Origin of the sequence: Pseudomonas sp. MF5691 (assembly GCF_016405645.1) — a bacterium.
GTDB classification, from domain to species: Bacteria; Pseudomonadota; Gammaproteobacteria; order Pseudomonadales; family Pseudomonadaceae; genus Aquipseudomonas; species Aquipseudomonas shahriarae.
Map to the genome: position 1 here is coordinate 510,636 of NZ_JAEKDC010000001.1, position 57,671 is coordinate 568,306.

Consider the following 57,671-nt stretch of genomic DNA (forward strand, 5'->3'; position numbering starts at 1 on the left):
TGGTGGCGGATAACCCTGGGGTGTGGATGTTCCACTGCCATGTGATCGACCATATGGAAACCGGCCTGATGGCCGCCATCGAGGTGGCGTGATGCGCCAGATACGCCCGACGGCGATTATCGACCGCAGCCGCGACCAGGACTTTATGCGCGAAGCCCTGGCCCTCGCCGCCCAGGGCGCGGCCCTCGGCGAAGTGCCGGTGGGTGCGGTGCTGGTGCAGGACGGCGAAATCATCGGGCGCGGCTTCAATTGCCCGATCAGCGGCAGCGACCCCAGCGCCCACGCCGAGATGGTCGCCATCCGCGCGGCGGCCCAGGCCGTCAGCAACTACCGCCTGCCGGGCAGCACCCTGTATGTGACCCTGGAACCGTGCAGCATGTGCGCCGGGCTGATCGTCCACTCGCGCATCGCGCGGGTGGTGTACGGCGCGCTGGAGCCCAAGGCGGGGATTGTGCAAAGCCAGGGGCAGTTCTTTACCCAGGGCTTTCTCAATCATCGGGTGATGTATGAAGGCGGGGTGCTGGCCGAGGAGTGCGGAGCGGTGTTGAGTGAGTTCTTCAAGGCGCGCCGGGCTAAACCCTGACCTCAATGTGGTAGCAGGCAAGCCAGCTCCCACATTTTTGATCTGCATTTTCTCAGGGCGATTGGGGGTTACTTCTTGGCGATAATCACCGCGCGCATCGGCGCCGGCAGCCCTTCAATCGTCTTGCTGTGATCCTCAGGGTCGAGGAAGTCACTCAGGGACTGATACTTCATCCACTCTGTCCCGCGTTGTTCCTCGACCGTGGTCACGCTCACATCCACGCAGCGCACCTCAGTGAAGCCGGCACGCCGCAGCCATAGCATCAGCGCCGGCACCGAGGGCAGGAACCACACATTGCGCATCTGCGCGTAACGGTCTTCCGGCACCAGTACCTGTTGTTGATCGCCCTCGATCACCAGCGTTTCCAGCACCAGTTCGCCGCCCTTGACCAGGCAATCCTTGAGCGCCAACAAATGCTCGATCGGCGAGCGGCGGTGGTAAAACACGCCCATGGAGAACACCGTGTCAAAACCTTCCATGTTCGGCGGCAGGTCTTCGAACGGGAAGGGCAGGTGCCAGGCGTTGGGCGCCGACAGGTAGCGCTGCACCGCCTGGAACTGGCAGAAGAACAACCAGTTGGGGTCCACGCCAATCACACTGTCGGCGCCGGCGCCGAGCATGCGCCACATGTAGTAGCCGTTGCCACAGCCCACATCGAGGATGCGCTTGCCCGCAAGGTTCAGGTGCGGCGCGACCCGCGACCATTTCCAGTCCGAGCGCCATTCGGTGTCCACGTGCACCCCGAACAGGTTGAACGGGCCTTTGCGCCACGGGCTCAGGCCCATCAGCGCGGCATGCATCTGCTCACGGGTTGTGTCATCGCAATCGGTGTCGAGGGTCAGGCCGTTCAGCAGGTCGACTTCGCTTGGCAGGATCTTGGGCAGCGCATCCAGCGCACTTTGCCAGCGCGCCAGGTCGCCATGGCCCTTTTCCATTTTTGCATCGAGTTGTGCTTGCAGGCCCTGGGCCCACACGGCCAGGGGAGTGCCGACCAGATGGCGGGCGAGGGGGGACAGATCAATCATGGCAAGGCAATCAACGAGGCAAAGTTAAGACACTGGAACCACGGCACGACTTTCGAGAACCCGGCCGCCAGCAGGCGTTCGCGGTGTTCTTCGAGGCTGTCGGGCTTCATGACGTTTTCGATGGCGCTGCGCTTCTGGGCGATTTCCAGTTCGCTGTAGCCGTTGGCGCGTTTGAACGCTACGTGCAGATCGGTGAGCAATGCATGTTCTTCGGGATCATTGAAGCGCAGTTTTTCCGAGAGAATCAGCGCGCCACCGGGCAGCAGCGATTGGCGAATCCGCCCGAGCAAGGCCAGGCGCTCCTCGGGGGCGATAAATTGCAGGGTGAAATTCAGCGCCACCACCGAGGCCGGCTGGAACTCTAGGGCGAGGATATCGCCTTCGATCACCTCCACCGGCAGCAGCTCCTGGAACATCGAGTCCTGGCCGTTGAGGTATTCGCGGCAGCGCTCGACCATCGCCGCCGAGTTATCCACAGCGATCACCCGGCAACCGTCGGTGCGCACGTGGCGACGCAGGGCCTGGGTCACCGCGCCCAGGGACGAACCCAGGTCGTACAGCACGCTGCCCGGCTGGGCAAACTGCGCCGCCAGCACGCCGAGGTTCTCGACAATCGTCGGGTAACCGGGCACCGAGCGCTTGATCATGTCCGGGAACACCCGCACCACGTCCTCGTTAAAGGCGAAGTCCGGCACCTGGGGCAAGGGCTGGGCGAATAGGCGATCGGGTTCTTTGCTCACGGCTGTTCCGGCGACGAAGTGGAAAAGGCCGGCATTTTAGCCAACTTGGCCGAGCGATGCGCGCCTTCTCTGATCTGTGGCGAGCGGGCTTGTTGTGGCGAGCGGGCTTGCCCGCGCTGGACTGCGCAGCAGTCCCATCTAGGGGGCCGCTGCGCGCCCCAACGCGGGCAAGCCCGCTCGCCACAGGGGAAGTCAGGTCAGGGGCGTGCGGCGCGGCTGGGAAAAGGCCGAGGCGGTGATGCCCCACTGTCCCAACCAGTAGGTGATGATCAACAGGTACGGTGCGGCATCGAAGGTCACCACAAAGCGGTTGATGCCGATCAGCGTGTCGGAAAACACAAACAACGCCGCGCCGACGGCCGCCAGCTGCGCCGAGCGCTTGGGCACGTCGCTGCCCAGGCGCGCCAGTGCACGCCAGAGCATGGCGCTGATCACCAGCGCATACACCACCACCGGAATCAGCAAGTCGCCCAGGCCGTGGGATATCAGGATGCTCAACAGGATCGCCCCAACCCCCAGGGCCAAGGCCAACGGCAACAGGGCCGGGCGCCGGCAGTCGCTGAAGTAGGCTTTGAGATACGCCAGGTGCGCGAACAAAAACGCGCCCAGGCCGAAGATAAACAGGTCGCCGGGCCAGGCCAGCAACACATCGCCCACCACGGAGAAGATCAACCCCAGACTGATCCAGCGTCGATAGTCACTGGGCGGCGCATCATGCAGCCAACCCAACAGCGCCAGTACCGGCAGCGGCTTGACCAACAGGCACAGCAAGGTGGCATGCGTGCTCAGGCCGTAGATAAAGGTACCCGCACCCATCAACGCAAGAATCATCCATGGCATATCAGTTCACCGTAATGGCGCAGTCAAAGGTGTCCACCGGATTCACTTCCGGGGCCCAGGGTTGTTGGGAGGTCAGGCGCAGGCGGCCAGTGCCTGCGGTAAAGGCCTGGAAGCGCCAGGTGGATTGCCCGGCGGCACCCACTACACCGGCGTCCTCGGGGTTGCTGTAGACCTCGGGGCCGAGGCTGCGCAGCACGCCGCCGGCCGAATCCTGGATCGCCCAGCGATAACCGGTGGTGGGGTTGCTCGGCAAGGTCAGGGTCAGGTTTTGCCCGGCCTTGAGCTTGAGCGGGCAGGCGCTCTGTTTTTCGACGGTGACGTTTTGCTTCGGTGCACTGGCGCAAGCCGCGAGCAGGGCGAGGCTTAGCGGAAGAAGCAGGCGGGCAGCGGTCATGAAGGCTCCGTTTATTGGCGACGAAGGGCGAGCATAACCGAAGATGAGACAAGGTGTTACAGCAGGGTTTTGTGTTGAGGCGGCTGACGCCATCGCGGGCAAGCCCGCTCCCACACTTGAATGTGTTCACATATCAAAATGTGGGAGCGGGCTTGCCCGCGATGAGGCCAGTGCCAACGCTACAGATCTATCAGAACAACACCTTCGCCACATCCGCAAAGCGCTTGGCAAAGTGCACCGTCATGCCTTCCTTGAGGTACTCCGGCAATTCTTCAAAGCTGCCCCGGTTGGGCTCCGGCAGGATCAGTTCATGGATCTTCTGGCGCCGCGCCGCAATCACCTTCTCGCGCACGCCACCAATCGGCAGTACGTGCCCGGTCAGGGTCAGTTCGCCGGTCATGGCCACGCCTTTTTTCGGCGGCTGGTTGCGCGCCAGCGAGAGCAGCGCACTGGCCATGGTCACCCCGGCACTCGGGCCGTCCTTGGGCGTGGCGCCTTCCGGCACGTGCAGGTGCACGAAGGCTTCGTCGAAGAACTTCGGGTCACCGCCAAACGACTTCAGGTTGGAGCTGATGTAGCTATAGGCGATTTCGGCGGATTCCTTCATCACTTCACCCAACTGCCCGGTGAGCTTGAACCCACGATTGAGCGTGTGGATACGCGTCGCCTCGATCGGCAAGGTCGCGCCGCCCATGCTGGTCCAGGCCAGGCCGGTGATGACACCCGTGCCCGACAGTACCTGCTCGTTGCGGAACACCGGCATGCCCAGGGAGCTTTCCAGGTCCTTGTTGCCGATCTTGATCACCGAGTCCGGCTCATCCAGCAGCTTGACCACCGCCTTGCGCACCAGCTTGCCCAGTTGCTTCTCCAACTGGCGCACCCCGGCTTCACGGGCATAGCCGTCGATCAGCGCGCGCAGGGCGCCATCGGTGATGCTCAGGCTGTTCTTGGCCACGCCGGCTTTTTCCAACTGCTTTGGCCACAGGTGACGCTTGGCAATGGCGACTTTTTCTTCGGTGATATAGCCCGACAGGCGAATCACTTCCATACGGTCCAGCAACGGGCCGGGGATCGAGTCCAGGGTGTTGGCGGTGCACACGAACAGCACTTTGGACAGGTCCAGGCGCAGGTCCAGGTAGTGATCGAGGAATTCGACGTTCTGTTCCGGGTCGAGGGTCTCCAGCAGGGCCGACGCCGGGTCGCCCTGGTAGCTCTGGCCCATCTTGTCGATCTCGTCGAGCATGATCACCGGGTTCATCACCTCCACATCCTTGAGCGCCTGCACCAGCTTGCCCGGCAGGGCGCCGATGTAGGTGCGGCGATGGCCCTTGATTTCGGCCTCGTCGCGCATGCCGCCGACGCTGAAACGGTAGAACGGCCGCCCCAGAGACTCGGCGATGGATTTGCCGACGCTGGTTTTGCCCACACCCGGCGGGCCTACCAACAGCACGATGGAACCGGCGACTTCGCCTTTATAGGCGCCGACCGCGAGGAACTCGAGGATGCGACTCTTGATGTCGTCCAGCCCCGCATGGTGTTTATCCAGGACTTTGCGTGCGTGTTTGAGGTCGAGTTTGTCCTCGCCATACACGCCCCACGGCACCGAGGTCGCCCAATCCAGGTAGTTACGCGTGACCGCGTATTCCGGCGAGCCGGTTTCGAGGATCGACAGCTTGTTCAGCTCTTCATCAATGCGTTTCTGCGCCTGGGCCGGCAGCACCTTGCCTTCCAGGCGCTGCTCGAACTGTTCGACGTCGGCGCTGCGATCGTCCTTGGTCAGCCCCAGCTCCTGCTGGATCACCTTGAGTTGTTCCTTGAGGAAAAACTCGCGCTGGTGCTCGCCGATCTTGCGGTTCACCTCGGCGGAGATTTCCTTTTGCAGGCGCGCGACTTCCACCTCTTTGCGCAGCATCGGCAACACTTTTTCCATGCGCTTGAGCATTGGCACGCAGTCCAGCACTTCCTGCAACTCGTTACCGGTGGCCGAGGTCAGCGCGGCGGCGAAGTCGGTCAGGGGCGACGGGTCGTTGGGGCTGAAGCGGTTGAGGTAGTTCTTCAGCTCTTCGCTGTACAGCGGGTTGAGCGGCAGCAGTTCCTTGATCGCATTGATCAGGGCCATGCCGTAGGCCTTGACCTCATCGGTCGGCTCGCTGGGCTGGTGCGGGTATTCGACTTCCACCAGATACGGTGGGCGGTGGTGCTTGAGCCAGGTCTTGATGCGCACGCGGGTCAGGCCCTGGGCAACGAACTGCAGCTTGCCGTTTTCGCGGCTGGCGTGATGCACCTTGACCAGGGTGCCGTACAACGGCAGGGCAGAGGTATCGAAATGCCGCGGGTCTTCGGGCGGCGTGTCCATGAAAAACAGCGCCAGGGAGTGGTGGTCGGATTTGCTCACCAGCTCCAGGGTCTCGGCCCAGGGCTCTTCATTGACGATCACCGGCAACACTTGCGCCGGGAAGAACGGCCGGTTGTGGATCGGGATGATATAGACCTTGTCCGGCAGATTTTGCCCAGGCAGGGCCAGGCCGGTGTTGGACGACGGAGTTTCAGCGTTTTCGGGGTCGGCGTAGTCGTTGAGGTCGATATCGGGGAATTCTTGCTGGTCGCTCATGGGGCACCTGCACAGTGAAGTATGGAGGTTAGATGGGGCAGGTGAGCGGTGGTTTCAATGGCCCGGCGTGGTTAGCAACAAATTGCATGACATTTACGACGTCACCGCAGTCCCCCTTCAGCAAATCAGTGGCGATTTTTGGGGTGCCTGCGCGGTTTAGACGGCGATCTGTCGTCAAAATAATGTCAGCCAACCTCCCGTATTTATTAGGTTTACTTCTGCCCGGCGAAGGCTAATCTGGGTTTTCCAAATGCCCGGTATGAACGGGCATTTATTTGACACCGGGCCGCCAGTCGCGAGGGATGCGTATGACAAAAGGGCGCTTGAGCTGGGGCGTGGGCACGCTGCCAGGAGGCAAGCGGATGAAATGGCGCCACGCCTTCCAGGCGCGGCTGGCGGGGGTGTTGGCGTTGCTGCTGCTGGTCGTGGTGGGCGCGGTGTATTTTGCCGTGAAAGTGGCCACCACCCGGGCCGTGGAAAATCAGGCCCTGGTGCAACTGGAGACCGGCAGCCGAGTGTTCGAGCGCCTGCTGGACCTGCGCGGGCGGCGCCTGCAATACGGCCTCGACTGGCTGACGGTGGACGAACAGTTCCGTCGCGCCGTCGCTGAGGGCCAGCCGGCGGCGATCCTCGCGGCCCTGCACCGGCAGGGCAGCGGCATCCGTTCCAGTGAGGTGTTTGTGCTGGGGCTGGATGGGCAGGTCATCGTCAGCACCCTGGCTGACGTGTCGGCGCAGCAAGTCTTTCCCTACGCCGAGGCGCTGCGTCAGGCTCGGCGCAATTCCCTGCAAATGCTCGTCGTCTCCCTGGCCGGCCAGCCTTTTTTGCTGGTCCAGGAAGATGTGCTGGACCCGCTGCCCATTGCGCGGGTGGTCATGGGCTTTTCCATGGATGAGGAGTTCGCCGCCGAGTTGCGCTCCCTGAGCAACCTGGAGGTGTCGTTCATGAGCGTGGACAAGGGCCAGCCGGGGGCCTTGTTCAGCACCCAGCCCGTGACCGATCGCCCGGCCATTATCGAGGCGCTACAGGCGTCGCCTCCCAGGGCGCTGGCACAAATGAGTGAGTTTCACGGCCAGCGTTTTCTCAGCCAGGTGCTGCCCCTGGCCAACACCGGCGATGGCGGGCAAGTCATGGCCTTGCTGCAAAGCCCGCTGGACCACGCCCTGCAATCCTTTGCGCCGCTGGACCGGCAATTTCTCGGCATCGCCCTCGCGGCCCTGTTGGTCTCGCTGGTGGGTGCGCTGTTGATGGCGCGCCGCGTGTCGCGCCCGCTCGATGCCCTGGTGCAGGCCGCCGAGCGCATTGGTGGCGGGGATTACCGCACGCCAGTGGCGGTGCGCGGCAAGGATGAATTCGGCCTGCTGGCCCGTGCCTTCAATGCCATGCAAAGCGGCATCGCCGTGCGCGAGCGGCAACTGGCGCACAATGCCCTGCACGATGCGCTGACCGGCCTGCCCAACCGCGCCCTGGCCATGGAGCGCCTGGGCAGTGCGATCAGTGCGCGGCGCCCGGTTGTGTTGCTGTACCTGGGGATTGAAAACTACCGGGTGATCAACGAAGGCTTTGGCCCCCAAGGGGTCGAGGAAATGTTGCGCGAAGCCAGCCGCTGCCTGCTGTCGAGCCTGGCGGCCGGGGATTCGGCGGCGCGCATTACCGGCAGCGAATTTCTGGTACTGTTGGAAAACACCAAGCTCGACAGCGCCGTGGCCCGCGCCGACCGCCTGTACAGCCTGTTGACCGAGCCGCAGCGGGTGGGTGTCGATGAACTGCGCCACGAAGTGAGCATGGGCATTGCCGCCTACCCCGAAGATGGCCAGCAGGTCGAAGAACTGATCAGCCGCGCGGCCATTGCGCGCCACGATGCGGCCGCGCTGCCCGGCTATCTGCAGATCTATCAACAAGATCGCGACCTTGCCCATCAACGCCAGATCAGCCTGATCCGCGACCTGCGCCGCGCCGCCATCGAAGACGAATTGTTCCTGTGCTATCAACCCAAGCTCGACCTGCGCCACGGCTACGTGCGCCAGGCCGAGGCACTGTTGCGCTGGCAGCACCCGACCCTGGGCCTGGTGTCCCCCGTCGAATTCATCCCCCTGGCCGAACGCTCCGGCAGCATGGCCAGCCTGACCCACTGGGTGATCGAAGAGGCGATCCGCCAGTTGGCAGAGTGGAGCGTGCGCGGGCTGGAGGTGCAGCTGTCGCTGAACATTTCGGTGGACGACCTCGGCGACGAAGGGTTGGCGCCGCGGGTGACCGAACTGCTGGAATTGCACGGGGTGCTGGCCGGGCAGTTGATTTTCGAGATCACCGAAAGCGCGATCATGCACAACCCGGAACAGGCCTTGCGCATCCTCGAGCAACTGCGCGGCTGTGGCATCAGCCTGTCGGTGGACGACTTCGGCACGGGCTACTCGTCCCTGGCCCAGTTGCAGCGCCTGCCGGTGCAGGAGCTGAAGATCGACCAGTCCTTTGTGCGCAACCTCGACAGCACCAGTGGTGACGCGGTGATCGTGCGTTCGACCATCGAGATGAGCCACAACCTGGGGCTCAAGGTGGTGGCCGAAGGGGTGGAGTTCGAACCCAGCCTGAGGCTGCTCAAGCAATGGAATTGCGACACCGCCCAGGGCTACCTGATCAGCCGGCCGTTGAATGCCATGGCCTTTGAGATGTGGATGCGCCGGGATCGCAGTACGGTGTGACGGGGCCGGCGCGGTCAAAATGTGGGAGAGGGCTTGTGTGGGAGTGGCTTGCCTGCGATAGCGGTGGGTCAGTGCAACATATGCCAACTGATCCAGCGCTATCGCAGGCAAGCCAGCTCCCACATTTGAGTTGTGTTTCAAATAAATAACCCCGGAATTCCGGGGTTTTTTTGTTGCCGCTGTCGCTTAATCCGCCAGCTTGAACGCCATCACATAGTCACCCTGCTTGGTTCCCAGGGAACCATGACCGCCCGCCACGACCAGCACGTACTGCTTGCCGTCCTTGCCGGTGTAGGTCATCGGGGTGGTTTGCGCGCCTGCAGGCAGGCGGCCTTCCCACAGTTGCTTGCCGTTTTTCACGTCATAGGCACGCAGGTACTGGTCGAGGGTACCGCTGAGGAAGGACACGCCACCGGCGGTGGTGAAGGCCCCGCCCAGGCTTGGCACACCCATGCTCAGGGGGATGGGCACTGGCGAGCTGTCACGCACGGTGCCGTTCTTGTGCATCCAGATGGTCTTGTTGTTGGTCAAGTCCACGGCGGCCACATAACCCCAGGCCGGTGCCTGGCATGGCAGGCCCATTGGCGAGAGCATGGCTTCCAGGACCACGCCATAAGGCGTGCCTTTGTTCGGCTGCACACCTTCGGTCTCGCTGACACGCGGGCCCATGGCGGCGATTTTTTCTGCCGGGATCATGGTCGACTTGAACGCCATGTAGCTTGGGTTGACGAAGGCAATCTGGCGCACCGGATCAACCGAGATGCCGCCCCAGTCGAACACGCCGAAGTTGCCGGGGTAAACGATCGAACCTTGCAGCGATGGCGGGGTGAACGGGCCATCGTAGCGCAGGGATTTGAAGTCGATCCGGCAGAGCATTTGGTCGAACGGGGTCACGCCCCACATGTCACGTTCCTTGAGGGGCGGTGGCATGAAGTTGAGGTCGGACTTGGGCTGGGTCGGCGAGGTGTGATCGCCTGCCACTGCGCCTTGCGGTACCGGGATTTCGTTGATCGGCACCACCGGTTCGCCCGTTGCACGGTCCAGCACGTAGATGCTGCCTTGCTTGGTCGAGGCCATCACGGCTTGCTTCACGCCGGCCGCTGTCTTGATGTCGATCAGGCTTGGCTGGCCGCCCACGTCCATGTCCCACAGGTCATGGTGGGTGAACTGGTAGTGCCAGCGCACTTTACCGGTGTCGATATCCAGGGCGGTCAGGCCGGCAGCGTGCAGCTCGGAAGCCGGGGTGCGGTAGCCACCGAACTGGTCCGGGGTCTGGTTGCCCATCGGCAGGTAGAGCATGCCGAGTTTTTCATCGACGGCGAACATCGACCACATGTTGGGCGAGTTGCGGGTGTAGGTCTTGCCTTCGGCAATCGGCGTGGTGTCGTCCGGGTTGCCGCTGTCCCAGTTCCACACCAGCTTGCCGGTGTGCACGTCGAACGCGCGGATTACGCCACTTGGTTCGTCGGTGGAGACGTTATCGGTGACGTGACCGCCAATGACCACCAGGTTCTTGGTGATGGCGGGCGGCGAGGTGGAGTAGTAACCACCGGGGGCGAAGGTGCCAATGTTGGCGCCCAGGTCGACCTGGCCTTTGTCGCCGAAGTCTTCACACATCTTGCCGGTGTCGGCGTTCAGTGCGATCAGACGGGTGTCGGCGGTCGGCAGGAAAATGCGGCGCGGGCAGGCATTGGCGGCTGGCGTGGCGGCGCCGGTGGCCGGGCTTTGCTCGGTGGCGGCGTAGGCCGCGTCATCGTGATACGATACGCCACGGCAGGTCATATGCGCCCAACCCTTGAAGTTCTCGGCTTTCTGCGTCGAGAGCTTAGGGTCGAAACGCCAGATTTCCTTGCCGGTATCCGGATCAAGGGCAATCACCTGGCTGTGCGGGGTGCACACGTAGAGCATGCCGTTGACTTTCAGCGGGGTGTTTTCCGCAGTGGTTTCACCAGGGTCGCCCGGGCCAGGCAGGTCGCCGGTGCGATAAGTCCAGGCCGGCACCAGCTTGTGGGCATTTTCCGGGGTGATCTGCGCCAGCGGCGAGTAACGATCACCGAAACCCGAACGGCCATAGGAATTCCAGTCGCCATCGGCCTGGGCCGGCGCGGCATTGGTCATGCCCGGTACCGCGTCGCGGTCCAGTTGGCCCTTGATTTCACCGGGGTTGGTGAACTGGCTGGCCACGGCGGTTGCGCCGGCCAGTACCACGGCTACGCTCAGCGCGCCGGTGCCCAGCGGGGCGGGTTGGCCACGCAGCAGGGGACGGCGGAACCACGGCAGCAGCATGACGATGCCCAGGCCGAACAACAGGGCCAGGCGCGGCACCAGTTGCCACCAGTCCAGGCCGACTTCCCACAGAGCCCACACCGTACTGGCGAACAGCACCACAGCGTACAGGCCCAGCGCCGCGCGGCGCGTAGCCAGCAGCAGGACGCCGGTCAGAGTGATGCCGATACCGGCCAGCAGGTAGTACAGCGACCCGCCGAGCATGCTCAGCTTGATGCCCCCGGCCAACAAGGCCAGGCCCATGATCAGCAGCAAGATCCCCAGCAGCCTGGGCAGCAGGCGGCTTGGGCTTGAAGCACCATCAGTGCTCATAGTGTGATTCTCCGTGACGTTTAAAGTAGTCCCGCGCTTGTTCACTGTAGATGACGTTTGCGCGCGGGCTTGGTTCAGGTCTCATTGCGTTTATTGCGATTCAGAAGGACGCTTGCAGCTTGATCCCGCCGACCAGCGCGTCATCCACCTGGGCAACGGCCCCCGGATGCCGGATGTATTGCAGGTTCGGGCGCACCGTCAGCCAGTTGCTGACATGCACGCCGTAATAGAGCTCGGCGCTGTATTCGGTGTCTTGCACCGGCAGGTAGGCGGCGTCGTCGAAGTCGTAGACCGCACGGGCCTGGTTGCTGGCCTGGGCGTTCTTGCGATAGGCCGGGTTGACGTGCACGCGGGCCACGGCAAAGCCGATATCGTCCTGGGCGCGGGCATCGAACGGGCCTTTGTAGACCACCCCGGCCTGCACATAGTTATCCACAGCGTTGGTCTTCTTATCGTGCATCGTCGCGTTGGCGAACACGCTCAAGCCACGGCTGTTGTCGCTGGCGAGGCGGGTGACCTGCTGCTGCACACCCAGCCACACACCGTGCTTGCTGGAGGCACTGCGATAGGCCTCGCCACTGACGGCGGCGGGCTGGTCGTAGCGGTCCTTGTAGACATCGCTGGCCTTGGCGCTGCTGTAGTAGTAACCGGCGCGGTATTCGCCCGGCAGGCCATGGAACGTTGGCGTCCACACCAGCTCCACCGGCAGCAGGGCGCCCTGGGTGCCGCTGCCACTGAGCTTGAAGCCATTGCCGCGATCGAGGTTGGACGGGTTCTGTTCATAGGCGCCGACCTGCGCGTACAACTCGGGCGTCAGGTGGTATTTGACCCGCAGCGCCCATTGGCTCACGGGCCAGTTGTACCAGATGCCACCGACCCAGTTGCCCACCTGGGAGCCGCAGAACGCCAGGTTCTGGAAGTCACAGGGGAAGCTGTTGAAGTCTTCGCCTTCGCCAAAACGCCCAGCTTTGATATCCAGTTTTTGGTCGAAGAATTTCTGCTGGTACCACATCTGCGTCAGGCGCCAGGTCTGGCCACGGCCCCAGACTTCCTGGGATGAGGTAAAACCGCCGACCCGTGGGTCGTTGATGCGGTCATTGCTGATGTTATTGCCACTGCGCTCGGTGATCGTCAGTTGGAACTCGGCGTCGTGCCAGCCGAGGATCTTCTGCAGGTCCAGGTGGCTGCCGAAGGCCCATTGGTCGCTGTAGCGGGCGGTGCGGTCATGGTCCGAGCCGCCATGCAGGTTGCTGCCCATCTCGCCGGTGTAGTCGATCTTGAAGTCGTAGCCTTGTTGAGACAGCGCTGTCCTGGAACCGCCGAAATCACCCAGCATCCACGGTGACTCGCGGTCAAAGGCAGGGGCGGCCTGGGCACAGGTGATCAGGCACAAAGGCAGCAGCGCAGCGCACAGGCGCAGTGTTGGGAAAGCAGGCATAGGCAAGGGCAGGTCTTAATAGTTTTTGGTTTTAGTACGCAAACGGCGACCGGCGGGGCGGGCGCGCATCAGGTTTTTGGGTGGCAGATGAAACGTTTCAGGTTGTTGCCGACAAGGATAAAGCGCCGGCACGGGGAGAGAAAGGGCTAATCGCAAGATGGATTATTTCGGATTTGGTAACAGTCGGCGCAGAGACCGCAAAGCAGTGAGGGAGCTGGCTTGCCCGCTCCCACAGGGGGCTTGTCTGCAGCACGAGTTTGGCTAGACAACACATAGCTCCCACAGGTTGAACATCCCTGTCTGTCAGAAGGTCGTGCGCAGGCCCACCTGCACGCTGCGCCCCGGTGCCGGTGCGATATCGCGCAGGATCGAGCTGGCATAGCGCACGGTCTGGTTGGTCAGGTTCTCGCCGTCAACAAATGCCAGCCACTGGCTGCCACCCAGGTTGAAGCGATAGCCGGCGCTGGCGCCCAATGTGGTGTAGCCATCGGTCCCGCTTTCGTTGTTCGGCACCCGACCCTGGCCAGCAGCATGCTCGACATCAATGCGCGCCTGCCAGCGATCCAATTCCCACAGCAGGCCACTGTTCAGGCGCAGCGGCGCAATACGGGGCAGGGCTTCGCCGGTCTCCAGGTTGGTGGCGCGGGTGTAGTCGCCCGACAGTTCCAGGGCAAATTTGCCGTAGGCGCTTTCGCCAAGTTTCCAGTGATCCTGGGCTTCGAAGCCAACGAAACGTGCGCGTACGCCGGAGTAGGTGTATTCCGGGATGCCGTCGGCGTCTTCTTCGCCTTCGTCATTCAAGGTGCGACCGCTGTTCAGCAGGCCGATGTAGTTGGAGAAGTGGCTGTAGAACACGCCAAAACTGCCCTTGTGCGTACCATTGTCAAAGCGCAGGGCCAGGTCGCTGGCCACGGCTTTTTCCTTGGACAACTTGGCGTCGCCCACTTCATAAGTGCCGGTGGCGACGTGGGCGCCGTTGGCGTACAGCTCGTAGAAGGTCGGCGCACGCTCGGTGTAGCCCAGGGTCGCGGCCAGCGACCAGATGGGCGTGAGGGTATACACCGCGCCCGATGACAGGCTGCCAGCGGTGAAGCTGCTGGAGGTGTTGGCATTGGCAAAGCGCTCGTTGCCCTTGCCGTCCGGGTCGACAGTGGTGTGTTCCAGGCGCCCGCCCAGGCTCAGTTTCAGGCGCTCGGTGGCCTGCATTTCTTCGAGGATAAACAGCGCGCCGGCATTGGTCTCGGTCTGCGGTACGAAGGCTTCCTCGCCCAGGGCGGAAAATTCGCTACGGCTGACCTGGGCACCGACGATGCCGTCGAAAGGCCCTATCGGCTGGTGCCGTGCTTCGATGCGCGCCTCATAGCCTTTGTTCTTGAAGGTGGTACCGGTTTCGCCGCCTTCGATTTCCCGGTGTTCGTAATCGGTGTAGCCCGCGTCGAGTTTGACCGAGGTAAACGGCCCTTGCAGGTTGCGGATTTCGGACGCAAAGGCGTAATGCTCTTGCTGCATGCGGATGCGCACATCCTGTTCGGCGGGCGAGCCGTAGTTGCTGTCGGAGTTGCTGTAGGACAGCCCGGCGTAACCGTCGTCCCAAGTGTAGGAACCGCCCACTGCGCCACTGTCCTGACGCCCATCGCTGTTGCCCAGGCGGCCGTTTTTGCCGGGGCCGTTTTCACTTTGCGGGGCATGGCGGCTGCGGGCGTAACCGGGGATTTTCAGGTCGTTGAATTGCCGTGCGCTGGCATCCAGGTGCAGGGCGAAGCTGCCGTTGCCGGCTTCCAGCTTACCGGCGCTGCTGCGGGTGGTGTCGGCGCCGCCGTAGCGCAACTCGCCCGCGCCATGGATGCCTTCGATGGCTTCGGTGGGAATGCGGTTGTCGAAAGTATTGACCACGCCGCCGATGGCGCTGCCGCCGTAGAGCAGGGCGGCCGGGCCACGGACGATCTCAATGCGCTCGACATTGACCGGGTCCAGCGGCACCGCATGGTCATAAGACAACGACGAGGCATCCAGCGCGCCGACGCCGTTGCGCAGGATGCGGATGCGGTCGCCATCCTGGCCACGGATGATCGGGCGGCTGGCGCCAGGGCCGAAGTACGACGACGACACCCCCGGCTGCTTGTTCAGGGTTTCGCCAAGGCTGCCTTTTTGTTGCAGGGTCAGGTCATCGCCTTCCAGCACCGTGGTGGGCGAGGCCAGTTGTTGGCTACCCAGCGGGTTGCCGGTGATGACTTGGGGTTGCAGTTCCAGGGCGTGGGCCTGGGTGCCGATCAGCAGGGCGGCGGCCAGCGGCGTCAGGCGCCAGAGAGGGGAGAGGGACATCGGGGGTTCCTTGGCAAAGCAGAGAAGGTTTGATATGAATGGTTACAATATAACATCTCTTTTTCGTCCGAGAAGAGGAACTTTTTCAACGGCTATAGTGAACACGGTGCTTCCGCCTGCCTGGCCTCTCGGCTAAGGTGCGCGGCTTCCTCTTTATTTACTTGGCAAAGGCCCGGCATGAGCGCATCGAATAACAACCCCCTGCACGGCGTTACCCTGGAACAGGTGCTCACTGCACTGGTGGCGCATTACGAATGGGAAGGCCTGGCCGAGCGCATTGATATCCGCTGCTTCAAGAACGACCCGAGCATCAAGTCCAGCCTCACCTTCTTGCGCAAGACCCCGTGGGCGCGGGAGAAAGTCGAAGGCCTGTACGTCAAGCTGATGCGCACCAAACGCCCGCTGGACTGATCCCATGAAGCGCTTTATCGCGTCAGCGGCGCTGGCCGGCTGGGCGGGCCTGGCGATCCAGCAGTACCTGGTCCTCTACTCACGCTGGATGGCCGATGCCAGCCTGTTGGGTGGGTTGGTGAGTTTCTTCAGCTTCTTCACGGTGCTGACCAACACCCTGGCGGCGGTGGTGCTCAGTTATGCACTGGTGAATCGCCCTTCAGCCGGGCGCCGCTTTTTCCTGCAGCCTGCGGTCAGCAGCGGGATAGCGGTGAGTATCGTCGTGGTGGGGCTGGCGTACAGCCTGCTGCTGCGGCATTTGTGGAGCCCCGAGGGCTGGCAGTTTATCGCCGACGAATTGCTCCACGATGTGATGCCGCTGCTGTTCCTGGGGTATTGGTGGCGGTGTGTGCCCAAGGGGACGTTGCGCCTCAGGCACATCGGCTATTGGGCGATCTACCCGTTGCTGTATTTCGTGTACGTGCTGTTGCGCGGGCATCTGCTGGGGCAGTATCAATACCCGTTTATTGATGTCGACACCTTGGGATATCCACAGGTGTTTATGAATGCGGGGGGGATATTGCTGGGGTTTGTGGCGGTGGCGTTGGCGATAGTGGGGCTGGACAAGATCCCCAAGGTAACGAAGGACTAATGTGGGAGCGGGCTTGCCCGCGATTGCAGTGGGTCAGTAGCAAATGTGCCGACTGATACAGCGCAATCGCGGGCAAGCCCGCTCCCACATTTTGACCGAGTGAGTCCTATTCTTCGTCGCTGCCCTGGGCTCGCCAGTAGCCCACGGCCTTGACGAACTCGTCGTTGAGCTGGTGCTTATCCAGCAGCACCCGCCGAACCTGGCGTGACAGCTTGGTCTCGGTAGCCACCCAGGCATACAGCGCCCCGGCCGGTGGCTGCAGGTGCTCCACCGTGGCCAGCAGGTCATCGACCCCGCGCATCACCCAGATCACTTCCACATCCGCCGCACTGTCCAGCGCCTGCTTTTCGTGCTCATCGGCAATTTCAATCACTGCCAGCACCTTGCGCCCCGCCGGCAGTTCTTCCAGGCGCCGGGCAATGGCCGGGATTGCGGTTTCGTCGCCGATCAGCAGGTAGCTGTCGAAGATATCCGGCACGATCATCGAGCCCCGTGGCCCGCCGATGTACAGGTGTTGGCCGACGGCAGCCTGCTCGGCCCAGGTCGACGCCGGGCCGTCGCCGTGCAGCACAAAGTCGATATCCAACTCCCCGAGGGCCAGGTCGAAACGCCGTGGTGTGTAGTCGCGCATCGCCGGTTGTGGGCCCTCGCCCTTGATGGTGAAGGTCGGGCTCTGCAGTGCGGCCAGTTCGGCGGCGTTCTGCGGGAACAGCAGCTTGATATGGTCATCGCTGCCCAGGCTGATAAACCCGGCCAGTTGCTCGCCACCCAGGGTGATGCGGCGCATGCGCGGGGTGATATCGACCACCCGCAATACCTGCAGGCAGCGGCGTTTGATCTCGTGGGTGACGCGGTGGATGACGGGCTTGTTCATTCACTTTTCCCCTGTACAGGTTGGACGGCCGGGCCATCCACAATGGCTTGGGCGGTGCTGTTGAGCAGCCCCGCAACACGGGTGATTTCTTCCGGGCTCCAGCGCCCGTGGTGCAGTTGCAAGGCATGGCGCAGGTTGTGCACCGCCTCGTGGATCTCGGGTGGCCGGTCGTGGCCGCGCAGCGAACGCTTGCTCACATCGATGCGCATGCGCACACCGTCCAGGGCAATTTTCTGTTCACTCAAGAAGAGACGTCCGGCGTCGGTGATTGTGTAGCGTTTTTTCCCGCCCTCGGCGTCGCCACTGATCAACTCGCTTTCTTCGAGGAAGGTCAGGGTGGGGTAGATCACCCCGGGGCTGGGGCTATAGGCGCCGTCGAACAGCCCTTCGATCTGGCGGATCAGGTCGTAGCCATGGCACGGCTGTTCGGCGATCAGCGCCGGCAGGAGGATTTTCAGATCGCCCGGGGCAAAGACCCGGGGCCCCCGGCCACCGCGCTCGCGGCCTGGGCGTTTCTCGAAGCCGTCGCGGCCGTCACCGGGTTCACGGTGGGAATGATGGTCTCTCATTGTCATGCTCTCTGTGGGTGTCTAAGACATAACGTAAGATATATCTTATGTCTCGAGCAATGCCTTCTGACGAACGGTAGGGCGCCAACCCCGGGGGCTATCACTGGCACCACAGGCTGATTTATAAATGGTCGGTTTAAATAGAGTTGTGGAGTTTTTGCTCTAAAGTAAGTTCTGCTTAGCTATACCTATTCGTGTACTCCATTTCTTACGGAACGATGTCTTATATAGGTAAGCCGAACTAATGTTGCCTGTATTACCGGGATGACAGGTAATACGTGACTTATTGAGTTTTCAGTATTTTTTCTGCCTGCATAGAGGGTTTGATAACTACGCGCTACACGGAAATGGCTGGCTTACCTGAAGTTGGAATCGGCAGATCATTTACTTGCGTCTTAGGACTCAACTTGGAGTTGGGCTTGTGGCGCGTCATGAAGTTTCGATCGAGTCGAATCTTTAACTTACTTAAAGTGACAACAGGTATTTAACGATGCTGAAAAAAACTGCTTTCGTCCTGCCACTGGTCTTGTTGGCTATCGGCTCTTCCAGCGTGTTTGCTGCCGGTGAAGCCACCAGTGTCATCAACATCAAGGCAACCATTCCTACCAAACAGTTCCACGCCCAGCCGGTGGATCCGGATTTCGGTAAGGATGAAACCATGTCCTACAACACCGTCACTGGCCAATTGAGCCAGATCCGTGCCACCTACGCGGTAAAAAATACTGACGGTTCGATCAAGGCCTACATCGAAGGCGGCCCGGCATCCCTGAGCAACGGCACGTCCTCCATCCCCCTGACCACCTCCTTCAACGGCGTGACCCTGACCGGTTCGCCACTGGAAGTCGTGGATGACGCCAGCTCCACCCCGGGCACCCAGGCCGATATGGTGGTTGTGGCCGCCAAGCCAGCCGACACCGACGCAGGCCTGTTCACCACCAACTACACCGTGGTGTTCGATCACGAGCCACGCGTTACGCCGTAAAGGCGACCTGTTGATCAGTAAGCATCGGCTTATTGCTTAGCCCTACCGATCGACAGGCAGTCGCTGTCGGTTGATCGGTATTCAAGTATTCCCTGTGCGTAATCAGAGTATCCGTTCATGTTCCCGATGATTTTCATCGCGGCAGCGCTCGCCTTGTTGTTTTGTACGGGGGCGTTTGCAGCTGACGCGGCAACTGGCACAACCCCAAGAAGTTTGCTGTCCCAGGCCAAGGGTTTACCGGCGGACTTCGAAGAGCATTTTTTTGATGTGCCGTTGGCGGTACGGGTCGAACTGGATGAGGAGTTCGTCTCTGAGGCGATGATTGTCCTCACCCGCGACGACCGCCTGACCCTGCTGAATTTCACTGACCATGAAGGCAGTGTGATCAAGGATGTCGAGCGCGACCGCTGGGGCGACTACCTCAAGCAGGGTGTGCCGTTGGGGGCCTGCGAAAGTGGCTGCCCGGATCAGTTGCTGGCGGTGCACTACAACCTGGAAAAGTCCCTGCTCACATTGCTCACCGAGAATGCCGAGCGTGAAGGGCAAGAATCGAAGTACTACTCCCTGCCCACGGGCGGCAGCACGGGCCTGATCGTGCGTAACCAGCTGAATATCAGTGGCGGCCAGGGCCAGGACCTGGGCGGACGCCTGGGGCTGGACGCCAGCGGCAGCCTAGGCAATTGGAACCAGGTGCTGAACATGCAGTTCTCGCGCTTGGGCGGCCCGGATGACGATGCCCTCAACCACGCCGTGTACTCGTTGTACTCCCAGCGTGAAATGCACGGTGAGTTCCTGCGCCTGGGCTATTTCACGCCTAACGCCGAAGGCCTGACCCGGCAACTGCGTACGTTCGGCGCGAGCCCCGACACCGCCGTGGGCGTGATGTACGGCAGCTCCGACAGCCTGATGATCAGCAATCCCAAGCCGAGCATCTACCCCATTTACGTCACGGCCAATCGCCAGGCCTCGGTCGAGATTTACCGCAACGGGCTGTTGATCAACACCCAGGCCGTTACCACAGGCTTGCAGAGCCTGGACACACGGCCCTTGCCCGGCGGCATCTACGAGGTGGAAGTGCGCCTGGTGGAAGACGGCCAGATCACCAGCACCACCCAGGAGTTGGTGTACAAGCCCAATAACTGGCGCAACCTCGACAACCGCTGGCGCTACAACGTTTTTGCCGGGCAAGAAAGCAAACTGCTCAGCAACTGGGACGAGCAATCCAGTGGCGACCTGACCGCCGGTGCCTCCCTCAACTATCTGGCTCACCCGCGAGTGGTACTGGGGTTGTCCGGGCGCCAGGTCAAGGACAACATGCAGTACGGTACGTCCGTCGACTGGTCCCTGGCCAATAACGCCAGTCTCTACGCCAACATCTACCAGACCGATAACTACGGCACCGGCGTCGACTTCAACAGCCTCTACAACTATGGGCTGGGCAGTGTGGTGTTCAACCACACCCGCAGTTGGCTGGACAACCGTAACACCTACGAAACCCTGCCCGACGGCACCCGCATTCGCCAGCTCGATATCTTTGTCGGCCAGACCAGCCAGTCGTCGCTGTCCGTGAACCATCGCCTGAGTAACCTGCGTTCCATCAACGCCCGGTTGGCTTACAGCGAAGGCAACGTTCAAGGTCTGGGGCTGGACCTGGGCTGGACCGAACGGGCTCACCTGTTTGGCAATGACGCCAACTGGCGACTGTCGCTGTTCGACCGTCCTGCCAGCTCCAGCACCGGCGACAAGCGCAATCGCGGGGTCGACCTGAGCGTCAGCCTGGCCCTTGGCAGCCCGGGCGAACAATGGTCGGCCAGCATCGGTACACGCACCTCCCGTGACGGTGGCCGCGACAACAACGGCTCGCTGAGCTATCGCCGCGACCTGCAGGATCATGTTCTGCAAAGTGTTTCGGCCACCGCCCTGGTTGACACCTACGGCGTCGGGCTGTCCGGCATGGCCAGCTTCCAGACCGATGCGGTCAATGGTGACGGTTTTGTGCAGCGCTCATCGTTCAATAACGACCTGACCGGTGGCCTCAACCTGGACAGCACCTTTGCCGTCGGCGGGCAGCGGATGGTGCTCACCAGCCAGTATGCCGGCAGCGGTTCGGGGATGATTGTCGACGTTGAAAGCGATGTGGACGACATCGTCCTGCGGGCCGATGACTTGAGTGGCGGCAGCACCATGTTGCGACCTGGGCGCAACTTCATCCCAATCGCCGCCTACAAGGGCAGCTCGGTCAGCTTCGACTTCGACGGCAACCACGCACCTGCGGCCAATATCCAGCCACCGCGCACGGCGTACCACCTGAACAAGGGCGGCGTGGACTATCGCAAGATCAGCGTGATGCGCACCGTCACCGTGCTCGGGCGCCTGGTGGACCCCCAGGGCAAACCGCTCAAGGGCCACCACATTCTCAACCACGCCAGCCGTGGGGTGAGCGAGGTCGATGGGTTTTTCTCCCTGGAAATGAACGCCAGCTCGCCGACCCTCGAGGTGCGGCGTCACAACCAGCTGCTGTGCCAGTTCCGCCTGGATACCGCCAATGCGCACAGTGAAAACGACGTGCTGATGATTGGGGATTTGCGCTGCACGCCGGACACCCTGGCCGACTTCACCTTTACCCAGCAGACCGCAGGTTGAGTGGCATGACGAGATTACCGACCACCATGAAACGCATCAGAACTTTGATCTGCCAGTTGGGAGGAGTAGGCGCTACGTTGTTGTTCAGTTCGACGGCGGTGGCGCTGACCCAGGACATCACGGCCGTGTTTACGCCGGACCCCAGCAATCCCTTTGTGAACACGTTTCGCAATACCACTCCTATCAGCTCGATCTGTGAGTCCCACATTCCAAATCAATGCAAGGCATTGAACCTGTTCAGCCTTCGGATTCCCGCCTTCGACGCCTTGAGTAACGCCCCCATCCTGGCCAACCACCAGGATGAGCGGCAGGGCTTTATGGTCCAGGTGCCGTCGAACTGGCGTGATGCGCAGGTGACCCATACCAGGACTGGGGAAGTGGAAACGGTACAGATGCGTATTGCGGGTTTCGGGGGGCTGTGGACTATGCCTCGCCCGCCCGGTGTTTCTGCATGGGCGCTTCCAGGTTCTGGTTGGGGGAATCAATGGGCCAGGGCCCCTAGCCCATGTGTCAGTACTGGACACCTCAAGGCTACTGCTCAGACGGCTACCTATTTTTGGATCGTGCCGGAAGGGGCGGGTGTGTGTAGTCGCCAGCCGACTCAGGACATCTCCTACTTTCGTATCTACCAAATGGAATACGCCTATGAAATCCGTACGCCTAACCCGCTGGGCATGTCCAGCGGCGAGTACACCGGCAGCCTCACCTATACCCTGGGGCCACGGGGAGACTATGACTTCGGTGATGTACTGATTCCCACTGACAACCAACTGACCTTCAATTTCGCCCTGGAAGTGCAACACCAGCTCCAGGTGGACGTCCCCCCGGGCGGTAACCGTGTCGAACTGGTGCCCCAGGGCGGCTGGCAAGGCTGGGTGAACCAGGGGCGCAAGCCGGCACGGTTGTTCCGTGACCAGACGTTCAATATTTCCGCCTCGTCGCGCTTCAAGATGCAGATGGCCTGCGATCAGGTCGTAGGGGACACCTGCGCCTTGAAAAACACCACGGACGGTCATGAAGTGCCGCTGGACGTCAGCGTCAGCCTGCCCCATGGCCTGAACCGTGAAGACGGCAGCGCGGTGAATCGCCAGCCGCTGCTGCTCAGCGGCGCCGGCACCGAGCAGTTCAATCCGGGCTTCTACGTCAACAGGCGGCCCGGCACGTTGCACTTCGAGGTCAAGAAAGATTACGCCGAGCAGATGCTCAGTCGAGGCGGTAGCACCTACACGGGCCAGGTCTCAGTGGTCTGGGATTCACAAATATGAGCTGCCGTCAGATAGAGGCCGTCAGTGGTAGCGGCATGAATGTAGCGAAGTGGCTAGGGCGTGGCTCGCAGGTGGCGGCCAGCGTGTTACTGGCGTCGCTGGCAATGCCTGCAATCGCAGTGGAGATGAGCATTCATGCTGAGTTTCGGCCGGACCCTGCACAGCCGCACTTGAATAAGTTCGAGAACAAAACGCCCAGTGTTGGTTACTGTGTGTCATTCCCTGCCCAATGTAACTCCTTGAACATATTCAGCCTCAGGGCTGCTATTTCGGCTGAGACCGTGACGCAGATCTCTGCGTTTCATACGGATCAACGGCAAGGCGCAATGTTTAAGGTCCCAACGGAGTGGCAGGATCTGACCGTGGTGCATCGGCAGACTCAGGAGACCGAGACGTTAAAGGTACGGATCATGGGGGTCGGTTCGACATATTCCATTCCCAACCTGATTAGCCTGGTCGGAGGGGGTGTGACCCCTTTGCAGGCTCATCAGAGAATGTGGACCGGCTCCAGTTGGGTGTACCCGCCGCGCACCTGCCTGGGCACCGGAGTGAGCCTTTATGGGACGATAACCTATGGGTTTTTCTGGCGAACACCCGTCGGCTCTCTATGTGCCAGACAGGCCAGGTTCGACATTCCCACCATGCGCTTAAACAGCCTGGAGTTTGCCTATGAACTCATCACGCCCAACCCGTTGGGCATGTCTTCAGGGGAGTACATCGGTAGTCATCAATACACCGTAGGGCCCGGCAAGGACTTCGATTTGGGCGACGTGATGATGCCCAGCAGCCCTACGCTGACCCTGAATTTCACCCTGGCGGTGCAACATGACCTCAAAGTCGAAGTTCCCCCCAACGGCAACCGTATCGAGCTGGCGCCCCAAGGCGGTTGGCAAGCCTGGCTGAATCAGGGCCGCAAACCTGCGCGTCTGTTTCGCGACCAGACCTTCAGCATTTCTGCCTCGTCGCGCTTCAAGATGCAGATGAGCTGTGAGCGGTCTATCGGCGACACCTGTGCCTTGAAGAACACCACCGACGGCCACGAGGTGCCGCTGGACGTCAGCGTGAGCCTGCCCCATGGCCTGAACCGGGCCGACGGCAGCGCCGTGATTCGCCAGCCGCTGCTGCTCAGCGGCGCCGGTACCGAGCAGTTCAATCCGGGCTTCTACGTCAACAGGCGGCCCGGCACGTTGCACTTCGAGGTCAAGAAAGACCACGCCGACCAGATGCTCGAGCGCGGTGGCAGCACTTACTCGGGCCAGGTCACGGTGGTCTGGGACTCGGAACTTTAAATGAGACTGATGAAGATGAAACATCTGTTGGCGCTGTGTGCGCTGTGCTGGTTGCCGATCTCCGCACCGGCCGCTCCCAACATCAATGTCGGGGTGTTCTATGACTACCTGGACGGCGATAAAAGTACCTACCTCAAACGGGTTTTCAACGGCGGTGACAGCACGGCATTTATCAAAGTCTCGGTGATGGAGATCCTCTACAACGCCGACGGCACCTCCGAGGAAGTGGAGCTCAAGAGTAACCTCGAGAACACCGCCCGCGACGGCTTGATGGCCACCCCGGCACGCCTGATCGTCCCTGCCAATGGCATGCAAGGCACACGTTTGCTGTACCTGGGCGAGCGTGACAAAGAGCGCTATTTCCGCCTGCGTTTTGTGCCGGTGATGCCGGAGCCGGAGGACGATTTTGCCGTCTCCAGCGACGAGCGCGAGGCCTATAAAACCAACCTCTCGGCCGGCGTCACGGTACTGGCGGGGTTCGGCACAGTGTTTTTCGTGCGGCCCAAGGTCACGCGCTTTGCCACCCGTATCGACGATCAGCCCACTGAGTACGGGATGCATAACGATGGCAACAGCGTGGTGGTGGTCGACCAGTTCAAGGACTGCGCCAGCGACGGTGCCCAGGAATGTTTGCCCGTCACCAAGAACCACATCCTGCCGGGCCGTGCCTTCAGCTTCCCCAAGCAGGCAGGGCGTACGTATCGCTTCACTCTGGTCGAGGGCAGCGAGAAAAAACCATATGAGGTCAAAGGCTAATGGTCATTGAAAGAGCACATAGGCACGGGCACCGCCCATGCAGAGGCTGCAAAGTCGTGTTGGCAGCACTGTTGCTGGTGGTTGTCACGTTGCTCAGTACCCAGGCCCACGCGATCCGTGAAGAGCAGGTGTTCGAGGTCTCCGTCACCATTCCCACCGCCGACTTTTATGTGCTGCCGATCAACCCGGTGTTTTTGGAGCGTGAGCAAGAGATGGCGTGGAACCTGGTGACCCGCACGCTCAAGCCGTTGCGCGAACACTTCGACGTGAAAAACAGCGCCGGCGGGATTGTCGCGCGCCTGGGCGATCTGCCGGTGCTGTCCAACGGCCGGCGCCTGATCCTGTTGAACGTGTCCTTCAACGGCCAGGCGCTGGACCTGACGGACACCCTGGTGGTGCCCGCCGATCAAGCGCGGGTCGGCAAGCGAGTGCTGTTGGACATTGCTGCCGTCGAGCCGGAGGACGGCTACGTGCCGGGCGACTATTTTGGCAGCGTTAACCTGATATTCGACGCGTTGCGACCGTAAGAGGTGGTTATGAAATACGTTTATGCAGTACTGGGCGCGTGGCTGTGGTCCTTCAATGCCTATGCCGGGCCGGCCATCAATGTCGGGGATTTTTACGATTACTTGAATGGCGACAAAAACACTTATCTCAAGCGCGTGTTCAATGGCGGCACCAGCACCGCGTTCGTCAAGATCAATGTCACCGAAATGCTCTACAAACCCGATGGCAGCTACGACGAAGTACCGCTCCAAAGCCAAGGCGACGGCATGGTGCGCGATGGCCTGATGGCCAGCCCGGCACGCTTGATCGTGCCCGCCAATGCGATGCAAAGCACGCGCTTCCTGTTTATGGGGGAGCGGGACCGGGAGCGTTACTTCCGGGTGCGCTACTTGCCCGTGGCGCCGGAAAAGGACGATGACTTTGGCGTCAACGACGAGGACCGCGCGGCGTATGAGGCGTCATTGACGGCAGGTGTGCGGGTGATGTCGGGGTACGGCACGGTGTTCTTTGTGCGGCCCGAGCACAGCCGTTTCGATACCCGCACCGAAAACGGTGGCCGCACCTACACCCTGCGCAACGCCGGCAACACCGTCGTGGTGGTGGATGAGTTCAAGGACTGTTCGGTAGCGGATCGTACGGACTGCGCCCCCGTGACCAAGAACCATATCTTCCCGGGGCGGGTATTCAGCTTTGAAAAACAGGCCGGGCGGACCTACCGGTTTTTCCTGGTGGAAGGCAGCTCCGAGAGAGTCGTCGAGATCAACGGCTAGGGCGCGCTGCACAAGGTGTGGCCAGCGGGCTGCAGATAGGGCGTCAGCACCGGCGCCATGCCCTTGAGCACCTGGACCGGCAGCGCCGAGGTAAACGTGAAGTTCTGCGCACCGCTGCCGGGGACAAAGGCGGTCAAGGTACCGAAATGCCGATCGCCGATATAGAACACAAACGTCGCCGTGCGGTTGATTGCCTTGGAACTGAGGACGCGCCCGCCGGCGCCAATGGCTTCGATGCGATTATCCCCGGTGCCGGTCTTGCCGCCCATGGCCAGTGGCGTGCCGTCGGCCAACTTGAAGCTGCCCGACAGCCTTTTTGCGGTGCCTGCGTCTACCACCTGGGACAACGCACTCCGTAGGGCTGTGGCGACTTCGCTGGGCATCACCCGCTTGCCTTTATCGGGGTGGTTCACCAGTCGGGTTTCATAGGGCGTGCCAGGGGCGAAGTGCAGGCTGTCGATCCGCAGCGTCGGTTCACGTACCCCATCGTTAAGGATCGTCCCTACCAGTTCCGCCAAGGCTGCCGGGCGGTCACCGGAGCTGCCGATGGCGGTGGCCAGGGACGGCACCAGGTGGTCGAAGGGATAGCCAACCGCCTGCCAGCGCTGATGAATATCGAGGAACGCCTCAATCTCCAGCATGGTGCGGATACGGGTGTCCCGGGCGCTTTTGTGGCGGCTCTTGAACAGCCAGCCATAGACTTCCTGGCGCTCGTACTGGCTGGCGGCGACGGCCTGGGCGAAGGTGGCGTCGGGGCTGTTCAGCAGGTAGCCAAGCAGCCACAAGTCCAGTGGGTGGACCTTGGCGATGTAACCCTGGTCCGGCAGGTCATAGGCGCCGGGGCCGTAGTCTTGATAGAGCTTTTCCAGGCGTGCATCGGTAAGTTTTTCCGCGGCCTTGGTCCCGGTCAGATGGGAGCGCACAAAGCTGTTGAAGCTCTGCTGGCTGGCCTGGGGCAACAGGTACCGGTGCACGGCGGCCAGGCGAATGGCGGTGGGGTGAATGCTGTCGAGAAAAGTCGCTAGCCGGGCCTGGGTGTCCTTGTTGCGGTATTTTTTCCAGAACCGCAGCAAAAAGGTCTTGCCCTCGCGGTCGGCGAACTGGGCCAGGTATTCCTGGCGGCGCGGGTCGCTGTCGTCCTTGAGCAACTGGGCGCTGTTGCCCGGTGCCTGGTAGGTGCTGTAGCGCACCAGGTCACGCATCAGCCGGATAAACGGCAGGTTGATGGATTCGCGCAGGGCATCACGCAGGGTCGGGTTGCGGCCATTGTCTTCGTTGCGAAAGTTATTGAAGCGATGCAGGCCGCCGCCGGTAAAAAAACGTTCGCCGGGGCTGGCGGAGTACTGCCGGTCGAGGGCCGCGTCGAGCATGTTCGCCAGGCTCCGGTCGCTGTTTTGCACCAGGTAATCCACGGCCCAGCGGGACAGGCGGTCCTGCTCGTCGAGCACGACTTTTTTCAGCGCGGCGGGCGTCTGCCCGGCATAGCGCTCGTGCAGTTCGCCGATGATTTGCAGGTAGGTGGTGAGCACCCGCAGCTTGGCGGTGGAGCCCAGTTCCAACTTGCTGCTCTCGTTGATATCGAAGGGTTGGTCGGTGTTGTCGGTTTGCACCCGCACCCGGGCGCCGTCGGGTGTCATTTCGTAGAGGTTGAAGCTGTAGCGCACCTGAGCGGTGCCGGCCGCGGTCAGCAGGCGCGGGCCGAGCAGGCCGAGTTGGCCGGCAACGCTCGGGTCTGCCAGGCGCTTGAGGTACTCGGTGGCCTGGGTTTGCAGATCGCTTTGCAGGGTACTGGTGGCGGCCAGGTCGAGGCGGTCCAGGTCGTACAGCGAACGATTGAGCAGGGCGGCCAGGCGGCTGCGGGCGACGCTGATGCCCTTGTTGGTTTCGATTGGCCGGAGGGTGGGTTGCTGCTGCCAGTCCCGATAGTTGACCTGACTGGCCAGGGCCGCCGTGGACAGTGCCGGTTCGATCACGCCGTTCTGGGCCAGCAGGCGGATATGGCTGTCGGTGAGCTGCGCCAGTTCATCGCGGCCCTTGGTCAGGTAATGGGACGGGCGGCGCTGGGCAATCATCAGCGACAGCACTTCACGCAGGGCCAGGCCTTTTTGCGCCAGGGATTGTGGGTCGCTGCCGGCGAGCAGGGCGTTGGTCTGGTTGAAGTCCGCGCCGTACCACACCCTCAGGCCCTCGGCCATGCCATGCACTTCGCCATGCCCCGGCACTGCCGACAACGGCACGCTGTTGAGGTAATCGCGCACGAGGTTTTGCCGTGCCTTCAGCGTCTGCGGACCATTCTGATAAGTGCGCACACTGGCGGAAATCATCTGACGAATTTTTTCGCCGCCGGACAGGGTCAGCCCGTCGGGGGAGTGGCGGTACTTTTCCAATTGCGTGGCGAGGGTACTGCCGCCCGCCGTCTGGCCGGGCAAGTGCAACACTTTGGCGACCTGGGACCAGGCGGCCTTGGCAAAGCGCGGCCAGTCCACGGCGGGGTTGGCCTGGGGCTGGGCGGGGTTGAGCAACTCGCGGTTTTCGATAAACAGCAGGCTGTTGACCACCAGTGGCGGGATATCGGCAAAGGAAGGGTAGAGCTGCTGCGGGTAGCTGAACTGGTACAGCGCGGTGCCACGGCAATCGGTGATCGACAAGCCCGCCTGGACTTTCTCGGCATAGGGCACGAACAGGCCGTGGCGAGTGTGGTTCATCAGCGCGTCGGAGAAGCGCGCCTGGGACTGGATCAGGTAATCGCGCTTGAGCAGCCTGGGTAAGAAGTCACCCAGGGCGCTGTAGCCCAGGCGCTGATCGAACGGGCCGGCACCGGGGTAGACGATGGCATCGCTGGGGCCGGGCTGCACGCTGTAGGTCAGGGTTGCCGCCAGGCGACTGAACTCCCGCGCCTGCCACTTGGACGTGCGCATTTCCCGGGAAGCGGCAAACCCCAGCGCGATCAGGCCCATTACCAGCAACAACCACAACATACGCCAGGCATAGCGTCGTTTGCGGGGCTTTTGGGGCGGTGGCTGTTCATCCGGGCTGTCGGTTGGCACCGCAGCCTTGGCCGAATTGGTTTGCCACGAAGCACCCATAGTCGATTGATCCATTCACGCAGATTGATCGGACTTGTCTGAAGCTTAGACGCTGGTAGGCGTGTAGGAAGGATTTGTGTGGAGTGTGAGATTTTGGCCGAATGCACGTGGCGTGGTGCGGGGGGATCTACCTATCTCTCCTGTGCAGTTGTTTGGGTGGGTGTGCATACCCGTTGTTTACAGCCAGCCCTCTGAATGTCTGCAAACACCGCGAGCGGTGGTCAGGCAAGGGGACAAGCCCCCACGCCAGCACACCGCAGGGAAGGCCCGTCCTAGAGCCATCCCCGCAGGTAAATCCGCCAAAGGTAGGGGCATGACTGTGCACCATCCTTGTGCAATACTCGCCGCCGTTTAATGAAGGCAATTCCTACATTGCCCAGGTGATGCTCCTCCGTAAAAGGCGCTTTTGCCGAGAGTTCTCGCTGAATCTTGCTGTTTATTGAGTGAAAAGCCCTGCTCATGGCTTTTTATACTGCACCCCCGCTGAGCGGGCCCGGTTTCTAGGGCCAGGCAGGTTTGCCCAAAAGGCAGCCTGGCAGGAGGGCGTCGTGGCGATCCGCCGTGATGCCGGACACTCGGTGGTTCATATCCAATAACAAAATGAGGTTGTACCCCTATGCCTGTTGGCAACCATCTGCCCCATGGCGAGACCGCTCAAGGCGGTCCGCTCAAACGCGAACTCGGCGAACGGCATATTCGCTTGATGGCGCTCGGCGCCTGTATCGGTGTCGGTCTGTTCCTCGGTTCGGCCAAGGCCATCGAGATGGCCGGCCCGGCAATCATGCTGTCCTACATCATTGGTGGCCTGGCGATCCTGGTGATCATGCGCGCCCTCGGTGAGATGGCCGTACATAACCCGGTGGCCGGTTCCTTCAGCCGTTATGCCCAGGATTACCTCGGCCCGTTGGCGGGCTTTCTTACCGGCTGGAACTACTGGTTCCTCTGGCTGGTGACCTGCGTTGCGGAAATCACCGCCGTTGCCGTGTATATGGGCGTGTGGTTCCCCGATACGCCGCGCTGGATCTGGGCCCTGGCGGCTCTGATCAGCATGGGCACGATCAATCTGATCGCGGTAAAAGCCTTCGGTGAGTTCGAGTTCTGGTTCGCCCTGATCAAGATCGTCACCATCATTGCCATGGTTATCGGCGGTGTCGGCATCATTGCCTTTGGTTTCGGCAACGACGGCGTGGCGCTGGGGATTTCCAACCTGTGGGCCCACGGCGGCTTTATGCCCAATGGCGTGCAGGGCGTGTTGATGTCCCTGCAGATGGTGATGTTTGCCTACCTCGGCGTGGAAATGATCGGCCTGACCGCCGGTGAAGCGAAGAACCCGCAGAAGACCATCCCCAATGCCATCGGCTCGGTGTTCTGGCGCATTCTGTTGTTCTACGTCGGCGCGTTGTTCGTGATCCTGTCGATCTACCCGTGGAATGAAATCGGCACCCAGGGCAGCCCGTTTGTGATGACCTTCGAGCGTCTTGGCATCAAGACGGCTGCCGGCATCATCAACTTCGTGGTGATCACCGCCGCGCTTTCGTCGTGCAACGGCGGGATCTTCAGCACCGGGCGCATGCTCTACAGCCTGGCGCAGAACGGCCAGGCCCCGGCGACCTTCGGTACCACCTCCAGCAACGGCGTGCCGCGCAAGGCCCTTCTGTTGTCGATCTTCGCCCTGCTGCTGGGGGTGTTGGCCAACTACCTGGTACCGGACAAGGTCTTCGTATGGGTCACCTCCATCGCCACCTTCGGTGCGATCTGGACCTGGGTGATGATCCTGCTGGCCCAGCTCAAGTTCCGTAAGAGCCTGAGCCCGGCCGAACAGAAGGCCCTGAAGTACCGCATGTGGCTGTACCCGGTCAGTTCGTACCTGGCCCTGGCGTTCCTGGTACTGGTGGTGGGCCTGATGGCTTACTTCCCGGATACCCGCGTGGCGCTGTATGTGGGCCCGGTGTTCCTGGTATTCCTGACCGTGCTGTTCTACGTGTTCAAGCTGCAGCCGACCCAGGACGGTCTTGGCGCGCAACGTTCGGCGTAATCCCCTGACCCCTGGCCTGCCTGTTTGCTTCACAGGCAGGCCAGTCGCGCTTCAGACGTGCATCAACGTCCGTTGCGTGCCCTCGGTCAACTGACGCACAAGGCGGTTCTGTTCGGCCGTTTCCTCGTCGAGCAGTTGCTGGTGGCGGGTCCAATACTCATCCGAGTCCTTGGTCGGAAACTCCTGATTCAGCGCGCCGACTTTGTAAGCGATGGTGCCCTTGACGGTGAAAAACGCTTCCGGCTCGCTGCTGGCCAGATACTCGACCCAGAAGTCGGTCATCAAGATTGCTTCCTGCAACGCCGGTGACTGGCCGAGTGCCCGCAGACTCCTGCGCGCTTCATTGACCACCTCGTCGGTGACGTAATCATCCACGGTGTACAGCAACGCCAGTGGATAAAACGGCAGGTTGAATTCACGGGCCAGTTTGTCCCGCAGGTAAACGGTGACCTCGGCGGGGTCGACTTCAAGCCCTGCCTGCTCGCGCTCAAGAATAAACCGGTCGCAAAAGTGATCCAGCTGGTTCAGGTAAAAGCAGCTCTTGGCCAGCTCCAGCAATGCCCTGTCGGCCAGGTAACTCCTTGGCTGCTGCTTGGCCTGATGGATCCGGTGATGCAGCTCCATGTTGGTAAATGCCAACAGGACGCTGTCGCCGCAATTGCCTGAACCATAGGTATTGAGGCAGACCGCGTTGCGCAGTTGCGTCGACTCGCCCATGGCGATCAGCAAGGTCCAGACCCGCTCGGTCAGGCGCGCCCTCGATGCCGTGTGGCGATAGGCGTGGGTTCGCTTCAGGTCACGCAGCACCCGGAACACATCATCGGCCCTGGCGGTTTCATTCGCTTTCAACTGTTCCCACAGCTCTCGGCGGGCGGGCACGTCTTGTGCCGCGACGCCTGTCAGCCAGGTGTCGAGGTCGTTTGCCGCTACGGGAGCATGGGCCGGTGTGCGAAGTTGCCCGCCCAGGCGGATGCCGGTATCCAGGCGGTATGTGTCGATGCGCGCCAGGGTCTCGGCGGACAACGGGTTTTCATGGAGCAGGGTGTTGCGATTGGCAGTTTGCAGCCATGGGTTGGTGAAAACCTCTTCAGGGATGGTGGTGATCCCGTTTGCCTGCAAGTGCAGTTCTGTCAGGCTTGGCAGGGCGCTGGCGCCGATGGGCCACTGAGTGATGCCTGTATTGGCCAAGTGCAAGGTATTCATCTGCAGCATCCGGCTGACATCCGGTACGAGGGTCAGGTCCGGATTATCGTTCAGATCGAGTTTCTGCAGGTTGACCATGCTTGCCAGGCGTTGCACAGACTCTTGGGTCAAGTGCAGGTCGTTGTCGTTCAGGTCAAGGTGGGTAAGTGTGGTCATGTCGGTGATCGCCTGGGGCAGTTCAGTCAGGCGACAATCAATGCGCAATGCCTTGAGCTGGGTGAACTTGCCAAGAAACTCCGACCCTGTCGCAGGGAACGCATTGCCGGAAATCCGCAGGTATTCAATGTGATTGAAGCCGGTGGTGCCCGTCAGGAATGACGCAGGAGGCAAGCCTTCGTCGTCCAGTTGCAACTCCAGCGAGGGCACGTTGAATAGCCCGGCGATGTAAAACGTAGCGTTTTCCTGACGCCATGCGCTGCGCAGTTGGTAGGCAATATGGCGTCGCCTTCCGCGGTTCATGCCCAGGGGATCGTTGAGCTCGTTGTCGGTCGGCAACAGGGTTTCACTCCAGCGCGACAGCTCCACATCCATGGCCTGATACTCCGCCTGGCGGCGTTCCAGCTCGAGCAGTTTTTCTGGGTCGCTCATGTTCAATGACTGCAGCAGTCGCCGTGCATCGTCGTTGTTGAAATGGTGGTACAGCTCTTGGACCTTGGCCACCAGGTCCGGTGGCCGGGGGCCGCGAAAAGGCCAGATTCGTTGCCATAACGGATACACCAGGAACGAACGGTCAACGCCCATCGCCGGTTGCATCCAGGGTTGCAGGTGTGGGATGTCCAGCAGACCCTTGATTTCAATACGGCGGGCGAAGGCCAGTTCGGCAAGCTGGTACTGCAGCTCGGCGATACCGCTTTGGGTGTCAACCTGAAGCAAGCTCTGCTCGGCAGCAGACAAGGTACTGAGAATGACCCGCAGCAATCTGTTCGATGGCTGGCCCAGCGGTTCGCCCTGTTGGTCATAGGCCTGATACCCCCGGTTGGTCCTGGCGATCGTCTTGCGTGATGTCCCCACCAGATGCCCTGCCGTTTCCAGCAAGCGTCCCTGGTTGTCCCATTCGCGAATATCAATGCGCAGGGTTTTCGGCCAGGCGGGCAGGAGTCGCAGCAGGTACAGGGTGATCCGGTCGCTGTCGGCATTGGCGCAGGCATCCACATACAGGCCTTCGTACGCACGGTTCAGGCGCAAGTCGTGGGCACTTGTGCGCGCCTGTTCCGCCAGGCGCAGGCTCAATTGGTTGTGCTTATGCAGTTGTCTGAGCTCCCGTGACGAGGCCTGGCCCAGGATCGCCTTGACCGTGCTGGTGGGCAGGTCCGGGTGTTTGGCCTTGAAACGCCGCTCTTGCTCGGTGCCGCCGGACTCGCTGCGTCGGTACAAAGACTTGAGGAGTTGCGCCCGTTCCCGTTCGGTGTATTCGACGATCCGGGTGACCAGTTGGACCAGACGCTGCTCGGTGGTCTTGGGGACCTGCCCCAGGAGGCCCTCGATAACGTCATCGTGGGGGACGATGGCCTCGAGCAGCCGGGCACTTTTGAACTGCGCATCGGTGACCGTCACCACCTGGTTGTCGGGCCGCTGGTGCTCGGGGTATTGGTGGGTGACGCGATTATCGCGGTCGACAATCTGCAACACATGGGTGTCGGGCCATCCGGGCAGGCTGGAGATCACCAGCAACTGCAGGTCCGGACGGGCGAAAGGGTTGCTGGGCAGGGCATACATCGCCTCGATGAACCGGTTGATTTCCTGGTCGATGCGCAAGCGCTTGCACGTATCGGCCAGCAGCGGCGGCGATGCCCGATTGCTACGGTGTATCTGGCGCAATACATGGGGCGGGGTGTCGGTCAGGGCGAGAATGGACGTGGCCATATCCTTGGGGAATGCGTAGTGGTCGCTCCCGAGGCGATAGAGCAGGCTGTGGTCATCCCAGCTCATCGGGTTCTCGCTGGACAGGCGCCAGGCACCTTCACCGTTGTGCTCCAGGGTCGGGGTGTCGACGCCGACCTTTTGCGGGTGCATGAGCCGCCACTTGAATACCCGTCTGTCATAGATGATCCGATACCAGGAGCCAAACAGGGGCAGGTAATGGTCGCCGCTGAGGGGAAGCAGGCCCAGGGCGTCGAGCTGCAGTTTGTGTGGCAAGGACAGGGTGTGTTCGTATTGCGCCAGCGAACCGTTGGCCAGCCTGACAAAGCCTGAAGGGCCGCGCTGGTTGCTCATGTAGTCGCCCAGGGTAGCGCGCAGGCCCAGGGCATCGGTTTCGCTGCTCATGCTGAGTAGCTGCCGTTCATGGGGTTGCAGCACTGAGCCAATGGCCAGGTAGAAGCTGTCCACCGCCGGTGACACGGCAATCGTGCCGGCATTGCGCATGTCATAGGCCTCGTAGACGCCTTCGCCGAAGTGGCGCAGTTCCACGGTGAGGTCGTCGGGGCCGCTGGAGACATAAGGGCTGGCGATGGTGTCAGCGATCACTTCGGTGATGACGAATCTGCGTTTGAGACGTTGCTGTATCAAGGCGGAAGCGAACTCCCTGGCCCATTGATCGGCGTCGTTGTTGAACTGACGGGGGTGATACAGCGCGTCGATGGCGGCGTCGATGCGCAGGGCGGTGCGGTGAGTGTCCAACAACTCATAAAAGGCCGTTGGCAAAAGCCCGCCACGCAGGTAGGCCTGTTGTTGGCTTGGGGTCAGTGGATGCTGTTCCAACAGCCGTTGGAGCAGTGCCGGTGACAATGGGCTGTTGAGGTCGCGCATTTTTTTCAGCAGCGGGGTGACGGCCACCAGGGGCTCTGCTGCCTTGACCGGCAAGAAACGCCGGACAGAGGGGGGCGGCAGTTGCTCGCTTTTTTCATAACTGGCGTAGTTCACCAGGGCCGCGAACAAGGCCGTGCGTTCGCGCCGTGCCAGGTCTACAACGGCACGGCGCACTGCCATGATCCGCTGGGCGGGGGTGGCATCGGCTTGCTCCGTCAGGCCCAGTTGCGAGGTGTCGGGCTGCAGGCTGATGACCAGGTCCAGCAGGGGGGCGGCGCGGTAGCGCGGCTGACCGCGATGACGTTCGGCCTGGTAACTGCCGTCTTCGTTGCGCACGATTGTCAGGGTCGTCAGCCCAGGCACCCGCTGTTCAGTCTTGCCAAAGGTTTCGATCACTGAGCGTTGTGGGTCGCTGATGCTCAACAGGACTGCGGCGGGCCACTCGGGCAGTTGGGTCAGCAGGCACAGCACCACGCTATCGCCATAGGGGGGCAAATAACCGGCTTCGTGGAAGTGTTCGATAATCTGCTGGATCACCTGATCGGCCTGCAGGCGCCGCACGCCTTCGATCAGGTTCAGGGGGGGCGGTGCGCCGCGCCAGACATTTTCCAGGATGGCGCGGGAGGTGGCGGTGCTGCGCAGCATCCGTTCCAGGTCGACCGGGGAGATGATCGACGAACCATTGTGCAGCATCTGTTGCAGCAACTGCGTATCCGACAGGTCTTGGGTGTGGTGCAAGTCGAAGGTCCAGGCTTGCAACTGCGGGGCAAACACAATCGCAGGCTTGTAGGCGCTGCGGCTGTTCTTGAGCACGTAGCGCTGATTGTGCTGGTCGTGGATGACCTCGGCCACCAGGGTCTGGCGCTCGTGGTGCAGTTTGACGTACTGCCTGCCTTGTACGGTGAACACGCACAGGGCATCGGCACTTTTACCTTCGAGCAGGTATTGCTGGTCATGGGCGTAGTGGCGGGCGTCGGGTTTCCACAATTCATCCACGCCGTCGGGGCGCGTGACCTTGCGCGGGTTACCCAGCTGTTGCAGGTAGTGGAGCATGCGCTGGCGATGGGCTTTGCCGGCAACGCTGATCAAGCGCCCGCTGACGGCCAGATCGGCGACATCGGTCAGGGTCGAAGCGAAGCCGCTGGCGTCGCCCTTGATGGCTTCATCCAGGCCTGCGCTGACGCTGTAGGTCATGCTGCCGAGCACCGCCAGTTGCATGACCCGATTCATCCCCGTGACCCCACCGGGCAGGGGGGTGAGCAACAGTTGCAGGACTTCGTTGGCGATAGCGGCGGTGGCGTCCTTGAGCGCTTGCCAGTCGGCTTCGGAGCGGGTGTTGGCGAGGGTGTCGATATCGGCCTGGCAGCGCTGGATCTGGCGATAAGTCAGGGCTTGCAGCAGGGTTTCGGTGGGGCCGGTGGCAGGGTCGGTGGCGAAATGAATGTCGTTGAGCGTCTGTTCCGGGAAGGCTTTGTGAAAGCCGTCATACAGAAGCCCGGCCAGCCAGCTCATGCCCTCGGGGCGTGGTTCCTGGGTCAGCAACGGCCGGAACAACGACAGGCCTACCAGCGGTAATTGGCGGGAAAACCAGCCGAGGTCGCCTTGCTGGTGACTGTCGAGCAACTGCTGGCGAAAATCAGCCTCGGCCGAGCGCGCGTCGCGGTGGTAGCGGAACGCGCCGCCGGGGCGAAAGGGGAAATAGGACAGCACCGCGAGGCTGGCCACTCTGATCAGCAGCAATGGAACGGGAATCGCACTCTGCCAGGGCACAAAGGGCACGGCAATCACGGGGGTGACGCCCGAGGTCAGGCTCAGGCTCTCGACGACCAGGGGCGGCCCGTTGCCCTCGATCAACGCCGTGAGGCTGTCGTATACCGCCTGGGTCATGCCGTTGTGGGCACGGTTGCGCCAGGCGTCCAGCGCATCGAACCGCAACAGTGCCAGCGCCGCCTCGCTCATCAACCGGCGCAGCGTGCCGCTCTCGCCGAGTGTGGCCTTGATCCTTACTTGCAACTGGTGGCCCAGGTCCAGCTCGCGGGCGATGGCGATGAACGCCCGGGCGCTGAGGCTGCGATCGCCATCGGGGCCTACCACGCGGCTGGCGTCCACCAGGCTGTAGCCGGAGTCCTGGCGAATGGCGGAGGTAAAGCCGAAATTCACGCAAGCGGCTTCCCACAAGGTCATGCTCTTGACGTGTTCGATTTCGCGCAGATTGCTATCGGAGCGGCGGGGCACGCGGATGTGGCTGCCCGGCTGACGATCCCAGGGCAAGGCTTGCTCGACCTTTTCCAGGTAGGTGGTCTCGAAGCGGTATAACTGCGGGTCGCGTCCGCCGATCCGGTTGCGCAACTGCATCAGGCCGTCTGTCTTGAAGGCCCGGACCACTCGCTCTTTCTCGGTTTCAACCGCCGCCAGGGCTGCGAGAGCGTCGCGTTGCAGCTGCAGAAAGCGTTGTTTTTCCTGGGTGTCCAGGCCATCGAGGGCCTGGAGAACGTTGCGCTGGATCAGCTCCAGCGCCTGTTGTTGGGCCCAGGCGGTACTCGATTGCAGATTGCCAGACAGGCCGTTGAGTAATTGATGAGTCGGCATGTGCTCTACCTTTCACGATAAGTGGAAGGTAGATGGAATCAGCCCGCACCCAGGCTCGGGGGCTAACTATTTAAGGGGCGCTCATCACTGCGCCGGGCCTGGTCCAGTTGCTTGTTGAACTCCAGCCATGCCGCCAGCCCAGCCATCAACGCCAGGCCCAGCAGTGCACTGAATATCTGCATCGGCCAGGCGTCGTCGACCTGGGCGTTGAGCATATCCGCCAGCGGCGCCAGTAAGACCCCGAGGCAGAACACTTCCAGGGAATAGCGACCCATGCGGCAGCTTTGTTGCGCCAGCCAGTTTTGTGTCCAGGCGCGGCCAGGCAGCAGCTTGGCGGTGACATAGGCCAGGGCGAGGAAGTGCAGCAGGCGCACCGGCGACAGATCGGTCTTGCTGATCGGGTACAGCAGGTTGCTCAAGGCGGCGGGCATCAGCTCATCGTGGATCTCGGGCCAGCGCCAGGACACGGTAATCACGCCGGCCAGCAGTGTGTAGGTGGCGGCGGCAAGAAACAGCGGTTGTCGCTGCAACGGCCGGGTCTCAGGTGCATGGGGCTGCCCGGCGCGGATTGCCGCCGCGCCGCCGAGCACGAACAACAACTGCCAGGTCACCGGGTTGAAGTACCACACGCCATCGGCAATCGCCGCCAGGTTCCAGCCCAACTTGGGTGCCAGCAGGTACACCACCAGCGACACCGCCACCACCGCCAGGGGCGCGCGCACAAGTACCGGCAGCACCAGCGGCAAACCGAGCAGCAACACGATGTACAGCGGCAGTGGGTCCATCAGGTTGGGCTTGAAGCGCAGCAGCAATTCATCGGTCAGGGCTTGCTGCGGGTTGGTGATGAAGTGCGTGAGGCCCATTTCCTGGACCAGGTCGCGGGTCTCTACCTTGCTGTTGGCGAAGAAGACGATGCCCATCAGCATCGCCAGCAAGAAAATATGCACCACATACAACACCCAGGTACGGCGCAGGATTTTCAGGCTGACCATCCAAAAACCTTCGCGCTGCAACACTTTGCTGTAGGCCAGTATCGAGGCGTAGCCAGCGAGGAACACGAAGACTTCGGCGGCATCGCTGAAGCCGAAGTTACGCAGGGTGATCTGACCAAGGGGGTTGTGAGGCACGTGATCCCAAAAAATGAAAATCAACGCCAGGCCTCGAAAAAAGTCGATGCGCGGGTCGCGTCCGTTAAGCATGGCTGCGGGCTCTTGAACAGTGGGTTAAATAGTGACCCGTGAGTATCGGCAATGGTCCTGCCGCGCATCGGGCGGGCGCAGGTTGGCGGTATTTGTAAGCAATTGCAAAGGATGGGTATTACTGAATGTCTCAATTTCGGGATGGGATTATACCGTCGGTCGTCTAACCGTCCCCACCTGTTATTTCTGACAGTAGACGAGGTTTTGTCGGCATGGCTTGCTTGCCCATCGACGGCGATGGGCAACGAGGCGCGATGGTGGCATGGGCAGACTATGGATGGGGTTCTCCACCTACACGGTGATCGGCATCGCCAATACGGTGATCCACTGGCAGCTGTTTTTCGTGCTCCGGGCCGCCTTTGATCTGAGCCAGGCCTTCAGCAATTTCCTGGCCTTTTGCGTGGCGGCGACCTTTTCGTTTTTTGTGAATGCCACTTTCACCTTTGGTATGGCGGCTTCGGTGGGCCGCTACCTGCTGTTCATCTTCTGCCTGGGCAGTTTGAGCCTGGCGGTGGGGTGGCTGGCGGATCGCTGGCGCTTGCCCGGGCTGGTCACCGTGGTGGTGTTTTCCCTGGTCAGTCTGGTGTGCGGTTTCCTGCTATCGAAGTACTGGGTGTTCCGCAGGTCCGCCCCATGAAGCTCTCGCTGATCGTGCCGTTGTTCAATGAGGAGCAGGCGACACACCTGTTTTACCGGGCCGTACGCCAGGAACCGTCGTTGCAGGATCACGAAGTCGAGATCGTGTTTATCAATGACGGCAGCACCGACCGCACGGGTGATATCGCCAGGGATATCGCGTTGGCCGATAGCGATGTGGTGTTGATCAACTTTTCCCGCAATTTTGGCAAGGAACCGGCACTGTTTGCTGGCCTGGAGTACGCCAGCGGTGAGGCGGTGGTGCCCATGGACGTCGACTTGCAAGACCCGATTGAAGTGGTCGCGCGCCTGATCGAGAAATGGAAGGAGGGCGCCGATGTGGTCCTGGCCAAGCGTCGTGATCGCTCCAGCGATGGCTACCTCAAACGCCACAGTGCCTCGATGTTCTATCACCTGCTCAATCGCATCGCCTACACCCATATCGAAGAAAACGTCGGCGACTTCCGCCTGATGGACCGCAAGGTGGTGGACGTGATCAAGGCGTTGCCGGAGCAGCAACTGTTCATGAAGGGCGTACTGTCCTGGGCCGGGTTCACCGTGGCGATCGTCGAATATGACCGGGTTTGCCGGGTGGTCGGCCACAGCAAGTTCAATGCCTGGAAACTGTGGAACCTGGCGCTGGAGGGCATCACTTCGTTCAGCACCTTGCCCTTGCGGTTATGGAGTTACATCGGTGCCGGTATTTCGTTATTGGCGCTGGGGTACGCGGGGTATCTGATCATCGCCAAATTACTGTTTGGCAATGAGGTGCCGGGGTATCCGTCGCTGATGACGGCGATTCTGTTTTTAGGCGGTGTGCAACTGATCGGAATTGGCATATTGGGGGAATATGTGGGGCGGATTTATATGGAAACCAAGCATAGGCCGCGGTATGTAGTCGCCAATGTAGTGAAGAACCAGGAGACGCCAGATGAGTCAATTTGACGGGGTGACTATGGGCGGTGCTGATAACTCGAAGCGAACAAAAATTGATATTTCCCTGGGGCTTATAGCGTTCTATTTTTTTGTGTTGTTGGTTTCAGTGGGGGTGCGGTTTGCCGAGTTGACTGAAACAGGTATATGGCTTGATGAGGCTTTTAGCCTGCTGCTGAGTATGAAGCCGCCTTCTGAAATTCTGTCTCATACGGCCCGTGATGTTCATCCGCCACTGTACTATCTGATGTTACATGAGTGGATCAAGGTGTTCGGTAATGGCGCTTTTGCCGCCCGCAGTCTGAGTGTGTTTTTTGGGGTTGTTTCGGTGGCGCTGGGGATCTGGTTGTCGCACCTGTTGCTCCCTCGACGTGCGGCAATGCTGGCAAGCATATTATTGGCGATCTTTCCGGCGGCCGTTCGCTACAGCCAGGAAGTCCGTATGTACTCGTTCCTGGGGGCTTTGATGCTGGGCGCGACGATTGCATTTATCTACTGGCTTGACCGTCCGCAGAGTAAAGTTCCGCTCGCCCTGTACATCCTGCTGATGGTGGCAGGGCTTTATACGCACTATTTCGCGGCTTTATGCCTATTGTCCCATTGGGCCTATATTTCGCTTCTGGCAACGTCTCGACAGATAAAATATAAGTACCTGTGGAGTCGTAGTTGGTGGCTGGCCAATGGTTTGATTGTGATTTGTTTTTTACCCTGGTTGCCCAGCCTGCTAAATCAATTGACGTATTCGAGGTTGGACTGGATCGCCCAGCCGGGTATTAAGGAATTGGTCGAGCTGACTTGGTTTTTTCTGAACTTCAGTGAAGGTCAGCAGGTGCCTGTCTGGGGAGGTTATGGCCTGGCCTTGGTGGTGTGGATCGCGTCCGTATTTATTTGTCTGTGGGATGCAAGTGAGCGAAAAAATAATGCACTTCTTGTTGTGTATGTATGGTGCCCGATAGCGGCGATCATGCTGGTGTCATTGTTTTGGCCGCTGCTGTATCCACGTTATTTTTTATTTGCCGGGCTGGCGTTGCCTCTCGTCATTGCAATGGCACTGGAGGGCGTGTCGACACGAAGTAAGTCGGCGTTCGTCATCGGTTTGTCAGCGGTTATTCTGCTTGAGTTGAATGGTTTGTGGCATGTGTATAACAAGACGTGTACGTGGTGTTATGAAAACAATCAGCTGGGCGCGCTGGCCGATTATGTTGACCACACTTCGCAGCCGGGAGACGGGGTGTTGGTGCTGGAGCCTTTCATGCACTTGTCCATGATCTATTACCTCAAGAACGAACGCCCTGCGATGCAGTACACACCAATAAACGCGGATGGCACATCAGGGCGTCCCAACGGGTATCAGATTTCCACACTGATTCAAGACAGGGCCGATCAGATCTATGTCGATGACCTGGAATCGCTCACAACGGCCTCAGGCCGACTTTGGCTGATTGATGCCCAGGACCGTGGCACCCTCACGCGAAAGCTTCCTGCCCATTGGCAGTTGCTTGGCACCTATAGGGTAGGTAAGGAAAAAGCCCAGCTTATGGCTATTTGCCCGTTGGCGAGTGGCTGCCAGAAACCGCCTCTTCAATGACGGATTAAAACCCATCCATCAACAACACCCGACAAGGCTTGGCCTGATACGCGTTGATCTGCGGCACCAGCCGGGTGAAGTGTTCGGTCTGGCAGTGGGCATCCAGCGCGGCCTGGTCGGGCCATTGCTCGATAAACACAAAGTGCCCCGGGTCTTTCTGGTCGACGAACAAGTCGTAGGCGATGCACAGCGGTTCCTGGCGGGTTTTTTCCACCAGTTCGGCGTACCAGGGGCGCACGGTTTCCAGGTGTTCGGGTTTGATAAAGTCTTCGGCGATCACTTTCAACACAACAGTTGTCCTTTAAGCCGCTTCTACTTCATGGGGCTCGAAACTGTCGGCCCGCGCCATTTGCCACATCCGCGAATAAAACTCGCCGTTCACTTCACCGGTCAGCAGTTCCCCTGGCTTGAGGAACACATGCAACTGCGAGAACAGCTTGATCTCGGTGGCCGACATGCGCCGTACCAGGTGTTTGGCCGACAACTGCGAAGGGTGATCCAGGCCGGCCGCCGCGAGCATTTCCGCGAGGGCCTTGAGGGTGTTGCGGTGGAAGTTGAACACGCGCTGGGCCTTGTCCGGCACCACCAGTGCGCGCTGGCGCAACGGGTCCTGGGTGGCCACGCCGGTCGGGCATTTGTTGGTGTGGCAGCTCTGCGACTGGATGCAGCCGATGGCGAACATAAAGCCCCGGGCCGAGTTGGCCCAGTCGGCGCCGATGGCCAGGACGCTGGCGATATCGAAGGCGCTGACGATCTTGCCGCTGGCGCCCAGTTTGATTTTGTCCCGCAGGTTCAGGCCCACCAGGGTGTTGTGCACAAACAACAGGCCTTCACGCAGGGGCACGCCGATATGGTCGGTGAACTCCACGGGGGCGGCGCCGGTGCCACCTTCCTTGCCGTCGACCACGATAAAGTCCGGCAGGATCCCGGTCTCGAGCATGGCCTTGGCGATGCCCATGAACTCCCACGGGTGGCCCAGGCAGAATTTGAAGCCCACGGGTTTGCCGCCGGACAATTCACGCAACTGGGCAATAAAGTGCATCAGCTCAATCGGCGTGGAGAAGGCACTGTGGCGTGACGGCGAGATGCAGTCTTCGCCCATCATGATGCCACGGGTTTCGGCGATTTCCTTCGTCACCTTGTGCTTGGGCAGGATCCCGCCATGGCCGGGCTTGGCGCCCTGGCTCATCTTGATTTCGATCATCCGTACCTGCGGGTTTTGCGCCTGCACGGCAAAGCGTTCGGGGTCGAAACGGCCGTCGCTGGTGCGGCAGCCGAAGTAGCCGCTGCCCAGCTCCCAGGTCAGGTCGCCGCCGTTTTCCCGGTGGTAGGCGCTGATGCTGCCTTCGCCGGTGTCGTGGGCGAAGTTGCCGAGCTTGGCGCCCTGGTTGAGGGCGCGGATGGCGTTGGCGCTCAACGAGCCAAAGCTCATGGCCGAGATATTGAACACCGACGCCGAGTACGGCTGGGTGCACTGCGGGCCGCCGACCACCACGCGAAAGGCGCTGGGGTCGCTCAACGGGGCCGGGCGCATGGAGTGGCCGATAAATTCGAAACCGGACTGGTACACGTCGATCAGGGTGCCGAAGGGTTTGTCGGCGCTTTCATTCTTGGCCCGCGAATACACCAGCGAACGCTGGGCCCGGGAGAAGGGCAGGGCGTCGCTGTCGGACTCCAGCAGGTACTGGCGGATTTCCGGGCGAATGCCTTCCACCAGGTAGCGGATATTGCCCAGGATCGGGTAGTTGCGGCGCACCGCGTGGGGGCTTTGCAGCAGGTCGAACACGCCGATCAGGCTGAGCACGCCGGTCACCAGGGTCATCGGCCAGAGCCATTCGTGTTGGATAAAGGGGAGGCTGGCGAGGGTGAAAATGACACACACGGCAAAGAATGCATAACGGCTAAGCAACGACAGGCTCATACGGTTTCCTTGGGTTCGGACGCTCTATGACCTGTAGGAGCCTGCTCCTACAAGGTTCTATTCTTTATGCGGGTTCACGGTTCAACACGGGGCCCAGCTTACGGTCGAGTTCCTTGCCGGGGCAACCGCAGAGAACCCAAGCCTCTCTTGGTATTGCAATACGTTCTCGTTTGGGTGCATTATTTGCGTTACTGTATAACGTATTAATCCTGCCCAGATGCCCCGGAGGCCCTATGAAAGCTGGTATTCACCCCGACTACCGCACCGTGCTGTTCCACGATACTGCTGCCGATGTGTTTTTCCTGATCGGCTCCACGGTCGACACGGATCGCACCCACCAACACACCGATGGCAACACTTACCCTTACATGGCCCTCGACGTGTCCAGCGCGTCCCACCCGATCTACACCGGCCAGCAGCGCAAGACCCAGGTCGAAGGGCGGATTGCCGGGTTCAACAAGCGGTTTGCCTCGTTTGGCTCCAGCCCCAAGCCCGCTGAAGCCTGAACAGCAGAGGCGTCACGCCGCTGTCTGCCGGATCGGTAGCACCACCCGAAAAGTGGTGCCCCTGCCGACTTCACTGCTCACCGAGATATCCCCGTGGTGTTTCTTGACGATGCCATAGGACAGCGACAACCCCAGGCCCGTGCCTTCGCCCACCGGCTTGGTGGTGAAAAACGGGTCGAAGATTTTCTGCAGGCTGTGGGGCGCAATCCCGCAGCCGTTATCCGCCACCTCCAGCCACACCCGATCGCCCTCGACCCCATTGCTGAGGGTGATCGTGCCGCGCTCCGGGCCCATGGCCTGGGCTGCGTTGATCACCAGGTTCATCACCACCTGGTTGATTTGTGAGGCCAGGCATTCAATCTCGGGCAGGGGCTGGTAGTGCTTGATCACGTCCGCCTTGTGCTTGAGTTCACTGGCCACGATGTTCAGGGTCGAGTCGATCCCTTGCTGCAGGTTCGCCCATTGCCATTGCTCGTCGTTATCGACCCGGGAGAAGTTCTTCAGGTCTTTGACGATCTGCGTCACACGGCCGATGCCGTCCTTGGATTCGCGGATCAGGATCGGGATGTCCTCCTTGAGGAAGTCCAGGTCCAACTCGTTGCGCAAGGCGCTCAGTTGTTCAAGGCAGTCACCGGGCGCCAGGGCCGCCTCAGCCTGTTGATAGGCGTCGAGCATGCGCTGCAATTGCTTGAAGTCACTCTCCAGCGTGCCAAGGTTGGAGGTGACGAAGCCCACGGGGTTATTGATTTCGTGCGCCACCCCGGCAGCCAGTTGCCCCAGGGAGGCCAGCTTCTCCGATTGGATCAACTGGCTTTGCAGCTGCTTGCGCTCGTCGATTTCCTGCTGCAAGGCCTGGCTGGCAAGGGTCAGCGCCTCGGTGCGCTGTTCTACCAACTGCTCCAGGTGCACGGTCTTCAGGCGAGCACGACGGGCCATGTCCCATTTGGCCGCCAGGGTATTGGCCATCTGCTGGACTTCGATATTGTCGAAGGGCTTTTTCAGGATCAGCAGCCGGTCGTGGGCCTTGAGACGCGACAGCAACTCTTCCCAGGAGTAATCCGAGTAGGCGGTACAGACCACCACTTGCAGGTCCGGGGCGACTTTCCACAGCTCTTCGATAGTCTGAGCACCGTCCCAGCCCTGGGGCATGCGCATGTCGACAAACGCCAGGGCGTAGGGTCGTGCTTGTTGCATGGCCGCACACAGTTGCTGCAAGCCTTCCTGGCCGCCGTAGGCCGAGTCGAGTTCAAAGGTCTGGGCCTGGGGTTTGGCGGCTTCGCCAAACAGCGCGCTCTCCATCTCATCCAGCGCCGCGTTCTGTTCGAGCGTCGGCATCAGGATCTTGCGAAAGTCCTCGTGGATCGAGGGGGTGTCATCAATCAGCAGAATGCGCCGGTTGTAAAGAGAGGGCATGGTCAGGTCTCGGCACGTTCAAGAGGGATAGACAAGGTAAACAGGGCGCCCTGGTCCGGCCCATCGCTGTGGGCGGTGAGACGGCCTTTCATTTCGATGGCCGCCAGGGCGCAGCTATGCAGGCCGAAGCCGTGGCCTTCCTTGCGGGTGGTGAAACCGTGGGTAAAGATCCGCGTCATGTTCTCTGCGGGAATTCCTTCGCCTTCGTCTTTTACGCTGATTTGCAGCGTATGGTCATCCAGGGGGCGGACCGTCAGGGTTATCTGGCGTGGCCGGTCGCTGAGGTTGGACATGGCGTACTTGGCGTTGCTGATCAGGTTTACCAGAATCAACAGCAAACGATGCTTATCGACCATGACCTCGGGGACTGGCTGATAGTCTTTGACCACCGTGACATGGTGGCGACTCAAGGCCCCGGAATTCATGCGCAGCGCGTCTTCGACCAGGGCGCTGATATGGACCGGTTCCAGCAGCTTGGAGGCGCCAGCATAGGACTGCTGGGTGGAGACGATGTCCTTGATGTGGTCGACGCTCTTGGTCAACTGCACCAGTTCATCGGCCATGCCTTGCTGCTCGATGGCAATCGCGTCCACCAATTGATTGAGGTATCCCGGCAACATTTTGCCCTTGTCGTCGTCCGTCAGGAAGGTGCCCAGGTCATGGGGATGCTCGTTGATCAACTGCATGGCCTTGCCCAGCCCCAGGGCCTTGCTGGCCCGCAGCTTACGGGTGACCAGGTCGGCGGACACATTCACGCTGTTGAGCACGTTGCCGACGTTGTGCAGCACATTCGTGGCAATTTCCGCCATGCCGGCCTGGCGGGCGCTGTCGAGCAGCTCGCTCTGGGCGTCCTTGAGTTCCCGGGTGCGTTCCTCGACCCGTTGTTCGAGGCTTTCGTTGACAGCCAGCAGGGCGCGGTTGACCCGGTTGATCTCGGCGAAGCTGCGTAACAGGCGAACTGCCAGGTACACCAGTACCAGCATCAATAACGTCGAAAACACCAACAGGTAACGGTGGTACTTCTGCTCGGTCAGTTCGGCGGCCCGTTGATCCTGGTCGAGTTGGTTGGTCAGGACGTCCAAGTGCTCGGACAGCGGGATTGCGGCGATGCGCTCAAGCAAACTGTTGACCACCGGTTGCTCACGCAGAATCAGGGCAATGTGCTTGCTGAGAAGCTCGATAGGGCTCTGGAAATCCCCAGGCAGGTGTTCCTTGTTGATCGCCAGTTTGTTCAACCCGACAAGAATCTCTGCGGCCTTGTCATCACTGGCAACCAGCGCGAACTCAAGACTGCTGAGCAACAAGTCGTAGGTGTCGCTGGTAATGTCCTGCAACTGCAGGCGATTGTTGTCGTCCAGCAGACCGAACTGCATCTGGATATCGTCCTCGGCGTTCGGCAGGAAGGCCAGGGAGTTGCGCAGCAACGCGTTATGGGCTTTGAACTGGTCCACCAGCCGCGCTTTTTCCTCGATCGCCGCTTGATAGGTGCTCTGTGCCAATTGCCAGTTGGCTGGATCGGCATGCTGGTGCAGGTGCTCGCGCGCTTCCAACTCGGCCCAGAGGCTGTTCATCTCGTTGAGCGGCGCGACCAGCGGGTCGTAGTTGTGGGTCAGGGCGATCCGCGCCTTGAGCACCTCGCTGTCCCATTGCGCGTTCAATTGCTTGATATGGCGGATCAGGTCCCGGGACGGGGTGTAGTTGCTGCTCTGGTCAGTAGAAGACTTGATGTATAAAAAAACCAGGATCGAGGCCAGTACCACGGTGACGACACCGAGCAGTGCCAGGCTGGCGCGGCGAGTCAGCTTCATAGCGGCTTGCCCTCCCATTCGCCGGTCAGCGTCTTGAGAAACAGCGCAATCAGGGCCCTGTCATCCGCCGACGGCGTGCGCCCCAACTGGTACTTGAACATCACGTCGATCGCCTCTTCCAGAGTCTTGGCCGAGGCATCGTGAAAGTACGGGGCGGTGACGGCGACGTTACGCAGGCTGGGCACTTTGAACACATGGCGGTCTTCCTCATCCAGGGTGACCAGGTAGCGCCCCAGGTCCGCGTCCACCGGGTTGCCGCGGTCCTTGAAGTAGTCACCCAGCACGCCGAACTTCTGGTACATGTTGCCCCCGATGTTGACCCCTTGATGACAGGCAATACAACCGTACTCCTTGAAGCGCAGGTAACCCTGTTTTTCGTCATAGCTGAGGATGTCGGTGTTGCCCAGCAGGTACTGGTCGAAGCGTGAGTTGGGCGTGAGCAGGGTGCGCTCGTACGTGGCCAGGGCATTCTGCACGTTGGCGGCCGTGACGCCGTCGGGGTACGCCTGGGTGAATGCGCGTTGATATTCAGGCGCAGCGGACAGGGTCGCGACAACGGTTTGCCAGTTGTTGCCCATTTCCACGGGGCTGGTGACCACTTGGTGGACTTGCGCCTCCAGCGTGTTCACCCGGGCGTCCCAGAACTGCTTGAAGCTCAGGCTGGCATTGAACACGGTGGGCGTATTGAGCCTCACTGGCTTACCGTCGAAGCCAAGAGAGAAGGGTCTGTCATCGGCGCCGCCTTTGTCCAAGTGATGGCAACTGGCACAAGACAGGGTGTTGTTGATCGACAGGCGTGTTTCATTGAACAGTCGACGCCCCAGCTCGACCCGGTGGGCATCCAGCACTGGCAGCTCAGGCAGGGGCGTGAGTGCCTCGTTGAGCGGCGCCGCCAGCGCCACAGAGCTTCCCAGCCATCCGCCGGATACAAGGCATATGAACAATGCCGACGCGTAAAGCGGTGATGTATGCCTCAACTTCAGTTCCTTGCGAGCAGAGAGTCATTGATCCGGCATCAGATGATGTGGGCCGGTTTGCAGCAGCCGGGCAAAATCCTCGGCCGCCACGGCTTTACTGAACAGATAGCCCTGGCCCTCCTCGCAGTGCCGGGCCTTGAGGAACTCCAGTTGTTCGACGGTCTCCACGCCCTCGGCAATGATATTGAGGTCCAGGCTCTTGCCCAGGCTGATAATGGCACTGATCAGTTGCATGTCCTGGGTGTTCTCGCCCAGGCCACGAATAAACGACTGGTCGATTTTTAGCACATCGACGGGAAAGCGCCGCAGGTAACTGAGGCTGGAGTAGCCGGTGCCGAAGTCATCAATGGCCAGCCGCACCCCCATTTTTTTGATCTCGTGCAGGATGGCAACGGTGTCTTCGACGTTTTGCATCAATACACTCTCGGTAATCTCCAGCTCCAGCAGGGCGGGCGCCAACCCTGTCTGCTCGAGTATGGTCGCAAGGTTGCTGACAAAGTCGCGCTGACGGAAGTCGATAGCCGAGATGTTCACCGAGACACAAATGGGCGCCAAGCCCTGGGCTTGCCAGCGTTGCGCCTGTTCGCAAGCCTGGCGCAAGACCCACTGGCTCAAGGGCACGATCAGGCCGCTGTCTTCGGCCATGGGGATGAAGTCCGATGGGTAGACCCAGCCATGAGCCGGTTGAAACCAGCGAATCAGCGCTTCGGCGCCGACAATCCGCCCACTCTTCAAGTCCAGCTTCGGCTGATAGTGCAAGACAAACTCATCGCGCTCCAGGGCCAGGCGGATAGCGGCCTCCAGGGTCTGCTGCTGGCGCGCGATGAGGTTCATGTCTTCGATAAAGAAGCTGAAGTTGTCCGGCCCCTGTTCCTTGACGTTACGCATGGCGGTTTCCGCCTTCTTGATCAGCTCCACGGCATTGAAACTGTCATTGGGGTAAATGCTGATGCCAAGGCTGGCAGTGACACGCAGGTCATGGCCCGCCACATGGCGGGTGCGGCCCAGAGCCTTGAGGACCTTCTCGGCAATGCTTTTGGTTTGCTGGGGGTGATGAATGTCGTTGAGGATCATCACGAACTCGTCGGCGCCATAGCGGAACACCGAGTCGGATTTGCGGACCGTTGCCGCCAGGTCCTCGCCGACCTGTTGCAACACTTGATCGCCCACGGGGTGGCCCAGGGCGTTGTTGATACGCTTGAAGCGGTCCAGGCCAATAAACATCACGGCCAGTTGAGTATCGTGGCGCCGGCCCAGGGCAATGGCCTGTGTCAGTCGGTCGCCTAGCAACGTGCTGTTGGGCAGGCCGGTGAGGGCATCGTATTGCAGCAGGTGCGAGACCTTGAGCAGTTCCTGGACCCGTTCTTCGATCGTGCGCTCCAGGTTCGACACCTTGAGCAGCGCATCCTGTGCCAACTGCCATTTCCAGGTCAGGGCACTGGCCATCTGACGGATTTCCAGATGGTCGAAGGGTTTTTTCAGGATCAGCAACTGATCGCTGAACTTCAGGCGCGCTTCAATCGCTTCGAAGGAGTAGTCGGAATAGGCGGTACACAGGGCGATTTGCAGGTTGGAGTCGATGTTCCACAGCTGCTCGATGGTCTCCAGGCCATCCCACCCCGGCGGCATGCGCATGTCGATGAACGCCAGGGCGTATGGCGCGCCGTCAGCCAGCGCCTGGCTCACCAACGCCAGGGCTTCCTGGCCCTGGTAGGCGGAGTCCAGGGTGTAGCGCTGGTGAACCGCGGGTGCCGTACCGAACAGGCTTTGCTCGATACTTTCCAGCGTCTGGTCAGCGATGGCCTCGGCACAGAGGATTTTGCGGAAGTCCTGATGGATAGAGGCCGTATCGTCGACGATCAGAATGCGTCGGTTTGCATGTTTAGGGCGCTGGCTCATGACCCGGACCCATCGGCATGCAACAACATGGAGGGGTGCATAAGGATTCCTTTCCGCAACGGGTGAGAGGAGTGAGTCAATTGCTGACTCTATGTACAAGCGTAGTCGGCTCCCTTGAATTAGTCGGCCAGTTGGCGTCAAATCAACGGCAGCTCACCCTTTGACGTAGAGCGCTGATTGCCTGGGCAAGCACCGCGCAGTCAACGGCAGGTGCAAGGGTTAAATCTAGTTCAAGTTTGAGTAGGTGTCGCCATGGATGAGCAACTCGCTACAACTTCTCCCTACAGGCCCACGGTTTTGCTGGTCGATGATGAAGAGTCGATCCTCAACAGCCTGCGCCGCCTGCTGCGCGGTCAGCCTTATGACGTCTTATTGGCCGGCAGCGGTGCCCAGGCGCTGGAAATCATGGCGGCCCAACCCGTGGACCTGGTCATGACCGATGCCCGGATGCCGGCCATGGACGGGGCGACGTTGCTGGCCGAAACCCATCGCCTGTACCCGGCGACGTCGCGCATCCTGCTGACGGGCTACGCCGACCTGACGATGATCATCAAGGCCATCAACGAGGGGCAGATCCACCGCTATATCAGCAAGCCGTGGAACGATGATGAACTGCTCCTGATCCTGCGCCAGTCCCTGGAGCATCAGTTTTCCGATCGCGAAAGGCTGCGCCTGGAGCAACTGACCCGCGAACAGAACGATCAACTCAAGGCGCTCAATGCCACCCTGGAAAAGCGCGTCCTATCGCGCACCAGCGAGCTGCAACAGACCGCCGACATGCTTGACCTGGCCTACGATGAACTCAAACGCAGCTACGTGACCGGCACCGAAGTCTTTTCCCTGCTGGCCAACCTGCGCCTGCCCAAGGAGAAACAGACCAACCGCCCATTGATCGAGCTAATCCGGGTGTACTGCCGAGCCCAGTCGATGGATGAGTCCAGTGTGCGCGACCTGACCATGGCTGCGGCGCTGTACAACGTCGGCAAGTTGAGCTGGACCGACAGGATGATGATCGCTCCCGCCGACCTGTTGCACAGCACCGACCGCGAGCTGTATCGCACCTACCCGACCCAAAGCGAATCGCTGCTGATGACTCTGGAGCCGATGAAGGATGCGGCGCGCATCATCCGCCATCACCAGGAACGCTGGGACGGCAGTGGTTTCCCCGACCACCTCAAGGGCGATGGGATTCCGTTTGGCTCGCGTTTGCTGAAGCTGGCGGTGGACTTTATCGAATTGCAGCGCGGCTTGATTCTGGAGCGGCAGATGAACAGCGACGAAGCGTTGCTGTACATCCGCAAATACGCCGGGCGCCTGTATGACCCGGATATGGTGGAAGACTTCGTCCAGGCCTGTGCGGCCTTCCTCAGCGACGTGACCCTGGGCGACCCGACGGTCAAGGTGCTCGGCACGCGGGAATTGGCCGAAGGCATGATCCTGGCGCGCAATCTCAATGCCGACAACGGCATGCTGTTGCTCAACGCCGGCAAGGTGCTGAACCTGCCGCTGGTGGACAAGCTGATTGCCTTTGAAGCCATGGAAGGCGCCAAGTACAGCGTGTTCATCAAGGAGCCTGACGAACCGCTCCCCGCTCAATAAAAAATCACACAACCTGTGGCAAGGGGGCGACCAGCCTTGTTGTGGCGAGCGGGCTTGCCCGCGCTGGGCTGCGAAGCAGTCCTAATCAGGCCACCGTGTTTTCTCAGTTGGAGCTCGGTGGGTGGTCTGGGGCGGCTTCGCCGCCCAGCGCGGGCAAGCCCGCTCGCCACAACAAACCCGTCATCACAAAAAAACGGCCACAAAGCTGGCAGCGCAGCGCAGGGTCGTGTGATCCTTTGCGCCCTTTACTCCAAGGCGTTTATTTCATGTCCCAGACTATCCGTATCGCCGCCGCCCTGTTGATCGGCAGCGACGGCCAGACCCTGCTGGTGCGCAAGCGCGGCACCCAGGCGTTCATGCAGCCGGGCGGCAAGATCGACGCGGGCGAACAACCGGTGCAGGCCCTGGCGCGTGAGCTGTACGAAGAGCTGGGGCTGCGTATCGACTCGGCCCAGGCACACTACCTGGGCCACTTCTCGGCGCCGGCGGCCAACGAGCCGGGGTTTACCGTGGCGGCCGAGCTGTTTGAAGTGCGTATCGACGTGCCGGTAACGCCCGCTGCCGAGATCGAAGAAGTGTGCTGGATCGACCCGGCCGGCGACGGCGGCCTGCAGCTGGCGCCCTTGACACGTGACTTGATCCTGCCGTTTTATCGAGCATCGCTGACCACTACTGCCTGAACTGTCGGGCGCAAAGGACTGAGCCGTGATCCCCCTCAATGAACTGCTGATTTTTGCCGCCGCCTCGCTGCTGCTGGTACTCACGCCCGGGCCGAACATGATCTACCTGATCTCCCGCTCGATCTGTCAGGGCCGCAAGGCCGGGGTCACGTCGTTGCTGGGGGTGGTCGCAGGTTTTTTTGTGCACCTGTTCGCCGCGGCTGCCGGGTTGACCGCAGTGTTTCTCACGGTGCCGGTGGCCTACGAAGTGCTGAAGTGGGCCGGCGCGCTGTACCTGCTATGGCTGGCCTGGCAAGCAGTGAGACCGGGCGCCCGTTCGCCGTTCGAGGCCCAGCAACTGCCCGCCGACTCGCCGCGCAAGCTGGTGACCATGGGCTTTCTGACCAGCGCCCTGAACCCGAAAATCGCGGTGTTCTACCTGTCGGTATTCCCGCAGTTCATCACCCCGGAGCACGGTTCGGTCTTCACCCAGAGCCTGATGCTCGGCTTTACCCAGATCAGCGTCAGCTTTGTGGTCAACCTGCTGATCTCGCTGTGCGCCGCGAGCATCGCCGCCTGGTTTATCCACAACCCCACGTGGCTGGCGGTGCAGCGTTATTTCATGGGGTTTGTGCTGGCCGCCCTGGCGGTGCGCCTGATGCTGGAGCAACGGCGCAGCGCGTGAGCAATCAACGGACTGCGCTGACCCCATCCAGGGTCGAAAACGAGGTGTCCTTGGCCGTCAGCAAAAAGTCGCGCATGTACGGCGCATCCAGCATATCCGCGCGGATCCCGGCGTACAGCGTGGCAAACAGGCCCTTCTCGCCCAACCGCTTGGCCTTCACATAACCCCGCGAGCTGTACTCGTGCAGCGCCCAGTGGGGCATGCCACATACGCCGCGTCCGCTGGCCACCAACTGCATCATCATCACCGTCAGCTCCGAGGTACGGACCTGGGCCGGCTCGACGTCGGCCGGTTCCAGGAAACGGGTGAAGATGTCCAGGCGGTCGCGCTCCACCGGGTAGGTGATCAGGGTTTCGCTGAGCAGATCCTCGGGCACGATGTACGGCTTATTGGCCAGGGCGTGCTGGTTGGCCACGGCGAGCATCGCTTCGTAGGTGAACAACGGCACATAGGTGATGCCCGCCAGCTCCAGCGGGTCGGAGGTCACTACCAGGTCCAGGTCGCCACGGGCCAGGGCTGGCAGCGGGGCGAAGGCAAAGCCGGAAGCCAGGTCCAGCTCGACTTCCGGCCAGGCATCGCGGAACTGGTCGATGGTCGGCATCAGCCACTGGAAGCAGCTGTGGCACTCGATCGCCATATGCAGGCGCCCGGCGGTGCCGCCGGCCAGGCGTGCGATATCCCGTTCGGCACCGCGCAGCAGCGGCAGGGTGGCGTCCGCCAGTTGCAGCAGGCGCAGGCCGGCGCTGGTGAAGCGTACCGGTTTGGTCTTGCGCACAAACAGCGGCATGCCCATGCGCTCTTCCAGCTCTTTGAACTGGTGGGACAGTGCCGACTGGGTCAGGTGCAGGCGCTCGGCGGCTTCCACCAGGCTGTCGGCTTCGCGCAAGGCGTGCAGGGTCTTGAGATGACGGATTTCGAGCACGGGCTCTCCATGAAGATAATTTGTGACAAGTTTGGATGGCGTGAGTTTGTCTCATGTTGAAAATTCTGTCGACCATGACCGCCGGGCACTCTTCATCAAACTGTCACGTAACTGTGGCAGCGCGCTTGAACAAACTTCATCAGACTCGCGCTCTACTGGGGTTCTGCGTTTCGGTGTTTTTCATGCGCGTGTTGCTTTTACTGGCCGCCTTATTGTTCGGCCTGCCGTCTTTTGCGGCTTCTCGATGTGATGTCAATGTCCCGACCGAGCGGGTCGACCTGGACCAGGTGAGCCTGGCGTACCAGAGCATCGGCCGTGCTTCCGACCCCGCGTTGCTGCTGGTGATGGGCCTGGGCGGGCAGTTGATCCACTGGCCGGACGAAGTGGTGGTCGCCTTGTGCCAACAAGGTTTTCGGGTGATCCGCTACGACAACCGTGACGTTGGCCTGTCCACCTGGCGCCAGGCCCCGGCCAGCGCCAACCTGACCTTTGAAGTGCTGCGCTACAAACTCGGCCTGCCGGTGGCTGCGCCCTACACCCTGACCGATATGGCCGACGACGCCCTGGGGTTGATGGATGCGTTGCAGGTGCGCCAGTTCCATGTACTGGGCGCGAGCATGGGCGGGATGATCGCCCAGCACCTGGCGGCGATGGCCCCGCAGCGCGTAGAAAGCCTGACCCTGATCATGACCAGCTCCGGCGCCGAAGGCCTGCCCGCGCCGAATGCCGCGCTGGTGCAGCTGCTGTCGCGGCGCAGTGCGCCCAACCGTGAAGTGGCCCTGGAGCAGCAGGCCGACTTGCTGGCCGCCCTGGGCAGCCCCCAGGTCGAGGATGATCGCCAGGCGTTGCTGCAGCAGGCGGCGCAGTCTTACGACCGGGCATTCAACCCCGAGGGTGTGAAGCGCCAGATCATGGCCATCCTTGCCGAACCGAGCCGGGTGCCATTGCTCAACCAACTGCGCGTGCCGACCCTGGTGGTGCATGGCACGGCCGACCCGTTGTTGCCGGTGATGCATGGTGTGCACCTGGCGGCGCATATCCAGGGCAGCCAGTTGCGGCTGATCCCGGGTCTGGCCCATCGTTTTCAGGAAGCGTTCAAGGCGCCGTTGCTGGCGGCGGTGTTGCCGTACCTGCAAGCCCACCGCGAAGAGGCGGCGCATTGGGCGCAGGTTGAGCCCCTGGCCCCCGCCAAGGTTTTATGACGGCCGCGTAGAGGTGTATGGTGCGAACTTTGTGGCGTGTAATGCCTGCGAGGTTGCCTGAATGAGTACTTCCCTGAAAATCGACTTTGTCAGCGACGTGTCCTGCCCCTGGTGCGTCATCGGCCTGCGCGGCCTGACCGAAGCCCTGGACCAACTGGGCGCCGAAGTGCAGGCCGAGATCCACTTCCAGCCCTTCGAGCTGAACCCGAACATGCCCGCCGAAGGGCAGAACATCACCGAGCACATCACCGAGAAATACGGCTCCACTGCCGAAGAGTCCCAGGCCAACCGCGCGCGCATCCGCGACATGGGCGCCGCCCTGGGCTTTGCGTTTCGTACCGATGGCCAAAGCCGTATCTACAACACCTTCGACGCCCATCGCCTGCTGCATTGGGCCGGGCTCGAGGGCTTGCAGTACAACCTCAAGGAAGCGCTGTTCAAGGCTTACTTCAGCGATGGCCAGGACCCGTCCGACCACGCCACGTTGGCAATCATTGCCGAGAGCGTTGGCCTGGACCTCAAGCGCGCAGCCGAGGTTCTGGCCTCGGACGAGTACGCCGCAGAAGTCCGCGAGCAGGAGCAGCTGTGGGTATCACGCGGGGTGAGTTCGGTGCCGACCATCGTGTTCAACGACCAGTACGCGGTCAGTGGTGGGCAGCCGGTTGAAGCGTTTGTCGGTGCAATCCGCCAGATCATCAACGAAGCCAAAAGCTAACAAACACCACCGACCAAATGTGGGAGCGGGTTTGCTCGCGAAAGCGGTAGATCAGCTAAGTATCTCTTGACTGACCCACCGCCTTGGCGAGCAAGCCACATGGGTTCCTGGCCCATCCCTTGCATTACCCCCCTAAAGCCCCGCCGGTAAGCGGCTGGGCACTGCCAGGGGGTGAAACATTACCTTGAATATTCTTGATCTCGACCACAGCCTCACAGCCCAGGCACCCATCGCCCGGCGTCTGGCCAGTGGTCAAGCGACGCGCCTGGACCTGCTCGACCTGGGCCCGAAACTGCGCCTGTGGTCCACCGAAAAAACCTGGAAACGCTTTGCCCAGCGCCTGGCCCAACGGCCCCGGCCAAGCACGGCGCGCCCGGAAATCTTCTTTGTCGGCTCCGGCGACTATCACCACCTGACCCCGGCTTTTCTCGCCGAAGTGCAGGAACCTATCAGCCTGATCCACTTCGACAACCACCCCGACTGGGTACGCCTGGCCCCGCGCCGACACTGCGGCTCATGGGTCAATCAGGCCCTGAAGATGCCGGCGATCCAGCGCATCGTCACCCTCGGCCCGTGCAGCGATGACCTGCATAACCCGCAACTGCGCGGCGGCAATCTTGGCGCCCTGAAGCGCGGGCACTTGCAGTTGTTTCCCTGGCAGCACGCGCCGTCGAAAGTCTGGGGTCGGGTAGGGGATGGCGCCGGCCATGCACAACAGGAAAACCACCTGCACTGGCGCAACCTCGCTGAGCTCGACTGGCCTGCGTTCCTTGAGCAAATGATCGCCAGCCTGCCCACCGAGGCGGTATGGATCACCCTCGACAAGGACGTGCTGGCCAGCGAAGACGCGGCCACCAACTGGGACCAGGGCGGCATGCGCCTGACGCACCTGCTGCAAGCCCTGCGTGCGTTGGCGGCGAGCAAGCGGATCCTTGGCATCGACGTGTGCGGCGAGTTTGCGCAGCCTGCGTTCAGCAACGCCTTCAAGCGCTGGGAAGCCAAGTCCGACCAGCCGCCGGCCGCACGCTGGAGCGCTGATGACCTGCTGCGTAACGCCACCACCAATGAAGCGTTGATCAACCTGTTCGAGGAGCTGTTCCCGTGACCCTGACCGTCGTGTTGCTGGTGGCCTTTTCCATCGTTCTCGATGTGATCGGCCAGTTGTGTTTCAAATTGGGCCTGGACCGCTTGCCCGAACTCGAAGGCGGCTTTCGCCTGAATGCCTTCTGGGGCCAGGTGTTTAATGCGCCGTTGCTGTGGGCGGGCATCGGCGCCTATGTCATCGAATTCTTTGTCTGGCTTGAAGCCTTGTCCCGCGCGCCGTTGAGCCTGTTGTTCCCGGCCGCCGCACTGGCTTACTGCGGGGTGGTGTTGGCGGGCAAGGTGATACTGGGCGAAACC

Annotated in this window: 44 protein-coding genes (2 of these 44 cut by a window edge); 24 read left to right on the plus strand and 20 right to left on the minus strand. The window is 61.2% G+C overall.

Annotation, left to right across the window (positions count from 1 at the left end; genetic code table 11):
- Both JFT44_RS02405 and tadA read left to right on the plus strand, forming a co-directional pair.
- Positions 1-92, plus strand: the 3' portion of a protein-coding gene (locus JFT44_RS02405; RefSeq protein WP_057438284.1) for a multicopper oxidase family protein. It extends 1,288 nt beyond the left edge of the window; 92 of the gene's 1,380 nt are visible here — the last part of the coding sequence; its start codon lies beyond the left edge, outside the window; the stop codon is at positions 90-92.
- On the plus strand, positions 92-583 hold the full coding sequence (gene tadA, locus JFT44_RS02410) for a tRNA adenosine(34) deaminase TadA (RefSeq protein ID WP_057958555.1): 492 nt from the start codon (positions 92-94) through the stop codon (positions 581-583). The genes JFT44_RS02405 and tadA overlap by 1 nt, the downstream gene beginning before the upstream one ends.
- Positions 584-651: 68 nt before the next feature.
- On the opposite strand, the gene cmoB is transcribed toward tadA, so the two are convergent.
- The 5 genes from cmoB to lon all read right to left on the minus strand — a co-directional run bounded on the left by cmoB (position 652) and on the right by lon (position 6,193).
- Positions 652-1,608, minus strand: a complete 957-nt coding sequence (gene cmoB / locus JFT44_RS02415) for a tRNA 5-methoxyuridine(34)/uridine 5-oxyacetic acid(34) synthase CmoB (protein WP_057958556.1) — start codon at positions 1,606-1,608, stop codon at positions 652-654.
- Positions 1,605-2,348 (minus strand): carboxy-S-adenosyl-L-methionine synthase CmoA, encoded by a 744-nt coding sequence (gene cmoA / locus JFT44_RS02420; protein ID WP_057438290.1) that lies wholly within the window; start codon positions 2,346-2,348, stop codon positions 1,605-1,607. The genes cmoB and cmoA overlap by 4 nt, the downstream gene beginning before the upstream one ends.
- A gap of 192 nt (positions 2,349-2,540) precedes the next feature.
- Positions 2,541-3,188 (minus strand): lysoplasmalogenase, encoded by a 648-nt coding sequence (locus JFT44_RS02425; RefSeq protein ID WP_057958557.1) that lies wholly within the window; start codon positions 3,186-3,188, stop codon positions 2,541-2,543.
- Between the two features lies 1 nt (position 3,189).
- The gene (locus JFT44_RS02430; RefSeq protein ID WP_057438294.1) at positions 3,190-3,582 is read right to left on the minus strand and encodes a protease inhibitor I42 family protein; all 393 of its coding nucleotides are present in this window, start codon (positions 3,580-3,582) and stop codon (positions 3,190-3,192) included.
- Between the two features lie 190 nt (positions 3,583-3,772).
- Entirely contained in the window at positions 3,773-6,193 is a 2,421-nt protein-coding gene (lon, locus tag JFT44_RS02435) for an endopeptidase La (RefSeq protein ID WP_057438296.1), read from the minus strand.
- A gap of 362 nt (positions 6,194-6,555) precedes the next feature.
- Here lon and JFT44_RS02440 point away from each other — a divergent pair, with 362 nt between their 5' ends.
- Positions 6,556-8,892, plus strand: a complete 2,337-nt coding sequence (locus tag JFT44_RS02440) for a bifunctional diguanylate cyclase/phosphodiesterase (RefSeq protein ID WP_057958558.1) — start codon at positions 6,556-6,558, stop codon at positions 8,890-8,892.
- A gap of 186 nt (positions 8,893-9,078) precedes the next feature.
- Here JFT44_RS02440 and JFT44_RS02445 read toward each other — a convergent pair whose 3' ends face one another.
- From JFT44_RS02445 to JFT44_RS02455, 3 genes are all read right to left on the minus strand, one after another.
- Positions 9,079-11,490, minus strand: coding sequence for a glucose/quinate/shikimate family membrane-bound PQQ-dependent dehydrogenase (locus tag JFT44_RS02445; RefSeq protein ID WP_186625568.1), 2,412 nt, complete (start codon positions 11,488-11,490; stop codon positions 9,079-9,081).
- A gap of 100 nt (positions 11,491-11,590) precedes the next feature.
- On the minus strand, positions 11,591-12,928 hold the full coding sequence (locus tag JFT44_RS02450; protein ID WP_115128925.1) for a carbohydrate porin: 1,338 nt from the start codon (positions 12,926-12,928) through the stop codon (positions 11,591-11,593).
- A 303-nt stretch (positions 12,929-13,231) separates the two neighbouring features.
- The gene (locus tag JFT44_RS02455) at positions 13,232-15,250 is read right to left on the minus strand and encodes a TonB-dependent receptor (RefSeq protein WP_198830317.1); all 2,019 of its coding nucleotides are present in this window, start codon (positions 15,248-15,250) and stop codon (positions 13,232-13,234) included.
- A 177-nt stretch (positions 15,251-15,427) separates the two neighbouring features.
- Between JFT44_RS02455 and JFT44_RS02460 the strand changes: the two genes are divergently transcribed.
- On the plus strand, positions 15,428-15,661 hold the full coding sequence (locus JFT44_RS02460; RefSeq protein ID WP_198830318.1) for a VF530 family protein: 234 nt from the start codon (positions 15,428-15,430) through the stop codon (positions 15,659-15,661).
- A gap of 4 nt (positions 15,662-15,665) precedes the next feature.
- Positions 15,666-16,292, plus strand: coding sequence for a Pr6Pr family membrane protein (locus JFT44_RS02465; RefSeq protein WP_198800178.1), 627 nt, complete (start codon positions 15,666-15,668; stop codon positions 16,290-16,292).
- A gap of 106 nt (positions 16,293-16,398) precedes the next feature.
- Here the strand turns inward: JFT44_RS02465 and JFT44_RS02470 are convergent, their stop codons facing one another.
- A complete protein-coding gene (locus JFT44_RS02470) occupies positions 16,399-17,166 on the minus strand; it encodes a siderophore-interacting protein (RefSeq protein ID WP_115128922.1) in 768 nt (255 codons plus the stop codon).
- Positions 17,163-17,735 (minus strand): PadR family transcriptional regulator, encoded by a 573-nt coding sequence (locus JFT44_RS02475; RefSeq protein ID WP_057958564.1) that lies wholly within the window; start codon positions 17,733-17,735, stop codon positions 17,163-17,165. The genes JFT44_RS02470 and JFT44_RS02475 overlap by 4 nt, the downstream gene beginning before the upstream one ends.
- A 490-nt stretch (positions 17,736-18,225) precedes the next feature.
- Here JFT44_RS02475 and JFT44_RS02480 point away from each other — a divergent pair, with 490 nt between their 5' ends.
- The 7 genes from JFT44_RS02480 (at position 18,226) to JFT44_RS02510 (ending at position 25,947) form a co-directional block, all read left to right on the plus strand.
- Complete coding sequence (locus JFT44_RS02480) at positions 18,226-18,717, plus strand: CS1 type fimbrial major subunit (RefSeq protein WP_057958565.1); 492 nt, start codon at positions 18,226-18,228, stop codon at positions 18,715-18,717.
- A 117-nt stretch (positions 18,718-18,834) separates the two neighbouring features.
- Positions 18,835-21,360 (plus strand): CS1-pili formation C-terminal domain-containing protein, encoded by a 2,526-nt coding sequence (locus JFT44_RS02485; RefSeq protein WP_198830319.1) that lies wholly within the window; start codon positions 18,835-18,837, stop codon positions 21,358-21,360.
- Between the two features lie 5 nt (positions 21,361-21,365).
- Positions 21,366-22,625 carry a hypothetical protein gene (locus JFT44_RS02490; RefSeq protein WP_233098271.1) on the plus strand — a complete coding sequence of 420 codons (1,260 nt, stop codon included), beginning with the start codon at positions 21,366-21,368 and terminating at the stop codon, positions 22,623-22,625.
- A gap of 641 nt (positions 22,626-23,266) precedes the next feature.
- Positions 23,267-23,914: a hypothetical protein gene (locus JFT44_RS28565; RefSeq protein WP_233098272.1), complete on the plus strand. Its 648-nt coding sequence runs from the start codon at positions 23,267-23,269 to the stop codon at positions 23,912-23,914.
- Positions 23,915-23,929: 15 nt separating this feature from the next.
- Positions 23,930-24,670 carry a molecular chaperone gene (locus JFT44_RS02500; RefSeq protein WP_120734468.1) on the plus strand — a complete coding sequence of 247 codons (741 nt, stop codon included), beginning with the start codon at positions 23,930-23,932 and terminating at the stop codon, positions 24,668-24,670.
- 56 nt (positions 24,671-24,726) lie between these two features.
- Positions 24,727-25,197 (plus strand): CS1 type fimbrial major subunit, encoded by a 471-nt coding sequence (locus JFT44_RS02505; protein ID WP_057438311.1) that lies wholly within the window; start codon positions 24,727-24,729, stop codon positions 25,195-25,197.
- A gap of 9 nt (positions 25,198-25,206) precedes the next feature.
- Positions 25,207-25,947: a hypothetical protein gene (locus tag JFT44_RS02510; protein ID WP_057958568.1), complete on the plus strand. Its 741-nt coding sequence runs from the start codon at positions 25,207-25,209 to the stop codon at positions 25,945-25,947.
- Here JFT44_RS02510 and JFT44_RS02515 read toward each other — a convergent pair.
- Positions 25,944-29,033 (minus strand): transglycosylase domain-containing protein, encoded by a 3,090-nt coding sequence (locus JFT44_RS02515; protein ID WP_198830320.1) that lies wholly within the window; start codon positions 29,031-29,033, stop codon positions 25,944-25,946. The genes JFT44_RS02510 and JFT44_RS02515 overlap by 4 nt on opposite strands.
- A 616-nt stretch (positions 29,034-29,649) precedes the next feature.
- Between JFT44_RS02515 and JFT44_RS02520 the strand changes: the two genes are divergently transcribed.
- A complete protein-coding gene (locus JFT44_RS02520; RefSeq protein WP_057958570.1) occupies positions 29,650-31,068 on the plus strand; it encodes an amino acid permease in 1,419 nt (472 codons plus the stop codon).
- Positions 31,069-31,119: 51 nt separating this feature from the next.
- Here the strand turns inward: JFT44_RS02520 and JFT44_RS02525 are convergent, their stop codons facing one another.
- The gene (locus JFT44_RS02525; protein WP_198830321.1) at positions 31,120-37,608 is read right to left on the minus strand and encodes an NEL-type E3 ubiquitin ligase domain-containing protein; all 6,489 of its coding nucleotides are present in this window, start codon (positions 37,606-37,608) and stop codon (positions 31,120-31,122) included.
- A 62-nt stretch (positions 37,609-37,670) separates the two neighbouring features.
- Positions 37,671-38,807 (minus strand): OpgC domain-containing protein, encoded by a 1,137-nt coding sequence (locus JFT44_RS02530; RefSeq protein WP_115128918.1) that lies wholly within the window; start codon positions 38,805-38,807, stop codon positions 37,671-37,673.
- A 262-nt stretch (positions 38,808-39,069) separates the two neighbouring features.
- Here JFT44_RS02530 and JFT44_RS02535 point away from each other — a divergent pair, with 262 nt between their 5' ends.
- The 3 genes from JFT44_RS02535 to JFT44_RS02545 are packed head-to-tail and all read left to right on the plus strand — an operon-like array spanning position 39,070 to position 41,964.
- Positions 39,070-39,444, plus strand: a complete 375-nt coding sequence (locus JFT44_RS02535; RefSeq protein ID WP_057444425.1) for a GtrA family protein — start codon at positions 39,070-39,072, stop codon at positions 39,442-39,444.
- A complete protein-coding gene (locus JFT44_RS02540) occupies positions 39,441-40,388 on the plus strand; it encodes a glycosyltransferase family 2 protein (RefSeq protein WP_198830322.1) in 948 nt (315 codons plus the stop codon). Before JFT44_RS02535 ends, JFT44_RS02540 begins: the two co-directional genes overlap by 4 nt.
- Positions 40,375-41,964, plus strand: a complete 1,590-nt coding sequence (locus JFT44_RS02545; RefSeq protein ID WP_198830323.1) for a glycosyltransferase family 39 protein — start codon at positions 40,375-40,377, stop codon at positions 41,962-41,964. Before JFT44_RS02540 ends, JFT44_RS02545 begins: the two co-directional genes overlap by 14 nt.
- Before the next feature lie 4 nt (positions 41,965-41,968).
- On the opposite strand, the gene JFT44_RS02550 is transcribed toward JFT44_RS02545, so the two are convergent.
- Complete coding sequence (locus JFT44_RS02550; RefSeq protein WP_057438320.1) at positions 41,969-42,253, minus strand: putative quinol monooxygenase; 285 nt, start codon at positions 42,251-42,253, stop codon at positions 41,969-41,971.
- Positions 42,254-42,265: 12 nt separating this feature from the next.
- A complete protein-coding gene (locus tag JFT44_RS02555) occupies positions 42,266-43,885 on the minus strand; it encodes an FMN-binding glutamate synthase family protein (RefSeq protein WP_057438323.1) in 1,620 nt (539 codons plus the stop codon).
- A 233-nt stretch (positions 43,886-44,118) separates the two neighbouring features.
- Between JFT44_RS02555 and JFT44_RS02560 the strand changes: the two genes are divergently transcribed.
- On the plus strand, positions 44,119-44,391 hold the full coding sequence (locus tag JFT44_RS02560; RefSeq protein ID WP_057958577.1) for a type B 50S ribosomal protein L31: 273 nt from the start codon (positions 44,119-44,121) through the stop codon (positions 44,389-44,391).
- A 12-nt stretch (positions 44,392-44,403) separates the two neighbouring features.
- Here the strand turns inward: JFT44_RS02560 and JFT44_RS02565 are convergent, their stop codons facing one another.
- The 4 genes from JFT44_RS02565 to JFT44_RS02580 are packed head-to-tail and all read right to left on the minus strand — an operon-like array spanning position 44,404 to position 50,488.
- Positions 44,404-45,804 (minus strand): ATP-binding protein, encoded by a 1,401-nt coding sequence (locus JFT44_RS02565; protein WP_198830324.1) that lies wholly within the window; start codon positions 45,802-45,804, stop codon positions 44,404-44,406.
- Between the two features lie 2 nt (positions 45,805-45,806).
- Positions 45,807-47,612, minus strand: coding sequence for a DAHL domain-containing protein (locus tag JFT44_RS02570; protein WP_198830325.1), 1,806 nt, complete (start codon positions 47,610-47,612; stop codon positions 45,807-45,809).
- A complete protein-coding gene (locus tag JFT44_RS02575; RefSeq protein WP_198830326.1) occupies positions 47,609-48,556 on the minus strand; it encodes a cytochrome-c peroxidase in 948 nt (315 codons plus the stop codon). The genes JFT44_RS02570 and JFT44_RS02575 overlap by 4 nt, the downstream gene beginning before the upstream one ends.
- Before the next feature lie 57 nt (positions 48,557-48,613).
- Entirely contained in the window at positions 48,614-50,488 is a 1,875-nt protein-coding gene (locus JFT44_RS02580) for a bifunctional diguanylate cyclase/phosphodiesterase (RefSeq protein ID WP_120734092.1), read from the minus strand.
- A gap of 252 nt (positions 50,489-50,740) precedes the next feature.
- Between JFT44_RS02580 and JFT44_RS02585 the strand changes: the two genes are divergently transcribed.
- The 3 genes from JFT44_RS02585 (at position 50,741) to JFT44_RS02595 (ending at position 53,431) form a co-directional block, all read left to right on the plus strand.
- Complete coding sequence (locus tag JFT44_RS02585; RefSeq protein WP_057438331.1) at positions 50,741-52,087, plus strand: HD domain-containing phosphohydrolase; 1,347 nt, start codon at positions 50,741-50,743, stop codon at positions 52,085-52,087.
- A gap of 266 nt (positions 52,088-52,353) precedes the next feature.
- Positions 52,354-52,767 (plus strand): NUDIX domain-containing protein, encoded by a 414-nt coding sequence (locus JFT44_RS02590; RefSeq protein WP_115128909.1) that lies wholly within the window; start codon positions 52,354-52,356, stop codon positions 52,765-52,767.
- A gap of 25 nt (positions 52,768-52,792) precedes the next feature.
- Positions 52,793-53,431: a LysE family translocator gene (locus JFT44_RS02595; protein ID WP_057958583.1), complete on the plus strand. Its 639-nt coding sequence runs from the start codon at positions 52,793-52,795 to the stop codon at positions 53,429-53,431.
- Positions 53,432-53,435: 4 nt separating this feature from the next.
- Here JFT44_RS02595 and metR read toward each other — a convergent pair whose 3' ends face one another.
- Positions 53,436-54,353, minus strand: coding sequence for a transcriptional regulator MetR (gene metR / locus JFT44_RS02600; protein WP_032859924.1), 918 nt, complete (start codon positions 54,351-54,353; stop codon positions 53,436-53,438).
- Positions 54,354-54,535: 182 nt separating this feature from the next.
- Between metR and JFT44_RS02605 the strand changes: the two genes are divergently transcribed.
- The 4 genes from JFT44_RS02605 to JFT44_RS02620 form a co-directional block, all read left to right on the plus strand.
- A complete protein-coding gene (locus tag JFT44_RS02605; protein WP_057438337.1) occupies positions 54,536-55,555 on the plus strand; it encodes an alpha/beta fold hydrolase in 1,020 nt (339 codons plus the stop codon).
- Positions 55,556-55,616: 61 nt separating this feature from the next.
- Positions 55,617-56,270 (plus strand): DsbA family oxidoreductase, encoded by a 654-nt coding sequence (locus tag JFT44_RS02610; protein WP_057438339.1) that lies wholly within the window; start codon positions 55,617-55,619, stop codon positions 56,268-56,270.
- A 184-nt stretch (positions 56,271-56,454) separates the two neighbouring features.
- On the plus strand, positions 56,455-57,375 hold the full coding sequence (locus JFT44_RS02615; RefSeq protein ID WP_057958584.1) for a hypothetical protein: 921 nt from the start codon (positions 56,455-56,457) through the stop codon (positions 57,373-57,375).
- Positions 57,372-57,671: the 5' portion of a transporter gene (locus tag JFT44_RS02620; protein ID WP_057438341.1), read on the plus strand. 81 nt of this gene lie beyond the right edge of the window; only the first 300 of its 381 coding nucleotides appear in the window; its start codon is at positions 57,372-57,374; its stop codon lies off the right edge, out of view. The genes JFT44_RS02615 and JFT44_RS02620 overlap by 4 nt, the downstream gene beginning before the upstream one ends.

What these genes read in the sequence shown, in the direction of transcription:
- tadA (WP_057958555.1), top strand. Translation starts at nt 92, where the DNA reads ATGCGCCAGATACGCCCGACGGCGATTATCGACCGCAGCCGCGACCAG.
- cmoB (WP_057958556.1), bottom strand. Translation starts at nt 1,608, where the DNA reads ATGATTGATCTGTCCCCCCTCGCCCGCCATCTGGTCGGCACTCCCCTG.
- JFT44_RS02425 (WP_057958557.1), bottom strand. Translation starts at nt 3,188, where the DNA reads ATGCCATGGATGATTCTTGCGTTGATGGGTGCGGGTACCTTTATCTAC.
- JFT44_RS02430 (WP_057438294.1), bottom strand. Translation starts at nt 3,582, where the DNA reads ATGACCGCTGCCCGCCTGCTTCTTCCGCTAAGCCTCGCCCTGCTCGCG.
- lon (WP_057438296.1), bottom strand. Translation starts at nt 6,193, where the DNA reads ATGAGCGACCAGCAAGAATTCCCCGATATCGACCTCAACGACTACGCC.
- JFT44_RS02440 (WP_057958558.1), top strand. Translation starts at nt 6,556, where the DNA reads ATGAAATGGCGCCACGCCTTCCAGGCGCGGCTGGCGGGGGTGTTGGCG.
- JFT44_RS02445 (WP_186625568.1), bottom strand. Translation starts at nt 11,490, where the DNA reads ATGAGCACTGATGGTGCTTCAAGCCCAAGCCGCCTGCTGCCCAGGCTG.
- JFT44_RS02450 (WP_115128925.1), bottom strand. Translation starts at nt 12,928, where the DNA reads ATGCCTGCTTTCCCAACACTGCGCCTGTGCGCTGCGCTGCTGCCTTTG.
- JFT44_RS02455 (WP_198830317.1), bottom strand. Translation starts at nt 15,250, where the DNA reads ATGTCCCTCTCCCCTCTCTGGCGCCTGACGCCGCTGGCCGCCGCCCTG.
- JFT44_RS02460 (WP_198830318.1), top strand. Translation starts at nt 15,428, where the DNA reads ATGAGCGCATCGAATAACAACCCCCTGCACGGCGTTACCCTGGAACAG.
- JFT44_RS02465 (WP_198800178.1), top strand. Translation starts at nt 15,666, where the DNA reads ATGAAGCGCTTTATCGCGTCAGCGGCGCTGGCCGGCTGGGCGGGCCTG.
- JFT44_RS02470 (WP_115128922.1), bottom strand. Translation starts at nt 17,166, where the DNA reads ATGAACAAGCCCGTCATCCACCGCGTCACCCACGAGATCAAACGCCGC.
- JFT44_RS02475 (WP_057958564.1), bottom strand. Translation starts at nt 17,735, where the DNA reads ATGAGAGACCATCATTCCCACCGTGAACCCGGTGACGGCCGCGACGGC.
- JFT44_RS02480 (WP_057958565.1), top strand. Translation starts at nt 18,226, where the DNA reads ATGCTGAAAAAAACTGCTTTCGTCCTGCCACTGGTCTTGTTGGCTATC.
- JFT44_RS02485 (WP_198830319.1), top strand. Translation starts at nt 18,835, where the DNA reads ATGTTCCCGATGATTTTCATCGCGGCAGCGCTCGCCTTGTTGTTTTGT.
- JFT44_RS02490 (WP_233098271.1), top strand. Translation starts at nt 21,366, where the DNA reads ATGACGAGATTACCGACCACCATGAAACGCATCAGAACTTTGATCTGC.
- JFT44_RS28565 (WP_233098272.1), top strand. Translation starts at nt 23,267, where the DNA reads ATGCGCTTAAACAGCCTGGAGTTTGCCTATGAACTCATCACGCCCAAC.
- JFT44_RS02500 (WP_120734468.1), top strand. Translation starts at nt 23,930, where the DNA reads ATGAAACATCTGTTGGCGCTGTGTGCGCTGTGCTGGTTGCCGATCTCC.
- JFT44_RS02510 (WP_057958568.1), top strand. Translation starts at nt 25,207, where the DNA reads ATGAAATACGTTTATGCAGTACTGGGCGCGTGGCTGTGGTCCTTCAAT.
- JFT44_RS02515 (WP_198830320.1), bottom strand. Translation starts at nt 29,033, where the DNA reads ATGGGTGCTTCGTGGCAAACCAATTCGGCCAAGGCTGCGGTGCCAACC.
- JFT44_RS02520 (WP_057958570.1), top strand. Translation starts at nt 29,650, where the DNA reads ATGCCTGTTGGCAACCATCTGCCCCATGGCGAGACCGCTCAAGGCGGT.
- JFT44_RS02525 (WP_198830321.1), bottom strand. Translation starts at nt 37,608, where the DNA reads ATGCCGACTCATCAATTACTCAACGGCCTGTCTGGCAATCTGCAATCG.
- JFT44_RS02530 (WP_115128918.1), bottom strand. Translation starts at nt 38,807, where the DNA reads ATGCTTAACGGACGCGACCCGCGCATCGACTTTTTTCGAGGCCTGGCG.
- JFT44_RS02535 (WP_057444425.1), top strand. Translation starts at nt 39,070, where the DNA reads ATGGGCAGACTATGGATGGGGTTCTCCACCTACACGGTGATCGGCATC.
- JFT44_RS02540 (WP_198830322.1), top strand. Translation starts at nt 39,441, where the DNA reads ATGAAGCTCTCGCTGATCGTGCCGTTGTTCAATGAGGAGCAGGCGACA.
- JFT44_RS02545 (WP_198830323.1), top strand. Translation starts at nt 40,375, where the DNA reads ATGAGTCAATTTGACGGGGTGACTATGGGCGGTGCTGATAACTCGAAG.
- JFT44_RS02555 (WP_057438323.1), bottom strand. Translation starts at nt 43,885, where the DNA reads ATGAGCCTGTCGTTGCTTAGCCGTTATGCATTCTTTGCCGTGTGTGTC.
- JFT44_RS02560 (WP_057958577.1), top strand. Translation starts at nt 44,119, where the DNA reads ATGAAAGCTGGTATTCACCCCGACTACCGCACCGTGCTGTTCCACGAT.
- JFT44_RS02565 (WP_198830324.1), bottom strand. Translation starts at nt 45,804, where the DNA reads ATGCCCTCTCTTTACAACCGGCGCATTCTGCTGATTGATGACACCCCC.
- JFT44_RS02570 (WP_198830325.1), bottom strand. Translation starts at nt 47,612, where the DNA reads ATGAAGCTGACTCGCCGCGCCAGCCTGGCACTGCTCGGTGTCGTCACC.
- JFT44_RS02580 (WP_120734092.1), bottom strand. Translation starts at nt 50,488, where the DNA reads ATGAGCCAGCGCCCTAAACATGCAAACCGACGCATTCTGATCGTCGAC.
- JFT44_RS02585 (WP_057438331.1), top strand. Translation starts at nt 50,741, where the DNA reads ATGGATGAGCAACTCGCTACAACTTCTCCCTACAGGCCCACGGTTTTG.
- JFT44_RS02590 (WP_115128909.1), top strand. Translation starts at nt 52,354, where the DNA reads ATGTCCCAGACTATCCGTATCGCCGCCGCCCTGTTGATCGGCAGCGAC.
- JFT44_RS02605 (WP_057438337.1), top strand. Translation starts at nt 54,536, where the DNA reads ATGCGCGTGTTGCTTTTACTGGCCGCCTTATTGTTCGGCCTGCCGTCT.
- JFT44_RS02610 (WP_057438339.1), top strand. Translation starts at nt 55,617, where the DNA reads ATGAGTACTTCCCTGAAAATCGACTTTGTCAGCGACGTGTCCTGCCCC.